This is a genomic window from Cellulomonas sp. WB94 (assembly GCF_003115775.1).
In the GTDB taxonomy this organism is placed as follows: domain Bacteria; phylum Actinomycetota; class Actinomycetes; order Actinomycetales; family Cellulomonadaceae; genus Cellulomonas_A.
The window spans coordinates 1,189,037-1,246,707 of record NZ_QEES01000002.1 but is presented as its reverse complement, the minus strand read 5'-3'; the positions used below and the strand labels follow the sequence as shown (position 1 = coordinate 1,246,707).

General features: G+C 72.7%; 50 protein-coding genes (2 of these 50 running past the window's edge). 30 read left to right on the top strand and 20 right to left on the bottom strand.

Features of this window, described 5'->3' with window-relative positions; genetic code table 11:
* The 7 genes from DDP54_RS06915 to DDP54_RS06885 form a co-directional block, all read left to right on the top strand.
* Positions 1 to 408 carry the 3' portion of a phage baseplate assembly protein V gene (locus tag DDP54_RS06915; RefSeq protein ID WP_109131127.1) on the top strand. Its footprint begins 399 nt before the window's first position, so the window shows 408 of its 807 coding nt (coding positions 400-807); the start codon falls outside the window, past its left edge; it ends in the stop codon at positions 406 to 408.
* Between the two features lie 78 nt (positions 409 to 486).
* Complete coding sequence (locus DDP54_RS06910; protein ID WP_242448267.1) at positions 487 to 807, top strand: hypothetical protein; 321 nt, start codon at positions 487 to 489, stop codon at positions 805 to 807.
* A 94-nt stretch (positions 808 to 901) separates the two neighbouring features.
* Positions 902 to 1,408 (top strand): hypothetical protein, encoded by a 507-nt coding sequence (locus tag DDP54_RS06905; RefSeq protein ID WP_109131126.1) that lies wholly within the window; start codon positions 902 to 904, stop codon positions 1,406 to 1,408.
* Positions 1,405 to 3,012 (top strand): baseplate J/gp47 family protein, encoded by a 1,608-nt coding sequence (locus DDP54_RS06900; RefSeq protein WP_109131125.1) that lies wholly within the window; start codon positions 1,405 to 1,407, stop codon positions 3,010 to 3,012. Before DDP54_RS06905 ends, DDP54_RS06900 begins: the two co-directional genes overlap by 4 nt.
* Positions 3,005 to 7,375, top strand: a complete 4,371-nt coding sequence (locus DDP54_RS06895; protein WP_109131124.1) for a hypothetical protein — start codon at positions 3,005 to 3,007, stop codon at positions 7,373 to 7,375. Before DDP54_RS06900 ends, DDP54_RS06895 begins: the two co-directional genes overlap by 8 nt.
* Entirely contained in the window at positions 7,372 to 8,373 is a 1,002-nt protein-coding gene (locus tag DDP54_RS06890) for a hypothetical protein (protein ID WP_109131123.1), read from the top strand. The genes DDP54_RS06895 and DDP54_RS06890 overlap by 4 nt, the downstream gene beginning before the upstream one ends.
* Before the next feature lie 51 nt (positions 8,374 to 8,424).
* Positions 8,425 to 12,609, top strand: a complete 4,185-nt coding sequence (locus DDP54_RS06885) for a helix-hairpin-helix domain-containing protein (RefSeq protein WP_109131122.1) — start codon at positions 8,425 to 8,427, stop codon at positions 12,607 to 12,609.
* A gap of 15 nt (positions 12,610 to 12,624) precedes the next feature.
* Here the strand turns inward: DDP54_RS06885 and DDP54_RS06880 are convergent, their stop codons facing one another.
* Entirely contained in the window at positions 12,625 to 13,611 is a 987-nt protein-coding gene (locus tag DDP54_RS06880) for an alpha/beta hydrolase (RefSeq protein WP_109131121.1), read from the bottom strand.
* Between the two features lie 108 nt (positions 13,612 to 13,719).
* On the opposite strand from DDP54_RS06880, the gene DDP54_RS06875 reads away from it, so the two are divergent.
* From DDP54_RS06875 to DDP54_RS06850, 6 genes are all read left to right on the top strand, one after another.
* The gene (locus DDP54_RS06875; protein ID WP_109131120.1) at positions 13,720 to 13,923 is read left to right on the top strand and encodes a dodecin family protein; all 204 of its coding nucleotides are present in this window, start codon (positions 13,720 to 13,722) and stop codon (positions 13,921 to 13,923) included.
* A 104-nt stretch (positions 13,924 to 14,027) separates the two neighbouring features.
* Positions 14,028 to 16,661: an ATP-dependent chaperone ClpB gene (gene clpB, locus DDP54_RS06870; RefSeq protein ID WP_109131119.1), complete on the top strand. Its 2,634-nt coding sequence runs from the start codon at positions 14,028 to 14,030 to the stop codon at positions 16,659 to 16,661.
* Entirely contained in the window at positions 16,658 to 17,167 is a 510-nt protein-coding gene (locus DDP54_RS06865; RefSeq protein WP_109131118.1) for a heme-degrading domain-containing protein, read from the top strand. The genes clpB and DDP54_RS06865 overlap by 4 nt, the downstream gene beginning before the upstream one ends.
* 10 nt (positions 17,168 to 17,177) lie before the next feature.
* Positions 17,178 to 18,239 (top strand): Gfo/Idh/MocA family oxidoreductase, encoded by a 1,062-nt coding sequence (locus tag DDP54_RS06860; protein WP_109131117.1) that lies wholly within the window; start codon positions 17,178 to 17,180, stop codon positions 18,237 to 18,239.
* Between the two features lie 166 nt (positions 18,240 to 18,405).
* Positions 18,406 to 19,005: a TetR/AcrR family transcriptional regulator gene (locus DDP54_RS06855; RefSeq protein ID WP_109131116.1), complete on the top strand. Its 600-nt coding sequence runs from the start codon at positions 18,406 to 18,408 to the stop codon at positions 19,003 to 19,005.
* Between the two features lie 99 nt (positions 19,006 to 19,104).
* Positions 19,105 to 21,639 (top strand): glycoside hydrolase family 3 C-terminal domain-containing protein, encoded by a 2,535-nt coding sequence (locus DDP54_RS06850; protein ID WP_242448266.1) that lies wholly within the window; start codon positions 19,105 to 19,107, stop codon positions 21,637 to 21,639.
* Positions 21,640 to 21,683: 44 nt separating this feature from the next.
* On the opposite strand, the gene DDP54_RS06845 is transcribed toward DDP54_RS06850, so the two are convergent.
* The 3 genes from DDP54_RS06845 to DDP54_RS06835 form a co-directional block, all read right to left on the bottom strand.
* Positions 21,684 to 22,286: a DUF4190 domain-containing protein gene (locus tag DDP54_RS06845; protein ID WP_109131114.1), complete on the bottom strand. Its 603-nt coding sequence runs from the start codon at positions 22,284 to 22,286 to the stop codon at positions 21,684 to 21,686.
* 71 nt (positions 22,287 to 22,357) lie between these two features.
* The gene (locus tag DDP54_RS06840) at positions 22,358 to 23,509 is read right to left on the bottom strand and encodes a DUF4190 domain-containing protein (protein ID WP_109131113.1); all 1,152 of its coding nucleotides are present in this window, start codon (positions 23,507 to 23,509) and stop codon (positions 22,358 to 22,360) included.
* 110 nt (positions 23,510 to 23,619) lie between these two features.
* Positions 23,620 to 24,420, bottom strand: coding sequence for an exodeoxyribonuclease III (locus tag DDP54_RS06835; RefSeq protein ID WP_109132410.1), 801 nt, complete (start codon positions 24,418 to 24,420; stop codon positions 23,620 to 23,622).
* 107 nt (positions 24,421 to 24,527) lie between these two features.
* On the opposite strand from DDP54_RS06835, the gene DDP54_RS06830 reads away from it, so the two are divergent.
* Genes DDP54_RS06830 through DDP54_RS06815 form a run of 4 tightly spaced genes read left to right on the top strand, consistent with a single transcriptional unit; the run spans position 24,528 to position 27,242 of the window.
* A complete protein-coding gene (locus tag DDP54_RS06830; RefSeq protein WP_109131112.1) occupies positions 24,528 to 25,319 on the top strand; it encodes an SDR family NAD(P)-dependent oxidoreductase in 792 nt (263 codons plus the stop codon).
* Positions 25,316 to 25,909 (top strand): orotate phosphoribosyltransferase, encoded by a 594-nt coding sequence (gene pyrE / locus DDP54_RS06825; RefSeq protein WP_197711329.1) that lies wholly within the window; start codon positions 25,316 to 25,318, stop codon positions 25,907 to 25,909. The genes DDP54_RS06830 and pyrE overlap by 4 nt, the downstream gene beginning before the upstream one ends.
* Positions 25,910 to 25,920: 11 nt before the next feature.
* Complete coding sequence (locus DDP54_RS06820) at positions 25,921 to 26,637, top strand: hypothetical protein (protein WP_109131111.1); 717 nt, start codon at positions 25,921 to 25,923, stop codon at positions 26,635 to 26,637.
* Entirely contained in the window at positions 26,634 to 27,242 is a 609-nt protein-coding gene (locus DDP54_RS06815; protein ID WP_109131110.1) for a LemA family protein, read from the top strand. Before DDP54_RS06820 ends, DDP54_RS06815 begins: the two co-directional genes overlap by 4 nt.
* A 91-nt stretch (positions 27,243 to 27,333) precedes the next feature.
* Here DDP54_RS06815 and DDP54_RS06810 read toward each other — a convergent pair whose 3' ends face one another.
* From DDP54_RS06810 to DDP54_RS06800, 3 genes are read right to left on the bottom strand one after another with little or no spacing between them, the layout of a single operon-like run.
* Complete coding sequence (locus DDP54_RS06810) at positions 27,334 to 28,131, bottom strand: YwiC-like family protein (protein WP_242448265.1); 798 nt, start codon at positions 28,129 to 28,131, stop codon at positions 27,334 to 27,336.
* Entirely contained in the window at positions 28,128 to 28,901 is a 774-nt protein-coding gene (locus tag DDP54_RS06805) for an HAD-IIA family hydrolase (RefSeq protein WP_109131109.1), read from the bottom strand. Before DDP54_RS06805 ends, DDP54_RS06810 begins: the two co-directional genes overlap by 4 nt.
* A gap of 59 nt (positions 28,902 to 28,960) precedes the next feature.
* Positions 28,961 to 29,680 (bottom strand): VTT domain-containing protein, encoded by a 720-nt coding sequence (locus DDP54_RS06800; RefSeq protein ID WP_109131108.1) that lies wholly within the window; start codon positions 29,678 to 29,680, stop codon positions 28,961 to 28,963.
* A 92-nt stretch (positions 29,681 to 29,772) separates the two neighbouring features.
* Here DDP54_RS06800 and purT point away from each other — a divergent pair, with 92 nt between their 5' ends.
* The 3 genes from purT (at position 29,773) to fbaA (ending at position 32,962) form a co-directional block, all read left to right on the top strand.
* Positions 29,773 to 31,035, top strand: a complete 1,263-nt coding sequence (purT, locus tag DDP54_RS06795; protein WP_109131107.1) for a formate-dependent phosphoribosylglycinamide formyltransferase — start codon at positions 29,773 to 29,775, stop codon at positions 31,033 to 31,035.
* A complete protein-coding gene (locus tag DDP54_RS06790) occupies positions 31,032 to 31,856 on the top strand; it encodes a TrmH family RNA methyltransferase (protein WP_242448264.1) in 825 nt (274 codons plus the stop codon). The genes purT and DDP54_RS06790 overlap by 4 nt, the downstream gene beginning before the upstream one ends.
* 83 nt (positions 31,857 to 31,939) lie before the next feature.
* On the top strand, positions 31,940 to 32,962 hold the full coding sequence (gene fbaA, locus DDP54_RS06785; RefSeq protein ID WP_109131106.1) for a class II fructose-bisphosphate aldolase: 1,023 nt from the start codon (positions 31,940 to 31,942) through the stop codon (positions 32,960 to 32,962).
* Positions 32,963 to 33,131: 169 nt separating this feature from the next.
* On the opposite strand, the gene DDP54_RS06780 is transcribed toward fbaA, so the two are convergent.
* On the bottom strand, positions 33,132 to 33,515 hold the full coding sequence (locus DDP54_RS06780) for an STAS domain-containing protein (RefSeq protein WP_242448440.1): 384 nt from the start codon (positions 33,513 to 33,515) through the stop codon (positions 33,132 to 33,134).
* Between the two features lie 155 nt (positions 33,516 to 33,670).
* Here DDP54_RS06780 and DDP54_RS06775 point away from each other — a divergent pair, with 155 nt between their 5' ends.
* Positions 33,671 to 35,809 (top strand): ATP-binding SpoIIE family protein phosphatase, encoded by a 2,139-nt coding sequence (locus tag DDP54_RS06775; protein WP_242448263.1) that lies wholly within the window; start codon positions 33,671 to 33,673, stop codon positions 35,807 to 35,809.
* Between the two features lie 35 nt (positions 35,810 to 35,844).
* Here DDP54_RS06775 and DDP54_RS06770 read toward each other — a convergent pair whose 3' ends face one another.
* Positions 35,845 to 36,180, bottom strand: a complete 336-nt coding sequence (locus tag DDP54_RS06770; protein WP_109131104.1) for an STAS domain-containing protein — start codon at positions 36,178 to 36,180, stop codon at positions 35,845 to 35,847.
* A 128-nt stretch (positions 36,181 to 36,308) separates the two neighbouring features.
* Between DDP54_RS06770 and DDP54_RS06765 the strand changes: the two genes are divergently transcribed.
* A complete protein-coding gene (locus tag DDP54_RS06765) occupies positions 36,309 to 36,734 on the top strand; it encodes a DUF3151 domain-containing protein (RefSeq protein WP_109131103.1) in 426 nt (141 codons plus the stop codon).
* Positions 36,735 to 36,904: 170 nt separating this feature from the next.
* Positions 36,905 to 38,191, top strand: coding sequence for an adenylosuccinate synthase (locus DDP54_RS06760; protein ID WP_109131102.1), 1,287 nt, complete (start codon positions 36,905 to 36,907; stop codon positions 38,189 to 38,191).
* A 114-nt stretch (positions 38,192 to 38,305) separates the two neighbouring features.
* Here DDP54_RS06760 and DDP54_RS06755 read toward each other — a convergent pair whose 3' ends face one another.
* On the bottom strand, positions 38,306 to 39,823 hold the full coding sequence (locus DDP54_RS06755) for an XRE family transcriptional regulator (RefSeq protein WP_109132405.1): 1,518 nt from the start codon (positions 39,821 to 39,823) through the stop codon (positions 38,306 to 38,308).
* Between the two features lie 209 nt (positions 39,824 to 40,032).
* Here DDP54_RS06755 and DDP54_RS06750 point away from each other — a divergent pair, with 209 nt between their 5' ends.
* The 5 genes from DDP54_RS06750 (at position 40,033) to arr (ending at position 44,954) form a co-directional block, all read left to right on the top strand.
* The gene (locus DDP54_RS06750; RefSeq protein WP_109132404.1) at positions 40,033 to 41,901 is read left to right on the top strand and encodes a phosphoenolpyruvate carboxykinase (GTP); all 1,869 of its coding nucleotides are present in this window, start codon (positions 40,033 to 40,035) and stop codon (positions 41,899 to 41,901) included.
* Positions 41,902 to 41,921: 20 nt separating this feature from the next.
* Positions 41,922 to 42,605, top strand: a complete 684-nt coding sequence (locus DDP54_RS06745; RefSeq protein WP_109131101.1) for a GNAT family protein — start codon at positions 41,922 to 41,924, stop codon at positions 42,603 to 42,605.
* 50 nt (positions 42,606 to 42,655) lie between these two features.
* Positions 42,656 to 43,921 (top strand): phosphoribosylamine--glycine ligase, encoded by a 1,266-nt coding sequence (gene purD / locus DDP54_RS06740; protein WP_109131100.1) that lies wholly within the window; start codon positions 42,656 to 42,658, stop codon positions 43,919 to 43,921.
* 177 nt (positions 43,922 to 44,098) lie between these two features.
* Positions 44,099 to 44,446, top strand: coding sequence for a hypothetical protein (locus DDP54_RS06735; protein ID WP_109131099.1), 348 nt, complete (start codon positions 44,099 to 44,101; stop codon positions 44,444 to 44,446).
* 112 nt (positions 44,447 to 44,558) lie between these two features.
* Positions 44,559 to 44,954, top strand: a complete 396-nt coding sequence (arr, locus tag DDP54_RS06730; RefSeq protein ID WP_109131098.1) for an NAD(+)--rifampin ADP-ribosyltransferase — start codon at positions 44,559 to 44,561, stop codon at positions 44,952 to 44,954.
* Between the two features lie 106 nt (positions 44,955 to 45,060).
* Here arr and DDP54_RS06725 read toward each other — a convergent pair whose 3' ends face one another.
* The 8 genes from DDP54_RS06725 to DDP54_RS06680 all read right to left on the bottom strand — a co-directional run bounded on the left by DDP54_RS06725 (position 45,061) and on the right by DDP54_RS06680 (position 54,216).
* Positions 45,061 to 46,659 carry an IS1634 family transposase gene (locus DDP54_RS06725; RefSeq protein WP_242448206.1) on the bottom strand — a complete coding sequence of 533 codons (1,599 nt, stop codon included), beginning with the start codon at positions 46,657 to 46,659 and terminating at the stop codon, positions 45,061 to 45,063.
* Positions 46,660 to 46,770: 111 nt separating this feature from the next.
* Positions 46,771 to 47,967, bottom strand: coding sequence for an IS256 family transposase (locus DDP54_RS06720; RefSeq protein WP_109131097.1), 1,197 nt, complete (start codon positions 47,965 to 47,967; stop codon positions 46,771 to 46,773).
* 274 nt (positions 47,968 to 48,241) lie between these two features.
* Positions 48,242 to 48,892 carry a hypothetical protein gene (locus DDP54_RS06715; RefSeq protein WP_109131096.1) on the bottom strand — a complete coding sequence of 217 codons (651 nt, stop codon included), beginning with the start codon at positions 48,890 to 48,892 and terminating at the stop codon, positions 48,242 to 48,244.
* A 265-nt stretch (positions 48,893 to 49,157) separates the two neighbouring features.
* Positions 49,158 to 50,318, bottom strand: a complete 1,161-nt coding sequence (locus tag DDP54_RS18130) for an FAD-binding protein (RefSeq protein ID WP_277949601.1) — start codon at positions 50,316 to 50,318, stop codon at positions 49,158 to 49,160.
* A gap of 391 nt (positions 50,319 to 50,709) precedes the next feature.
* Positions 50,710 to 51,420, bottom strand: coding sequence for a DUF4386 domain-containing protein (locus tag DDP54_RS06695; RefSeq protein WP_109131093.1), 711 nt, complete (start codon positions 51,418 to 51,420; stop codon positions 50,710 to 50,712).
* Positions 51,417 to 51,932: a hypothetical protein gene (locus DDP54_RS06690; RefSeq protein WP_109131092.1), complete on the bottom strand. Its 516-nt coding sequence runs from the start codon at positions 51,930 to 51,932 to the stop codon at positions 51,417 to 51,419. Before DDP54_RS06690 ends, DDP54_RS06695 begins: the two co-directional genes overlap by 4 nt.
* A gap of 329 nt (positions 51,933 to 52,261) precedes the next feature.
* The gene (locus DDP54_RS06685; protein ID WP_242448262.1) at positions 52,262 to 52,879 is read right to left on the bottom strand and encodes an excalibur calcium-binding domain-containing protein; all 618 of its coding nucleotides are present in this window, start codon (positions 52,877 to 52,879) and stop codon (positions 52,262 to 52,264) included.
* A 230-nt stretch (positions 52,880 to 53,109) separates the two neighbouring features.
* Positions 53,110 to 54,216 (bottom strand): DUF1524 domain-containing protein, encoded by a 1,107-nt coding sequence (locus tag DDP54_RS06680; RefSeq protein WP_109131091.1) that lies wholly within the window; start codon positions 54,214 to 54,216, stop codon positions 53,110 to 53,112.
* A 359-nt stretch (positions 54,217 to 54,575) separates the two neighbouring features.
* On the opposite strand from DDP54_RS06680, the gene DDP54_RS06675 reads away from it, so the two are divergent.
* Positions 54,576 to 55,801, top strand: a protein-coding gene (locus DDP54_RS06675; protein ID WP_109130919.1) for an IS3 family transposase whose coding sequence is annotated in 2 segments (ribosomal slippage) — positions 54,576 to 54,885 and positions 54,885 to 55,801 — 1,227 coding nt in all. Because the reading frame shifts where the segments join, the coding sequence is not laid out codon by codon here.
* 190 nt (positions 55,802 to 55,991) lie between these two features.
* Positions 55,992 to 56,915 carry a pseudouridine synthase gene (locus DDP54_RS06670; protein ID WP_109131090.1) on the top strand — a complete coding sequence of 308 codons (924 nt, stop codon included), beginning with the start codon at positions 55,992 to 55,994 and terminating at the stop codon, positions 56,913 to 56,915.
* Between the two features lie 47 nt (positions 56,916 to 56,962).
* Here the strand turns inward: DDP54_RS06670 and DDP54_RS06665 are convergent, their stop codons facing one another.
* Complete coding sequence (locus DDP54_RS06665) at positions 56,963 to 57,256, bottom strand: hypothetical protein (protein ID WP_109131089.1); 294 nt, start codon at positions 57,254 to 57,256, stop codon at positions 56,963 to 56,965.
* Between the two features lie 46 nt (positions 57,257 to 57,302).
* Positions 57,303 to 57,671, bottom strand: the 3' portion of a protein-coding gene (locus DDP54_RS06660) for a DUF1801 domain-containing protein (protein ID WP_109131088.1). 6 nt of this gene lie beyond the right edge of the window; the window shows 369 of its 375 coding nt (coding positions 7-375); its start codon lies off the right edge, out of view; its stop codon occupies positions 57,303 to 57,305.

Sequence of the window (57,671 nt, the reverse complement as noted above, 5' to 3'; positions counted from 1 at the left end):
GCGAGCCCTGCCCGCGAGCTCGTCATCGAGATGCCCCCGAAGATCACCGTCCGGATCATCGACGGGACCGTGACGGCCACGGCCGGCGAGACCGAGCTGAAGCTCGACCAGTCGGGGTCGAGCGGCGGGACCGTGCACGTCAAGGCCGGCCGGACCACCGTGACGATGGACCAGGACGGGGACGTGACCCTCGAGTCCGCGGGCTCGGTGACCCTCAAGGCCGCGTCCGACCTCACGATCCAGGCCGGCGGCGCCGTCGCGATCAAGGCCGGCACGACCCTGACCGCCGAGGCCGGCACGCGCGCGACGCTCAAGGGATCGCTCACCGCGGCGCTCGAGGGGAGCGCCGGAGCCACCGTCCAGGGGGCGTCGGTGACCATCCAGGGCCAGACGAGCTTCTCGCCATGACCCGCCGGACCACAGCCGCCCGGACCGCAGCCACCCGGACCCCAGCCGAGGAAGGGAGTGATCGTGCCAGGACAGCCCGTGACCATCGGGGCCAGCGTCGTCGTGACGCCCGGCGTGACCGGCGCGCCGGACACGGGCACGATCCTCGTCGTCCTGCCGCCGTGGGTGACCGCCGGCGGGATGCCGCTCGCCACGAGCGGGTCGATCTGCCTGATGGCCAACTCGGTCACCGGGGCGCCGTACCCGCTGGTCATCGGGTCGGTGGGGACGAGCACGGGGCTCCAGGTCGGGGGGCAGGGGCTGGTCCGGGTCGGCGACCGCATCCCGTCGGGCAGCGGCGTCCTGCTGGTGATCGGGCCGCCCGCGGCGACCTTCGTGACCGACACGTGGCCGCCGTGACCCCACGCCGCCCGGCCGAACCAGCACCGGCAGCACCCGCACGGACAGCAGCACCCGCACGAACCGCAGCACCCGCACGGACGAGGAGGTCGCGATGAGCACCCCGACGGTCGGCCCACCCCGTGAGGCGCTGCCCGGCACGGACCTGCGTCTGCTCGGCGACCTCCTGACGGCCGAGCAGCGCGAGCGCGGCAGCGACCTGCTCACGGGCCCCCGCCCGCAGCTCGCGGTGCCCGGTGAACCGGAGCGCAACCACGACCTGCTGCCGGTCACGGGCTTCGAGAACCTCCAGCAGGCGCTGCTCCTGCGCTTCCTCACGCAGGTCGGCGAGCTCGCGCACCTCGGGCACGCCACGTACGGGAGCCGCCTGCACGAGCTCATCGGCGAGCTCAACACCGTCACGACCCGCAACCGGGCCAAGCTCTTCGCGCTGCAAGCGCTCGCGGACGAGCCCCGGGTCGCGTCTGTCACGTCGATCACCGTGACGACCGCCCCGAGCGGCCCGACCCGCCTCGAGATCCGCGCGTCGCTCCTCGCGATCGACCACGTGACCGCGCTCAACCTCGTGTTCCCGGTGCCGCTCGCCGGAGGTCCGCTGTGAACGTCGACACCGTCACCCTCGTCCACCGCCCCTTCGGGGAGCTCGTCGAGGACATCCTCACGTCGGTCGTCGGCGGCGTCGTCAACGAGCCGATCCGGTTCGACCTCAAGGTGCTCACGTACGCGCTCGCCGAGCCGTCGTCGGGCGTGCGCAGCATCACCGGCGTCGTGCCCGGAGGCAAGCCGCGCACCTTCCTCCCGGCGATCGACTACGCGTTCACGGGCACCGCGACGAACACGGTGGCCTGGCTCGAGGACGGCACGAAGCCCGACGACAACACGACGTTCTTCGTCGACTACTTCCGGGTCGACAGCCGTTCGCCGCTCTCGGACATCAACGTCGGCAGCGTGACCCGCACGCTCACCGAGGCGGTCGGGCGCGAGATCGCGACGGTCTACGACCAGATCAACCTCGCCTACGAGTCGGCGTTCGTGGACACCGCGACGGGCACCTCGCTCGACCACACCGTGGCGATCCTCGACGTGTTCCGCAAGACGGCCGAGTTCGCCGAGGGGCTGGTGACGTTCTTCCGTAGCGCCGGGGTGGACGGCAACATCACGATCCCCGCGGGGACCCGGCTGGCCTCGACGGGCGGCAAGGTCGTGTTCGCCTCGACGCAGCCGCGCACGCTCCAGCGCGGCCAGGTGCGCATCGACGTGCCTGTGCGCGCCGACGTGGGCTTCGCCGGCGAGGCCGGTCTGGTCCCGGCCGGTGCGATCACGGAGATGTCCCAGCCGGTCGCGGGGATCGACCACGTGACGAACCTCGACCCGACGCAGCGCGCGGCGGCCGACGAGACCGACGACGAGCTGCGCCTGCGCGCGAAGGCCGCGCTGCGCTCGCTCGGCAAGGCCACGATCGCGGCCCTCGACCGCGCCATCCGGGAGAGCCGGGGAACCCCGATCGAGTTCTACGACCCGGGCTCCCCGCTGGCGAAGCGCTCCGAGCCGGGCACGGTGACCGTCGTCGTCGAGGCGGAGCCCGAGCGGCTCGGGAGCATCGTCGACGCGGTGCACGCGACACGCGCCGCCGGGGTCGTGGCGACGGTCGTGGCCCGGTACGTGTTCATCACCCCGCGTGTCACCGCGACGATCACGCCCGGGCTGTCGGCGCCGGGCCAGGCGCAGGTGCAGTCCGACGTCGTCGCGGCGCTGCAGCACTACGTCGACGGCCTCACGCGCGGCGAACCGGCCGACGGTGCCGCGATGCTGACCGCGATCCGCAACGTCGACGACGTCACGGCCGCGACGGTGGTCGACGTCGTCGTCGCGCGCGCGGACCTCGCCGGTCCGGACGGGGACGCGGGCCTCGTCGACGCGCTCGTGCAGGCCGCGACCCTGGCCGCCGCGGGGGACGCCGCGGCGCTGCGGGACGCGCTCGCCGGTGCGGTCGCCGCCGCGGGGACGCACGCGCCGACGAGCGCGCACGTGCCCGACCGCTCGCTGCTGCAGTCGACGGTCCCGGCGCGCGCGGGGCAGCCCGCGACCGACGACGAGATCGAGGCCGGCACGTTCCAGGTCTCCGCGACGGTCGCCGGCGAGCCGTGGTGGATCGCGCTCGAGATGGTGCCGGGCGACGTGCACGTGGAGGCGCCCGGTGCCTAAGGCCGACCGCATCCTCGCGAACCTGCCGCCCACGTTCCGGCTGCGGGGCGACCCCTCGGCGCTCCGGGCCCTCGTGGACGCGTACGGCGGGGAGCTGCAGACCGCGGAGAACTCCCTGGTCGCGGTCATGCGCGCGCACTGGATCCAGTTCGCGGACGCCGGCGAGAAGACGATCGAGGACCTGGGGAAGTTCGCCGCGCTGTACGGTCTCGCGCCGCGTCCGGACGAGAGCGTCGAGGAGTTCCGTGACCACCTGCGCCGGTACGTGCGCACCTACCTCGACGGGACCGTCACGGTGCAGGGGATCCTGCGGATCACCGCCGAGGCGCTCGGCCTGCACATCGAGGACGATGCGCTCGACACGTGGTGGGACCGGCCCGACCCGGTACTGGTGACGACCGTGCCGCGCGGGGCCGACGCCGCGAGCCTGGTGCTCGGGGTGCCATCGGCGACCGTCGTGGGCGCGGACGCGCAGCCCGCGACCCTCGTCGGGCGCGTGGAGGTGGGCTTCGGCGTCGACCTGACCGCCGCGCGCGTCCTGCGGGTCGCGCTCGACGGTCACGGCGCGCTGCCCGTCGACCTCACCGCCGGGGCCGCGAACCCGGCCGCGGTGAGCCCGACCGAGCTCGTCGCGGCGATCGAGGCCGGTCTCGGACGGCCGGGGGTCGCGCGGGTCGAGGGGGGACACCTCGTGCTGGTGTCGGGTACGACCGGGACCGGGTCCGAGGTCCTCGTCGAGGACGGTCCGGACGACGCCGCCGACCTCGTGCTCGGCCTGCGTCCCCGCACCTACGCGGGCTCGGACCCGGTGCACGCCCGGATCGTCGGGACGGCCGACCTGAGCTCGGCGCTCGACCTCGCCGCGGCCCGCTACCTGCGGGTCGTCGTCGACGGCCACCACGTCGCCGAGGTCGACTGCGCGGCGCTCGCCGCGAGTCCGGCGGCCGTGGACGTCGCCCAGGTCACCGACGCGATCAACGCCGCGCTCGGCCTGACGGTCGCGTCCGACGACGGCCGGTTCCTCACGCTCACGTCCCCCACGTCCGGGGAGGCCGGGTCGATCGTGCTGGCCGACCCCGCGGCGCAGCCCGCGACCGCCACGCTGTTCGGCACGGCAGCCCCCGTTGCCGTCGGTGCCGGCGCGCGCCCCGCGCGGGTCGTCTCGGACCGCCGGATCGGGCTCGGGGTCGACCTCAGCCGGGACTCACGGCTGCGGGTCGCGCTCGACACCGCACCCCCGGTCACGATCGACGTGGCCGGCCTCGACCCTGCCGCGACGACACCCGCGGAGGTCGTGGCCGCGCTGAACGAGGGCCTCGGCGCGCAGGCGGCGTCGCACGACGGTGACCGCGTCACGCTCGTGTCGCCCACCGCCGGGGCCGCGGGCGCGCTGCGGGTCGACGAGGTCGACGGCGACGCGGCGGAGGTGGTGCTCGGTCTGCATCCCCGGTCCGCGCGCGGCACCGCCCCGGTGACGGCCGCCGTGGTCGGGACGGCCGACCTCTCGGGAGGCGTCGACCTGTCGTCGCGGTACCTGCTGCGGCTCGGCCTCGACGGCGGCGCCCCGCGTGAGGTCGACCTGCGCGGCGGCATCCCCGATGTGACCCACGCGAGCGTCGAGGAGATCAAGGACGCGCTGAACGCCGCGCTCGGTGCCGACCCCGGCGACCCGGTCGCGTCGCACGACGGCGCGCACCTCCAGCTCGTGTCGGCGAGCGCCGGCACCGCCGGCTCGATCGACCTGCAGCCGCTGAGCGACACCCTGCGCCGGCGATTCGTCACCCGTGCCCGCGTCACGGACGACGCCGCGACGACGGTGCTCGCCTTCACGGCCCGCACCGCGACGGGCAAGGCCGCGACCGTCGCGCGCCTCACCGGCCCCCACGACCTCTCGGGCGGTGTCGACCTCAGTGTCGACAGGCACCTGCTCCTCACGGTCGGCGACCGCACGCCCGTCCCGATCGACTGCGCCGGCCCCCGCCCGCGGGCCACCACGGCGGCCGAGATCGTCCACGCGATCACCACCGCGTATGCCGCGCAGCACCCGACCGCGCCCGGCCCGATCGCCCTGACCGACGGTCGCACCCTCGTGCTGACCGACCCCGAGCCCGGGGCGGCGTCGCGGATCCTGGTCGAGCCGCCGCGCACGCTCGACGCGCTCGACAGCGTCCTCGGGGTTCCCCCGGTGCTCGCGCGGGGGCAGGGAGCGGTCTCCGTGCACCTCGCCGGGACCGTCGACCTGTCCGCCGGGGTCGAGCTGCCCGCCGACGCCGCGCTGCGGATCGGGGTCGGTGACGCCCCGCCGGTCGACGTCCCGGTCGGTGACGGCTCCACGACCGCGACGCGCCAGCTCAGCCAGATCGTCGCGCAGGTCAACCTCGCGCTCGCGGCCCAGGTCGCCGCGCACGACGGCACGCACCTGCTGCTCGTCCCGCCCGCGACCGCGACCGCGAGCCGGCTCGTCCTCGAGGTCCCGACCGCGGGCACCGACGTGACGCCTGCCGTGCTCGGGTTCCCGGCTCCGCGCACCTACGTCGGGCAGGCCGCAGCGGCCGCGCGCGTCGCGGGAACCGTCGACCTGACCGCGGGCGCCGACCTGCGCACCGCGCACGTGCTGCGCCTCGCGATCGACGGCGGTGCCCCCGTCGCGGTCGACCTCACGGCGGCGGTCCCCGCGGAGGACCGCCGCACGGTGAGCGCCGTCCAGGTCGCCGCGGCGATCCGGGCCGCCACGACCGCCGAGTCCGGCACCCTCGTGCTGCCGGGCGGCCTGGGCCTCCACGTGACCTCGCCGACGACCGGCCCGTCGAGCCGCGTCGAGGTCCTGCGCACCGGCGCGGGCGACGCGGCGCCGTTCCTGCTGGGCGCCGTGGGTGCGTCCGCGGCGGGCACCGACCCCGAGCCCGCGATGCTCGACGGCACCGTCGACCTGCTCGCACCCGTCGACCTGTCAGAACGGTCGGTGCTGCGCCTCGCGGTCGACGGCGGTGAGCCGGTCGACGCGGACCTCGCGGGCATCCGGCCGTCGGCGACCCTGCTCGCCGAGATCGTCGCCGCGATCGACGCGGTGCTGCCCGGCGTGGCCCAGGCCGGCCCGTCGGAACGGCTCCGGCTGGTGTCTTCGACCGCCGGACCGGCCAGTCGCGTCGAGGTCGTGCCGGTGCGCCACCTCGAGGTCGTCGAGTACCCGCCGGTCCGGGCCGACGTCGAGGCCGACGTGGCCCACGGCAGCGTGCTGACGTTCACCAGCACCGGGTCCGCGGATGTCCCGGCCACGATCGAGGTCGACACCGCGCGCGGGATCGCGTGGCCGCGGCTCGGCGACCCGGCGGGCGGTTGGTCGGTCCGCGTCGCAGCCGCGATCGGGGCCGGGGGGCGGCTCGTCCTCGAACCGACCGACGCCGGTGGCGTCACCGCGACCGTGGCAGAGCGCGGAGAGACGCGCGTGCTTGCCCCCGAGCTCGTCCACGTCGTGCCCGAGCATCCAGCGCCGGGCGCGCGCGCCGCGCTCACCGTGCGCCGGGGCCGCAACCGCTGGAGCTGGACCGAGTGCCGTGCCGCGCGGTTCGACGCCGCGGTCGTCGACACGGACCGGTTCGCGGGGGAGCCGTGCACCGAGGAGGCGGTCTTCGACGTGAGCCGGTTCTCGCCGACCGAGGTGCCGGCGGTGCTCGGGTCGTCGGCGACCCGGTCGGCGACCGCGCACGTGCGGGTCGCGTGGGACTCGCACGCTGCGGGGACCTTCGAGGTCAACCTGCCGCGCGACCTGGACCCCCGGTTCGGGCGCGTCTTCGACGAGGCCCGGTTCGGTGCGGCCGAGCCCGAGCTCGTCGCGGGCGTCGTCACTGAGCCCGAGCTCGACGCCGACCGCCTCGTCCGGCGGATCAACCTCGAGTCGCGGCTCGTCGAGGCGAAGGACGTGCCCGTCGTCCCGCTCGGGTGGACCGCGGTGACGCTGCCCTTCCGCGACCCGACCCCGCTGACGCTCGGCCGGACGCACGACGTCGCCCGCCTCTACGTCACGGGTCCGGGTCTCGCGCCACGGTTCGTCGAGATCGCGGCCGCCGAGCCCGGCACGTACGGCAACGACATCCGGGTGTCCGCGCGGCTCGTCGGACCGGAGATCTACGACGTCGAGGTCTCCATGCCGGGCGCGCGGTTCGAGAACGCCCGCGCCGCCGTCCTCGGGCCGGACCTGCCGACCCTCGCGGAGCACCTGCTGAAGCCCGGCCCGGTCGGGGTCGCCGCGGCCAAGGCGGCCGGCGTCCGCGCCATCGTCACGAGGGACCGGGCCACCCCGGCCGCCACCGAGCACCGCACCCACCAGGACGGGCCACGCCCGGACGAGGAAGGAACACCATGACCGACACCACCGTGCCGTACGTCGAGCAGGCGCCCGGCGACATCCTCACCGCCGACGCGTGGAACGAGATGCAGCGCAAGATCCACGCCGACATCGAGGCGAGCTCCCAGGCTGCCGCCGCGTCCGTGACCCACGTCGCGAACGCCGACGACGCGGCCCACCTCGAGGGCAAGGACCTCGCCGCGCTCACCGACGAGGTCACCAAGCGCGTCCTCGACGACGTGCGCGGGCGCACCGGCTACCAGCAGCTCTTCAAGGTGCTCAAGGCCGACGAGCCCACGATCATCGAGCACGGCCTGGGCACCATGCCGCTCGTCGACCTCTACAAGCTCGAGTACTTCGAGGTCGCGTGCCACGAGGACGAGGAGATGCGCGCGTCCTTCGCGACGTTCTACCTCGTCAACCGCGAGGAGCGCCGCGTGCGGGTGCCGACCGCGAGCGGTGGCCGCCGCTCGATCGACATCCAGCCGCCCGACGGCCCCGAGATCGGGATCCCGTTCGCGGACATGCTCACGCGCTACAAGGTGCCGTACACCGACAAGACGAACCTCGACGACCTCGAGACCGAGTTCTGGAAGGCGTTCTTCAAGGCGCCGAACGACCGGTTCAACGACGACCAGTACTGCCACTCGCCGTGGTTCGAGCGGTGCTGCTCCGAGCAGCACAGCGTCAAGCGGCTCAAGGACCAGGGCGACTGGAACGACATGCTCTTCATCGTCCAGCCGCGCAAGACGGTGAACTTCACGGACACCACGACGCCTGCTGCCCGGTTCCCGCAGCCGGCGAACGTGTTCGTCCAGCACCTCGACAACAACCGCACGGCCGTGTGGTTCAGGCCGCCGACGCCGCACGACCCCGGCGACGACGCCCGGGCCCGGGCCTACATCAACGACCCGAGCAGCCCGGTCATCGACCCGGACAACCTGTCCACCGACGGAGACGACATCCAGGGGCGGTTCGAGCGCGAGCTCAAGCTCATGGTGCTGCTCAAGGTCTGACCCGCCAGCAACCAGGAGCGGGCCCAGGACGCGACGAGGAGGAGGCGCACGATGCAGGTCCGCGCGAGGCATGCGGGCGGGCGGCTCCCGTTCGAGCGCGACCAGCGGCTCGTGCTGCGTCGGCTGCCGGTCGGCGCGGTCGTGACGCGTGCCGTCCTGACCCTGACGCCTGTGAGCACCGACCCGACGGGGCGGTTCCTGGAGACACTGACCTTCCCGGCGGGCTCGGGTGCGGGGGACCGCGGAGCGACGAAGGTCGTGACGACGGGGGCGGTCGAGATCGACCTGCATGCCCGGCGCCGGCTCGCCGCGCTGACCGGGTCGGGTCTCGTCGGCGTACCGCTGCTCGTCGACATCGGCGGGGGGTTCCTCGGCGTCGACACCCTCGGCGGCTTCAGCGGGGGTGCGCCCCTGACCCTGACGAACGCGGCAGACCTCCCGGGGCTCACCGTCACGGGGCTGCGGATGCCCAAGGCAGGTGCCGACGTGTCGGTCCTGCGGGTCTCGTCGCCGCCGAGCGGCGTCACCGTCGCGGTCGAGGGCGGCCCGGTGTTCTTCACCCACCGCGGCGACCTCGTCGAACCGGTGACGACGCCCGACTTCTCGGACGTGCTGCAGGGCATGCTCCCCGAGCTCGACGTCGAGAACGGCTGCTGGGTCGTGCCGTTCGTGCTTCACTCCGACTCGATCGCGCGGATCGACCTGGACCTCGCGATCGACCTCACCCTGGCGGCGTCCGCGACACCCGACGGGGTGCGGACCGTGCAGGCGGCCTACCGGTTCGGCGGTGCGCCCGTCGCTGGCGGAGGGATGTTGGCGGTCAGCGTGCCGCCCGGCATGGTCGCGGTCGAGGGTGCGACGACCGGACGCGTGCAGGGTGCGTTCGCCGCGACCCGCGTCGTGCACGGCGCCCTCACCGCGGCGACGGCGACCGAGCTGGTCGTCGTCGCTGCCGGCCAGTCGCTCGCGCAGGCGCTCGTCCCCGCGGGCACCGTGGTCGCCACGAGCGTGGACCTCCTGCTCACCGCGGTGACGGCCGCCGTGACGCTCGCGGTCGACCTCGTCGTCGACCTGGACGGCAAGCCCGGGAGCGCGTCGCTGCTGCCCCACCCGGCGGACCTCACGATCACGCGGGACGACGCCGGCTCGCCCACGTGGGTCAGCGTGGCGCTGCCGCGCGAGGTCGAGGTGGCTGCGGGCCGGCGGGTGTGGCTCGTCGTCCAGACGCGCACCGGGTCGGCGGCGTGGAGCGCTGCGGCCGGGTCCGCGCGCGAGACGGGCGACCGTCCGGGGCCTGCCCTGCAGGGGACGCGCGACGGTGGGCTGTCGTGGCGCGCGGCGTCGTCGGGTGCGGCGCCGTCGGGTGCCGCGCCCGCGACCCCGGCGACCCCGACGGGCGCAGGGCTCGCGGCGGCGCTCCGGCTGCGGCACGCCACCACGGGCTTCCACCTCCCGCTCGAGCTCCGCGTCGGCGCAGGCGGCACCGAGGTCGGGGTGTCGGTGCAGAGGTTCGCGGCCTCGGGGGCCGTCGACTTCGGCCTCGACTTCCCCGAGGTCGCCGGCGCCGTCAACACGGCGCTCGCGGCTGCGGGTGCCGGGGCGGCAGCCGGTGGCGGGGAGCATGTGGCCAACGGCGACTTCGCGAGCTGGTACCGCGTGGGGACCACCGTCCGGCGGTCGCGCGACCTCACGCCCGACCCGTCGGACGGGTACGACGCCCGCGCGTGCGTGTTCGGGGCGGACGGCGCCCGCGCGCTCACGGTCGGCAGCCGGACGACCGTCGGCCCCGACGGCGGGAACAGTCGGACCAGCACCCGGCTCGTCGTCTTCGACGTGCTCTCGGGCCAGAGCGACCTCGACGTGGACATCGCCGCCCCCGCCGGAATGTCCGAGCCGACCGCGCTGGCGCTCGACCCCACGGGCCGCAGGCTCCTGGTCGCGACCCTCGTCTGGGGGACGACGCCGGAGGTCGCGGCCGGGGACAGCGCCGACGGGTCGTGGCTGCAGCTCGTCGACGTCGCGACGGGCCGGGCCACCGGTGCGTCCGTCCCCGTGCCCGAGCCGACCATGGCGATCGTGCCTGCGCCGGACGGTCGGGGGGTCTACCTCGCGGGCGGGGTGTCCGACGAGTCCACCGGCACCACCACGGTCCTGCGCCACGTCGAGTGGGAGGCGGTGACCGCGGCTGCGGGGGGATCCCCGCTCGACTGGGACACCCAGCCGCACGACGAGGTGCCTGGCCTCCCGCTCGCGCTCGCGGGCGGCGACGACGGCCGCGTCGTGCTGCTCACGGGGACACCGGCGGTCGTGGGGACCGCGACCGGGACCGGGCAGGCGGCGGAACGGGTCTGGACCTACGCCGACCGGGCGGCGCTCGCCGCCGGTGACCGGATCGGGGTCGACGCCGTGGCCGACGCGGTCGACGCCGCATGCCCTTCCGCGGACCTCGTGCTGGTGCTCGCCGAGGACCGCGTCCGCTACCTGCGCGCGACCGACCTGTCGACGCTCACCGAGGTCCGGCTCGCCGCCGGTGACCCGGCCCGAGCCTGGGCGCTCGACCCGCAGGGCGCGCTCGCCGTCATCGCGCGTGAGGGCACGGTGGCCGTCCTGGACGTGAGCGCCCGGCGGATGCTCCCCGACCCCGACATCCCGGTGCCGTTCGGCGAGGGGTCGCTCGCCGTCGCGGTCAGCCCGACGGGGACCCATGCGACGGTCGCGCGCTTCGACGACCCCTCGGTCGAGCTGCTGACGCTCGGCGACGCGTTGCCGGCCGAGTGGGAGCTCACGGCAGGCTCGGTGCGACCCGTCAGCCTGCCGGCGACGGGCGAGGTGCTCGCGCTCCTCGGGAGCTCGACGCTCAAGCAGAGCGTCAGGCTGCACGACGCTGCGCCCGGCAAGGAGGTCGTGACCCTGCGGCAGGGCCAGGTCGCGGCGACCACCCGGTCGTCGATCTCGCAGGTCGTCCCCGTCGTGGGCGGCGCGAGGTACCGGTTCGGCTTCGACGGGGTGGCATTCGTGGACGGCGCCCGGGCGCAGGTGACCTGGCGCGGCGACGCGTGCTCGACCGAGCGCACCGACCGGGTCCCCGTCCCGGTGCTGGACCTCGAGAAGCGCACCTCGCTCGACCGCGTCCCGCGCCAGGAGGTCGTCCTCGTGGCGCCCGCCGGGGCGACTCAGGCCGAGGTGCAGCTCTTCACGCCGGAGGGCCGGATGGTCGTCGACCACGTGACGCTCAGCGGCTCGGCCGACGCGGCGACCTCGACGTGGCAGCCGGCCGCCCCGTCGACGACCGTGGCGCGCGCCGACGACGGGGTCACGCTGTCGAACGGCGGAGCCGTGGACTCCGACGTCAGCCAGATCGTGGGGGTCGTCGCGGGGGACCGGTTCGACCTGGTCGTGACGGCCGCCGCGAGCGGTGAGCCCGGCGCCGGCGTCGAGCTCACGTTCGGGGACGAGACCGGGCTGTCGGTCCGCGACCCGATGCGGCTCCCGCTCGACGTCCTCGACCTCGACGCGCGCGCGGCGTCGGGCGTGGTCCCGGCCGGGGCCGTCGAGGCGCAGCTGCGGGTCGTCCTGCCGCCCGGCGCCGTCGTGCACCTCACGGAGCTGACCCTGGAGATCGGGGAGCCGACCGACGTGGGGCTCTACTTCACGTCCGAGGCGCCCGGAGACCTGAGCCTGACGGACGTGTCGGTGACGTTCGACCGCGGGGTCCCGGCGCCGGTCCCGGTCCCGCCCGGCGGCCTGTGCCCGGTGACCCCGACGAGCGAGGACGGCGACGACTGCTACTGCCAGGGGTGCGGGCAGCACGGACCGGCGACGCACGGCACGACCGCGGTGACCGCGGCCGGTCGGGCGGCCACCGTCACGCCGTGCCCCACGTGCGGCGCCGCGCGCGTGCGCCTCGGCGGTGTCCCGCTGCGCCGGGCGCAGACCGTGTCGCTGCCGCAGTTCCGCGCTGTCGACCGGGTGCTCGCCGTCCCGGTGCGCGGGGCGCCGGCCCTGGCCAGCCGGATGACGGTCGACGCCCCGGTCACCGACATCGCGTTCGTCGGTCAGGTGCGGGCCGCCCAGCTGCGCGCCGCGGGGGTCGGTGACATCACCGCGCTGGCCCGGGCGGACGCAGCCCTCGTGGCAGCGCTGCCCGGGGTCTCGACGAAGCTCGCGGCGAAGATCATCGCGTCGGCGGCGGAGCTGGTCAGGACGCGCGGCGAGCGGGTCGTGGTCGGGCTGTAGCCCGCCTGGCGAACGTCAGCCGAGCCGCGCCTCGAGCCAGCCGAGCACCTCGTCGAGGTAGCGGTCCCGGGCGGGCGCGGGGGACAGCGCGAGGTCGTGCGCTCCGCCGGTGACCTGGACGTACGTCACGTCGGGGCCGAGCAGCGGGGCGCGCGCGGCGATGTGCTCGACGTCGAGGACGCTGTCGGTCGTGACGAGCTCGTCGTGCCACCGGTCGTCGGGACCCGAGGCCTCCGACGACAGCACGAGGACAGGGCAGTCGATCGCCAGCCCGCGGGCGACCCGCGCGTGCCCGCGGCGGATCGTGCGCAGCCACCCGGCGCGGACCGGGAAGCCCAGCAGCGGCTTCCAGGCGAGGTCGTAGTCCCACTCCCCACCGGTCCCCGAGTGCAGCGCGGCGCCGTAGTGCTGCCCGAGCGCACCGACCTTCAGCCGGGGGACGAGCGGGCCGAGCATGTCGACGAGCCACGTCACGGGCACCCGCTCGACCCACGACCCGCGCAGGTCCAGCCACGGGCTGTTGAGCACGAGCGCGTCGACGACCCCGGCTCCGCGGCGCGCGTCGGCCCACAGCGACGTGACCAGCCCGCCCATCGAGTGCCCGAGGACCACGAGCTGGTCGTGGTCGGCCCGCAGCAGCCGGACGGCGGCGTCGATCTCCTCGCGGTATGCGGCGAGGTCGGTCACGAAGTTGGGCTCGCGTCCTGGACGGATCGAGCGCCCGTAGTCCCGCAGGTCGAGCGCGAAGAAGTCGTACCCGCGTGCGGCGAAGGCGTCGCCGACGTGCTCCTGGAAGAAGTAGTCGACGAACCCGTGCACGTACAGGACGGCGCGCCGCGGCGCCGGTCCGGTGGGTTCGAGGTGGACGAGGGTCGCGACAGGTTCTCCCTGCGCGTCGGGCCGCAGCGGCAGGGTGCGGGCGGTCCACCCGTCGCGGAGCACGTCGGGGACTGCTTCGGAGACTGGTGAGGTGACAGCTGCGGTGACGTCGTCGTCGGCCATACGTGATCGTCGCACGCGCAGCCTGCCGGGGGGAGCCGCAGCGATTGCGGCCCGAGGCGGAGCAGCGGAGGCTGGGAGGTCCGGGAACGACTCGACGAGGAGGACGCCATGGGATCGGTGGCACGCATCACCCAGATCAGCTCACGTTCGGAGACGAGCTTCGAGGACGCGGTCCGCGGCGGCATCGAGAAGGCGGCCACGACGCTGCGCAACATCTCGGGCGCGTGGGTCAAGGACCAGAAGGTGGAGGTGACCGACGGCCGGATCACGGCGTTCCAGGTCGTCCTGGAGGTCACGTTCGTCCTCGAGTGAGGACGTGCAAGACTTGAGCGGAATACACTCAACTTCGGTCGGGTTCGTGCTAGCGGGACCAGCGCTGACAGAACCAGATCATCGATCACCGGACCGGAGGACGAGTGGACGCCAAGCTCACCACCAAGTCGCAGGAGGCCCTGGGTGATGCCATCCAGCAGGCGTCCGCCGCGGGCAACCCCCAGCTCGAGCCCGCGCACCTGCTGAACGCGCTGCTCGCGCAGGAGGGTGGGGTCGCCAACGGGCTGCTCGACGCGGTCGGCGCCGACCGGGGTGCCCTGGGCCGAGCGGTCCGGGCCGCCCTGGTGGCGCTGCCCGCAGCGAGCGGGTCCGCCGTCGCGCAGCCGACCGCCTCGCGCGCGACCTCGACCGCGATCGAGGCCGCGTCCTCCGAGGCGCGCGCGCTGGGCGACGACTACGTCTCGACCGAGCACCTGCTGCTCGGCGTCGCCGCGGGCCGCTCGGGCGTGGCCGACGCGCTGCGCACCCATGGCGCGTCCCGTGACGCCCTCCTGGCCGTGCTGCCGACCGTGCGCGGGTCGGGCAAGGTCACGAGCCCCAACCCCGAGGGCACGTACAAGGCTCTCGAGCAGTACGGCGTCGACCTCACGGCCGCGGCCCGGGACGGCAAGCTCGACCCCGTCATCGGCCGCGACGCCGAGATCCGCCGCGTCGTGCAGGTCCTGTCGCGGCGCACCAAGAACAACCCCGTCCTCATCGGCGAGCCCGGCGTCGGCAAGACCGCCGTCGTCGAGGGGCTCGCGCAGCGCATCGTCGCGGGTGACGTGCCCGAGTCGCTGCGCGGCAAGCGGCTCGTCTCGCTCGACCTCGCAGCCATGGTCGCGGGCGCCAAGTACCGCGGCGAGTTCGAGGAGCGGCTCAAGGCCGTCCTCGAGGAGATCAAGTCGTCCGACGGCGAGATCGTCACGTTCATCGACGAGCTGCACACGGTCGTCGGGGCCGGCGCGGCCGAGGGCTCGATGGACGCCGGCAACATGCTCAAGCCGATGCTCGCGCGCGGCGAGCTGCGCCTCGTGGGCGCGACGACGCTCGACGAGTTCCGTCAGCACATCGAGAAGGACCCCGCGCTCGAGCGCCGGTTCCAGCAGGTCTTCGTGGGCGAGCCGAGCGTCGAGGACACCATCGCGATCTTGCGCGGCCTCAAGGAGCGCTACGAGGCGCACCACAAGGTCGCGATCTCCGACGCCGCGCTCGTCGCCGCCGCGAGCCTGTCGGACCGCTACATCTCCGGCCGTCAGCTGCCCGACAAGGCCATCGACCTCATCGACGAGGCCGCGAGCCGGCTGCGCATGGAGCTCGACTCGTCGCCGGTCGAGATCGACCAGCTCCGCCGCGCGGTCGACCGCCTGAAGATGGAAGAGCTCGCGCTCGAGAATGCCGACGACGACGCGTCCCGGGAACGGCTCGGGAAGCTGCGCGCGGACCTCGCGGACCGTTCGGAGGAGCTCGCCTCGCTGACCGCACGGTGGGAGAACGAGCGTGCGGGCCACAACCGCGTCGGTGACCTGCGCGCCAAGCTCGACGAGCTGCGCATCGAGTCGGACAAGGCGCAGCGCGACGGCGACCTCGCGACCGCCTCCCGACTGCTCTACGGGGAGATCCCCGCGGTCGAGCGCGAGATCGCCGAGGCCGAGGCGCGCGAGCAGCGGGCGGGCGTCGAGGACGCCATCGGCCCGGTCCCCGAGCCGATGATCGCCGAGAAGGTCGGGCCCGATGAGATCGCCGAGGTCGTGTCCGCCTGGACCGGCATCCCCGCGGGGCGCCTGCTCGAGGGCGAGAGCGCCAAGCTGCTGCGCATGGAGGACGTGCTCGGCCAGCGGCTCATCGGTCAGCGCGCGGCCGTCGCGTCGGTGTCCGACGCGGTCCGTCGCGCCCGGGCCGGCATCTCCGACCCCGACCGGCCGACGGGCTCGTTCCTGTTCCTCGGCCCGACCGGCGTCGGCAAGACCGAGCTCGCGAAGGCGCTCGCGGACTTCCTGTTCGACGACGAGCGCGCGATCGTCCGGATCGACATGTCCGAGTACTCCGAGAAGCACTCGGTCGCGCGCCTCGTCGGTGCGCCCCCCGGGTACGTGGGGTACGAGGAGGGCGGTCAGCTGACCGAGGCCGTGCGGCGTCGGCCGTACTCGGTCGTCCTGTTCGACGAGGTCGAGAAGGCGCACCCCGAGGTGTTCGACATCCTGCTGCAGGTGCTCGACGACGGCCGCCTCACCGACGGCCAGGGCCGCACGGTCGACTTCCGCAACGTGATCCTCGTGCTCACGTCGAACCTCGGCTCGCAGTTCCTCGTGGACCCGATGCTCGACGACGCCGCCAAGCGCGAGGCCGTCATGGCCGCCGTCCACGCCGCGTTCAAGCCCGAGTTCCTCAACCGCCTCGACGACGTCGTCCTCTTCGACCCGCTGTCCCTCGACGAGCTCAGCCGGATCGTCGAGATCCAGGTCAAGGCCCTGGCCGACCGCCTGACGGACCGCAGGCTCACGCTCGATGTGACCCCGGCGGCGCGCGAGTGGCTCGCGATCGAGGGCTTCGACCCGGCGTACGGTGCCCGGCCGCTGCGCCGGCTCGTGCAGCGGGAGATCGGCGACCGGCTGGCCCGGATGCTGCTCGGCGGAGAGGCCCGTGACGGTGACACGGTCCGGGTCGACCGGGCGGCCGACGGCTCGGGGAGCCTCACGCTCGCGGTGGTGGCACGTCCGGTAGCGTCGGTCGCGTGACCGACGCCGCTCCCGCCATCCCGTTCTCCGACCCCGCGCTCCTCGCCGAGCTGCTCGACCAGGAGGACCGGCTCGTCCTGCCGCACCTCGACTACGACGACGCGGCACGCCTCGGTGCGACCCTCGCCGGGCTCGCCGAGCAGGGCGGCCTGCCGGTCGTCGTCCGCGTCGAGATCGACACGCCCACGGGTCCGCACACCGTCTTCCAGCAGGCGATGCCGGGCACCTCGCCGAACAACGACTGGTGGCTCAGCCGGAAGGCCGCGGTGGTCCGCCACTACGGGCACTCCTCGTTCGCGGTCGGCACGCGGTACCGCGTCGAGGGCGGCACGTTCGAGACCCGGGCGGAGCTGGACCCCGAGCAGTACGCGGCGCACGGCGGGTGCTTCCCGCTGCGGGTCAACGGCCAGCTCGTGGGGGTCGTGGGCATCTCGGGGCTGCCCCAGCAGGACGACCACGCGCTCGTCGTCGAGGGCCTCACCGCATACCTCGGGAGCGCCCGGTAGCGTCTGGGGTATGACCTCAGCACCCGTACCGACCGCCCTCCCGACCCCCCGCTTCCCGGACCCGCGGGACGCGCCCGTGCTGCGGTGGGGCATCCTCGCGCCGGGCAAGATCGCGGGGACCTTCGCCTCGACGGTGCTCGCGAACACCGGCCAGCGCGTCGTCGCGGTCGCCTCCCGGTCGGCCGAGCGGTCCGCGGCGTTCGCCGCGACGCACGGCATCGAGCGCTCGTACGACTCGTACACCCAGCTCGTCGAGGACCCGGAGATCGACGTCGTCTACGTCGCGAACCCGCACAGCGAGCACCGCGAGCAGGCGCTCCTCGCGATCGCGGCCGGCAAGCACGTGCTCGTCGAGAAGGCGTTCACCCGCAACGCGGGCGAGGCGCGCGAGGTCGTCGCGGCGGCGCGCGCGGCCGGGGTCTTCGCGATGGAGGCCATGTGGACGCGGTACCTGCCCCACACCGACGTCATCCGTCAGCTGCTCGAGGACGGCGCGCTGGGCGACGTGCACCGCATCACCTCGGACTTCGGCGTGTGGTCGCAGCCCGCGCCGACCCACCGCCTGCTCAACCCCGAGCTGGGCGGGGGCGTGCTCCTCGACCTCGGCATCTACCCGCTGGCGTTCGCGGCGTTCGTGGCGCGTCACGCGGGTCTCGGTGAGCGCCCGACGGCGATCCAGGCGGCCGGCGTGCTGGCCGCGACCGGGGTCGACGCGCAGACGGCGATCCAGCTCAGCTACACGGGCGACGCCCACGCCGAGCTGTTCACGACGATGCTCGCCGAGACCGCGCAGACCGGGACGATCGCCGGCTCGCGGGCCCGGGTCGAGCTCGGCCCCAAGTCGTTCACGCCCACCAGCGTCACCTACGTCGCCGGCGAGCAGCGCGTGACGTGGGACGACAACCGGATCCTCGGCCACGCGGGCCTGTGCTTCCAGGCCGCCGCCCTCGCCCGGTTCGTCACCGAGGGGCTCACGGAGTCGCCGCTGCTGCCGCTCGACGAGACGATCGCGACGCTCGAGACCGCCGACGAGGTCCGCCGCCAGGTCGGGGTCATCTTCCCGGGGGAGTAGCCCCTGGTCACCGGGTCGCAACCGACCGCCGATCGTGGTGAGAACACGGCCGGCCGAGGGGTGTGGGAGCGCTACCCTCGTGCTCGCCGGCGGGTGGAGTCGCCACCGGGTCGCATCGCTGCCGGTCGCATCGCTGCCGGGTCGAACCTGAGGAGGTCGAGGGAACGTGACCGAGCTCGTGGTCCGCGGCTACGCCAACGGTCGAGCGCGGCGTCAGCTGATCCTCGACGAGGCGACCGCCCTGTTCGGCGAGGTCGGTTACCGGGCGGCGTCGCTGCGGGAGATCGCGACCCGCGTCGGCATCTCGCACCCCGGCCTCCTGCACCACTTCCCGGCCAAGCAGGCGCTGCTGCTCGCGGTCCTGGAGCACCGGGACGAGGTCGACACCGAACGGTTCGGGTTCGACCACCTCCAGGGCCTCGAGCTGCTCCGGCACATGGTCGACCTCGTGGAGTTCAACGCGACGCGGCCAGGGATCGTCGAGCTGTACTGCGTGCTGTCCGCCGAGTCGACGGCCCCAGACCATCCCGCGCACGCGTTCTTCGTGGAGCGGTACACCCGCTCCGTCACGCGGTGCGCAGCCGGGTTCGAGGGCGCGCGGGCCGCCGGTCTGCTGCGGCCCGGCATCGATCCCGACGCCGCGGGGCGCGCGTTCGTCGCGCTGATGGACGGCCTGCAGGTGCAGTGGCTGTTCGACCGTGACAGCGTCGACATGGCGGCGGTGCTCCGGCAGACGCTCGCCCAGCTCGTCGTCGCGGGCGTCTGACCGATTCGTCCGGGAGTCCTGGAATGGACTCGCTCCGGACCACCTGGTAAGCACAAGCCCCGAGATGACGACGACGGTGACGACAGGACGAGGTCGATGATGGCTGGCAGCACCCCGGACCCCCGGATCGACGAGCTCGTCGCCCGGCTGACGCTGGCTCACAAGGTCCGCCTGCTGACTGGCGCCGACTTCTGGTCGCTGCACGCCGAGCCCGCCGTCGGGCTGCGGACGGTCGTCGTCTCCGACGGGCCGTCGGGGGTCCGCGGCGCCGTCTGGGACGAGCGGGACCCGTCGCTCAACCTGCCGAGCGCGACCGCGCTCGCGGCCACCTGGGACCCCGAGATCGCCTACCGCTACGGCGTGGCCGCGGCGCACGAGGCCCACCGCAAGGGTGTCGGCGTGGTGCTCGGCCCGACCATCAACCTGCACCGCAGCCCGCTCGGCGGCCGGCACTTCGAGGCGTACTCGGAGGACCCGCTGCTGACCGCCGAGATCGCCGAGGCGTTCGTCCGCGGCCTGCAGGACCACGGCGTCGCGGCGTGCCCGAAGCACTACGTCGCGAACGACTTCGAGACCGACCGGTTCACGGCCTCGGTCGAGGTCTCCGAGCAGGCGCTCCACGAGCTGTACCTCGCGCCGTTCGAGCGTGCCGTGGTCGACGCCGGTGCCTGGAGCGTCATGAGCGCCTACAACGCGGTCGGCGGCACGACCATGACCGAGCACCCGCTGCTCACCGAGCCGCTCAAGGGCACGTGGGGGTTCGACGGCGTCGTCATCTCCGACTGGACGGCCGTGCGCTCGCTCGCGTCCGCGGCGGCCGGCCAGGACGTCGTCATGCCCGGCCCCGACGGGCCGTGGGGCGACGCGCTGGTCGCGGCGGTCGAGGCCGGCGAGATCCCGGTCGACGTCGTCGACGACAAGGTGCGCCGGATCCTCGTGCTCGCGGCCCGCCTCGGCGCGCTCGACGGGTTCGACCCTGCCGTGCCCGCTGCCGCTGCCGCGCAGGCGGCGGAGTCGTCGGACGACGAGGCGACCGTCGGCACCGACCCGGCCGACATCGCGCTCGCCCGCGAGGCCGAGACGCGCGGCATCGTGCTCGTGCGCAACGACGGCGTGCTGCCGCTCGGCACCCCGACCTCCCCGGCGCCGGCGACGATCGCGGTCCTCGGCCAGAGCGCGCTGCGCCCGCGCACCCAGGGCGGCGGCTCCGCGACGGTCGTCCCGGTCTCGACGGTCTCGCCCCTCGACGGCCTGCGCGCCGCGCTCCCCGACGCGACCGTCACCTACGCCACTGGCGCCCTCGTGCACGACGGCGTCCTGCCGTTCGCGCTCGACGACGTGCGCGACCCCGAGACCGGCGCACCCGGTGTCCGCACGCGGTTCCTCGCAGCCGACGGCGGCGTCGTGCTCGATGAGGTCCGCCGCGCGACCGACCTCATGTGGCTCGGCAACGCGCCGGCCGCGCACACCTTCGAGCTCCTGACCGACTACACCGCGACCGAGTCGGGCCCGATCGAGCTCGGCTGGGCCGTGATCGGCAGCACCACGCTCGAGGTCGACGGCGAGGTCGTGCTCACGGCGGAGCTCCCGGTCGACCCCGAGGACCTCGGTGCGGCGCTCATGGCCCCGCCGAGCGCGACCGTCCGCGTCGACGTCGAGGCCGGCCGCACCTACCGGCTGCGCTGGACCCACCCCCTCACCGGGATCCCGTCGATGCCCGACGGCGCCGAGCTGGCTGCGGTCCTGGGCTTCACGGCCGGCTGGCGGCCCGTCGTCGAGTCGACCGACGCGCTCATCGCCGAGGCCGTCGAGGTCGCCCGCACGGCCGACGTGGCGATCGTCGTCGTCGGCACGAACGAGAAGGTCGAGTCCGAGGGCTTCGACCGGTCCGACCTGCGCCTGCCCGGCCGTCAGGACGACCTGGTCGCCGCGGTGGCCGCGGTCAACCCGCGCACGGTCGTCGTCGTGAACTCGGGCTCGCCGGTCGTGATGCCGTGGCGCGACGACGTCGCCGCGGTGCTGCTCACGTGGTTCGGCGGCCAGGAGTACGGGCACGCGCTCGCCGACGTCCTCACCGGAGCTGCCGAGCCGGGCGGGCGCCTGCCGACGACGTGGCCGAAGACCGAGGCGGACGTGCCCGTCCTCGACGTGACCCCGCACGACGGTCTCGTGCGGTACGACGAGGGCATCCACGTCGGCTACCGCGCGTGGCTGCGCGCCGGGACCGAGCCCGCCTACCCGTTCGGGTTCGGGCTCGGGTACACGACGTGGTCCTACGACGCCGTGCGCGTCATGGACGCCGGCGTGCACTCGGGTGCGGTCGCCGCGTCGGGCAGCGTCCGGGTGAGCGTCGACGTGACGAACACGGGCGAGCGCACGGGCCGTCAGGTCGTCCAGGTGTACCTGTCGCGCGAGTCGCTGACGGTCGACCGGCCGCTGCGGTGGCTCGCGGGCTCCGCGGTCGTCACGGCCGAGCCGGGCCAGACGAAGACCGCCGAGGTCCTCGTGCGGGCGCGCGCGTTCCAGCACTGGGACTCCGAGGCGCACGCCTGGACGGCCGAGCCGGGCCGGTTCACGCTGATCGTCGGTCGGGACGCCACGGACACGGCCCTGGACGCCGTCGTCATCCGCTGAACCGGTCGGCGGGCTGAGCCCGGCGTCCGCCGGCCCAGCACCCGTCAGGGCAGGTGGACCGTGCCGTCGAGGAACGAGCCGGTGAGCTCGCCGGCGTCGGTCGTGGCCAGGCAAAGGCCGAGTCGGTCCCCACGGCGCCATGACTCCTCGGTCGGCGCCCACGCGACCGCACGGACGCCGGCCTCGCGCTCGGCCGGGGTCAGGTCGCACGACGCCGCGACCCGGGCATCTGCCGCGGCCTGACCGGGCCAGACGGCGGCGTCGTCGAACGCGTACACGGTGACGACCTGGGCCGCGTGCTGGTCGCTGCACGGCACGACGTGCACGGCGTCGACCTCCGTGCCGGTCGGGAGCGGGTCGAGGCAGCTGCCCGTGACGAGCTGGCGCGCGTGGGCATCGCGGGGCGCCGTGACGTCGGGCGGGAGCGGCCGGGCGTTGCGGGCCGTGAGCGCGGCGCCGACGAGGACGCCGACGAGCACGAGCGTGCCGACGACGCCGAGCGTGAGCCCGGTGCGGGCCAGCCCGCGGCCTCGGGTGCCGCGCGCACGGATCCGACGCAGCGCGATGACCGCCAGCACGCCCGCGACCGGCCCGAGCGCGAGCGCTCCGGTGACGACCGAGGCGACCGCGAGCGGCTCGAGCGGCACTGGCGGCGCGTGCCAGCCCGGCGCGTAGTACGGCTCGTTCGACGACGGGCCGCCCGGGTCGTCCCAGGCGGTCAGGACTGCACCTGCGGTGACTCGCCGGCCAGCGTCCCGTCGAGAGCCGAGCCGGTCAGGCCGCCCGGGCTGCTCACGAGCAGGCAGTAGCCCGACCGCACGCCGTTCGTCCAGTCGACGTCCGACGGTGCCCACACGACGGAGCCTGCAACCTCGGACATCAGGGCTCCACCCGCGACCGAGACGGCGATGTCGCCGCAGTCCGCCTGGACCGCCGTCGCCTGCTCCACCGAGGACGGCGCCAGGGTGAAGTCCTCATAGGCGAGGACCTCCGCGGCGTGCGGCGCCGCGCAGTCGATGAATGCCGCGTCGAGGAGGTCCGCGGACGGGACCACCTCGAGGCAGTCGCCGGGCCACAGCCGCTCGTCGAACGCGAGGAACTCGACGGGCTCCTGCGACTGCTCAGTGAGGGGCGTCGACGTCCTGGACGAGTTCGTCTCGCTCTCCCAGCCGCTGCGGGCCCCCACGACGACGAGCGCGACGAACCCGGCGATGAACAGGGTCATCAAGATCCCGACGGCGATGCCGGCCCAGGCGAGGCCGCGGCCGCGGGCACCGGTGCGCCGGATCTTGCGGAGCGACGCGATCCCGAGCCCGATCCCGACCGGACCGGTGATGCCCATGGTGACGATCCCGGCACCGCTCACCGACATCGAGGCGATCGCCAGACCGTCCCACGGAGGCTGGGGGTTGCCCCACTGGGGCTGCGGGTAGCCGTAGGGGCCCTGCTGCTGCGCGTACCCGTACGACGGGACCTGCGACTGGGCCTGGGGGTAGCCGTACGCGCCCTGTCCCTGCGGCGCCCCGTAGCCGGGGGCGGCCGGCGGGTAGCCAGGGGTCTGCGGGTATCCCGCCTGCGGTGAGCCGTAGGCGGGGGGTGCGGGCGGGTAGCCCGGCGCGGCCGGGGGGTAGCCGGGCGTCTGCGGGTACCCGGTGCCCGACGGGCCCGGCGCGGGTGCGTCGGCCGGAACAGGTTCCGGCGTCCACGACGGCGGCGGCGTCGGTGCGGCGTCGTACCCGGTCGGCGGCGCGTACCCGGCCCCGTAAGGCGACGGCGCCCCGGCGGTCGACCCGTCCGGCTGCGCTGCGGGCGGCGCGAACGGGTTCGGGCGCTCGGGCTGGGGGAGAGGCCAGGTCGGCGGCGTGCTCATGGCGACGAACCTAGCGGAGCGGACAGGTCGGCCGAGGGCGATCCGGACCGGTCCACCCGATCGCCTCGCGCAGCACGAGCGCCACGCGCAGCCCGGTCGACCCGAGCGGCTCAGTCGGCGAGGTCGACGATGACCGGGACGTGGTCGGACGCGCCCTTGCCCTTGCGCTCGTTGCGGTCGATGGTCACGCCCGTCACGCGCGCGGCGAGGGTCGGCGACGCGTACGTGAAGTCGATGCGCATGCCCTCGTTCCGCGGGAACCGGAGCTGCTGGTAGTCCCAGTACGTGAACGTGCGGGCGGGGATGTGCTCGCGGGTGACCTCGGTGTACCCGGCGGTCGCGAACGCCGCGAACGCGGCCCGCTCGGCGGGCGTGACGTGGGTGCGCCCGGCGAACACCTCGATGTCCCAGACGTCCTCGTCGAGCGGGGCGATGTTCCAGTCCCCGACGAGCGCGATCTGCGCGGACGGGTCGCCGTCGGGCCCGGGCGTGAGCCAGGACGCCGCCTGCTCCTTGAGGCGTTCGAGCCACTCGAGCTTGTAGGCGTAGTGCGGGTTGTCGATCTCCCGCCCGTTCGGGATGTACAGGCTCCACACGCGCACGCCGCCGCAGGTCGCGCCGAGCGCCCGCGCCTCGATGGCGGGCTCCTCACCCCAGGCGGGCTGGCCGACGAAGCCCCGCTCGACGTCCTCGATCCCGACCCGCGAGATGATCGCGACCCCGTTCCACTGGCTGTGGCCGTTCGTCGCGACCTCGTACCCGGCGGCCTCGAAGACCTCCCGCGGGAACTGCTCGTCCTTGCACTTGGTCTCCTGCAGCGCGAGCACGTCGGTGCCCGAGCGCTCGAGGAAGGCCAGCGCCCGGTCGGCGCGGGAGCGGATCGAGTTGATGTTCCAGGTCGCGAGGCGCATGACGGTCAGGCTAGCCGGACGGACCGTCACGGGCGGGTCGGCGCGGATCGTGACCGGACACGGGCCCGGGGTCTGACAAGCGGCGGGCTGATCCGTAGGGTGGCCGCATGGGAACCGCACTGATCACCGGCGCGAGCGCGGGCCTCGGCCTGGAGTTCGCCTGGCAGCTCGCGACCGCGAAGCACGACGTCGTCCTGGTGGCCCGCGGCGCCGACCGCCTCGAGCACCTCGCGAGCCAGCTCCGTGCCGCGGCAGGGGTCCACGTCGAGGTCCTCCCGGCGGACCTCACTGTCCGCGCCGACGTCGAACGGGTCGCGGAGCGGCTGCGCGCGACCGTGCACCCGGTCGGTCTGCTCGTCAACAACGCGGGGCTCGGGCTGAACCAGCGGTTCGTCGGCGGCGACCTGGACGTCGAGGAGAGGGCGCTCGCGGTCATGGTCCACTCCGTCCTCGTGCTCTCGCACGCGGCCGCGGGCGCGATGGTCGAGCGGGGTCGCGGCGCCATCCTCAACGTGTCGTCGATCGCCGCTCTGCTCGCGTCGGGCACGTACTCGGCGCACAAGGCGTGGGTGCGGACGTTCACCGAGGGACTCGCGGTGGAGCTCAAGGGGACAGGGGTCACGGCCACCGCAGTGACCCCCGGGTTCGTCCACACCGAGTTCCACGAGCGCGCGGGCATCAACATGACGGCGCTGCCGGACATCGCGTGGCTGGACGCGGACGCGGTCGTCGCGACCGCGCTGGCCGACGTGCGCCGAGGTGCTGTCCTGTCGAACCCGAGCCTGCGCTACCAGGGGGTCGCCGGGGTCGTGCGCGTGCTGCCACGGTTCGCCATCCGGGCCCTCGGGAACTACCGCCACCGTCTGACCACCGCCGCGAGCGAGAGCGAGTCGTTGTGACCCCCGAGACGTCCCACGGCGCCGAGCTGTCTCCGACGCCGCGCGAGCAGCTGCGCGACCTCATCACCGAGCTGGCCGTGGTGCGCGGCAAGGTCACGCTGTCCTCGGGGCGCGAGGCCGACTACTACGTGGACCTGCGCCGCATCACGCTGCACCACCGCGCGGCCCCGCTCGTCGGGCACGTGCTGCTCGACCTGCTCGAGGAGGTCGGCCTCGGCACCGCCGAGATCGACGCCGTCGGCGGCCTGACGCTCGGCGCCGACCCCGTCGCGACAGCCCTCCTGCACGCTGCGGCGTCGCGCGGCCAGGACCTGGACGCGTTCGTCGTCCGCAAGGAGGCCAAGGCGCACGGCATGCAGCGCCGCATCGAGGGCCCGGACATCGCGGGCCGGCGGGTCGTGGTGCTCGAGGACACCTCGACGACCGGTGCGTCACCCATCGCCGCGGTCGAGGCTGCGCGCGCGGCGGGCGCCGAGGTCATGGGCGTCGCGGTGATCGTCGACCGGTCGACCGGCGCGCGCGAGAAGATCGAGGCGCTCGGCGTGCCGTACCACTTCCTGTTCGACCTGGCCGACCTCGGCCTGGCCTGAGCGCCGGCGCGGTGGGCGGCTTCGACCTGTTCCAGTCGCTCTGGCTGGTCCTCCTCGTCATCGGCATACCGCTCGGGCTCGTCGGCTCGTGGTGGCTCCAGACCAAGCGGACCGAGCGGCTCACGGCCTGGGCGGCCACGACCGGCTGGCGGTTCGACGGCAGCGACGCCTCGCTCACCCGACGGTGGACGGGTCAGCCGTTCGGGCAGGGTGACGCGCGGCGGGCGACCGAGGTGCTGCGCGGGCACTTCCAGGGGATCCCCGCGACGTCGTTCACCTACCGCTGGACCACCGGATCGGGCAAGAACAGGACGACCAACGTCCGCCACGTCGTCGCGCTCGACCTGCCCGCCTACCTGCCGACGGTCGAGCTGACGCCCGACGGGCTCGGCGCGAAGCTCGCGAAGGTCGTCGGCGGCCAGGACATCCAGTTCGAGTCCGACGACTTCAACCGCGCGTGGCGCGTCGAGAGCCGGGACCTCGCGGTCGCGCACGCGATCGTCAACCCGCGCCTGATGGAGCGTCTCCTGCGCGGCGACGCGACCGGTGAGTGCGTGCGCATCGAGGGGACCTCGATCCTGTCGTGGGCGTACGGCGCGACCGACACAGACACCCTGGCCCGGCGGCTCGGGGTGCTGGTGGCCATCGCCCACGCGATTCCTCGACACGTGTGGATGGACCACGGCTACGATCCGATGACCGACCAGACCACCCGGGGGAACTCGTGACCGGCATCACCATCGCACTGCTCGTCGTCGTGGCGATCATCGTCATCGTCCTGATCTGGGCCGTCGCCACGTACAACGGCTTCGTCCGCCTGCGCAACCTCGTGCAGGAGGCCTGGCGGCAGATCGACGTCGAGCTCAACCGACGTCACGACCTCATCCCGAACCTCGTCGAGACCGTCAAGGGCTACGCGGCGCACGAGCGCGGCGTGTTCGACGACGTCAGCCGGGCGCGCGCCGCCGCCTCGGGTGCCGGGCAGTCCCCGGCGCAGCAGGCCGCCTCCGAGAACGTGCTCACGCAGGCCCTCGGGCGGCTGTTCGCCGTCGCCGAGGCGTACCCGGTGCTGCGCGCGAGCGAGAACTTCCAGCAGCTGCAGGCCGAGCTCACCAACACCGAGGACCGCATCGCCGCGGGTCGTCGGTTCTACAACGCCAACGTGCGCACGCTCAACACAAAGGTCGAGTCGTTCCCGTCGAACCTCATCGCGGGGGCGTTCGGCTTCGTGCGCGCCGAGTACTTCGAGACCGAGGACCCCGCGGTGCGTGCGGCGCCCCAGGTCAGCTTCGGCGCGGGCGACGCCCCGGCACCGGGCGCACCGACCGTCTGAGCCCGCTGCCCGGCTGAGCGTGCTGCCTGTCTGAGCCCGTTGCCCGTCTGAGCGCGCTGCCCGTCTGAGCCCGGCCAGAGTACGGCTGGGTTCAGCCGGCCGCGACGAGGACCACCGCGAGGGCCACGGACGCGGCGACCTCGCCGAGCCCGACCGTGCGCGGCGAGGTGTGCGGCCAGAGCCGGGGGACGACGGCGGCCCGCACAGCGAGCGCGAGGAACAGCACGCCCGCCCAGGGGCTCCACCCGAACGCCGGTACGCAGACGAGCGCGTGGTAAGCGACGGACTGGACGTACCGGCGCCGGTCGCCGCGGTCACGGATCATCGTCTTGACGTACAGCGCGGTGCCGAAGAAGTACGCGAGCACCAGCCCCGTGACGGCCCAGGTCGCACCGTCCGTCGCGCCGGGCAGCCACGTCCACCCGCCGGGCGCCGCCGGTCCCAGGCCGGCCGCGACGGCGACCATCACGCTCGCCGCGACGATCGTCACCGCGTCGTTGACGAGCGACCGGTCCGTGCGCCGGACGGAGTGCCACAGGCTGACCGCGAGGAGCGGCGCGTACACGACGCCCCAGGTGACGAGCGCCGGGCGGCTCGCCAGCAGAGCGAGCCCGAGCGCGGCCGTGACCAGCGCGTACGCGCGTACGGGGGGCCAGTAGCGGGCTTTGCGACCGGACCGCAGCCACAGCCCGGTCGCGAAGAACGCGAGGTACGCCGCGAGCCAGGCGGCTGCCAGCAGCAGGTGACGCCACGTGGGGCCGGCCCGCAGGGCGCCCACGACGACGGGCAGGACGAGCATCGCCCACGCCCCGTGCTGGTTCGGGACCCAGCCCGGTCCGCGCCGCCGACGGGTCGGGGTGCGCCCGGTGCCCGTTGCGGGGTCGGTCACACGCAGGAGACGAGGTCCGCGATCGAGTCGACGACGTGGCTCGGCCGGAACGGGAAGCGCTCGATGTCGGCGGCCCGCGTGGAGCCGGTGAGCACGAGGAAGGTCTGCAGGCCGGCCTCGATCCCGGCCACGATGTCCGTGTCCATCCGGTCGCCGACCATGGCCGTCGTCTCGGAGTGCGCGTCGATCCGGTTGAGGGCCGAGCGGAACATCATGGGGTTCGGCTTGCCGACGAAGTAGGGCTTGCGACCCGTCGCGGCGGTGATCATCGCGGCGACCGCACCCGTTGCGGGGAGGTCACCCTCGGCGCTCGGGCCGGTCACGTCGGGGTTCGTCGCGATGAAGCGCGCGCCGCCCTTGATGAGCCGGATCGCCTTCGTGATGGCCTCGAACGAGTACGTGCGGGTCTCGCCGAGCACGACGTAGTCCGGGTCCGTGTCGGTCAGCGTGTAGCCGACCTCCCACAGCGCGGTCGTCAGGCCGGCCTCGCCGATCGTGTAGGCGCTGCCGCCCGGGACCTGGTCGTCGAGGAACTGCGCGGTGGCGAGCGCCGAGGTCCAGATCGCGTCCTCGGGCACGTCGAGACCCGACGACGCGAGGCGCGCGTGCAGGTCACGCGGCGTGAAGATCGAGTTGTTCGTCAGGACGAGGAACGGTCGACCGGCGTCGCGCAGCGCGCGCACGAAGTCGGCGGCACCGGGCAGCGCCGTGCCCTCGTGGACGAGGACGCCGTCCATGTCTGTCAGCCAGCTGCGGATCTCGCGGGTCATGACTTCCTCGCGGCTCGGTGGTGCGGGTCGGTGGGACGGCTCGGTCGAGACCGGAGCGGTCAGACTGCCTCGTCGGCCGTCTCGTCGGCGAGCACGGCCGCGGGGGCGCGACGTGCGGCGAGCCACGAGCGGGCGAGCTTGAGCCCGATGGGGGCGACCGAGACCAGGACCACGGCGATGAGGAGGAACTCGATGTTCGCCTTGATGAAGGGGACGTTGCCGAGCGCGTAGCCGAGCAGCGTCACGCCGACACCCCAGAGCAGCGCGCCGACCAGGTCGAACGAGACGTAGTGCCGGTACGACATGCGCCCGACGCCCGCGGCCACCGGCGCGTACGTCCGCACGAACGGGATGAACCTCGCGACGATGATCGTCCGGCCGCCGTACCGCTCGAAGTAGGCGTTCGTCTCGTCGATGTGGCTGCGCTTGAAGATCTTCGAGTCGGGCCGGTCGAACACCTTCGGGCCGAGCTTGCGGCCGATCCAGTACGCGCACTGGTCCCCGCCGAACGCCGCGAGGAACAGCAGCAGGCAGAGCAGCCACAACGGGAACTGCAGCACGTCCTGCGCGACCAGGGCGCCCGCGGTGAACAGGAGGGAGTCGCCCGGGAGCAGCGGGAACAGCAGTCCCGTCTCGATGAAGACCACGATGACGACGCCGATGAGCGCGTAGGCGCCGAACGACTGGATCAGGTGGTCGGGGTTGAGGAAGCTGGGTCCGAGGGTCGCCAGGTGACCGGAGCCGGAGACGGCAGCGGTGAGGGCGGTCAGTGCGAGCACCCGACCAGCCTACGGGTGCGGTTGTGTCGCGATACGACGGGGCACGTGAAGACCTCGCACGCCTGCGCCCGGCGGCTGGGAGAATCGCCCGCATGACCTCCTCCCTGCCGCCCGTCACGCCGGGCACCCTCGGCACCCCGCTGACCCCGGGTGCGACCCGCGTCCTGCTGCTCGGGGCAGGTGAGCTCGGCAAGGAGGTCGCGATCGAGCTGCAGCGCCTCGGGGTCGAGGTCGTCGCGGCCGACCGGTACCCCGACGCCCCGGCGATGCAGGTCGCGCACCGCTCGCACGTGCTCGACATGCTCGACCCCGACGCGCTGCGGGCACTGCTCGCCGCCGAGCGCCCCCACGTCGTCGTCCCCGAGATCGAGGCGATCGCGACCCACGTGCTCGCCGAGGCGGAGGCCGACGGCGTCCGCGTGGTGCCGACCGCCCGCGCGACGGTGCTGACGATGGACCGCGAGGGCATCCGCCGGCTCGCCGCCGAGGAGCTCGGGCTGCCCACGTCGCCGTACCGGTTCGTCGGCTCGCTCGAGGACCTACGGACCGCGGTCGGTGAGCTCGGGCTGCCCGTCGTGGTCAAGCCGGTCATGTCGTCGTCGGGCAAGGGGCAGTCGGTCGTGCGGACGGCCGACGACGTCGAGACCGCGTGGGAGCACGCGCAGCACGGTGGCCGCGCCACAGGCTCGGCGGACGGCCCCCCGGCGCGCGTCATCGTCGAGGGGTTCGTCGCGTTCGACTCCGAGATCACCCTGCTGACCGTCCGGCACGTCGGCGGGACGACGTTCTGCGACCCGATCGGGCACGTGCAGGTCGACGGCGACTACCGCGAGTCCTGGCAGCCCGCCGCGCTCGCACCGGCAACCCTCGTCGAGGCCCAGCGCGTCGCCGCGACCGTGACCGGCGCGCTCGGCGGGTGGGGCGTGTTCGGCGTCGAGCTGTTCGTCGTCGGCGACCGCGTGCTGTTCTCCGAGGTGTCGCCCCGGCCGCACGACACCGGGCTGGTCACGCTCGTGTCGCAGGATCTGTCGGAGTTCGCGCTGCACGCACGCGCGGTGCTCGGGCTGCCCGCGGGCGACGTCCTGCGGCTCGGTGCGGGGGACGGGCAGGGTGCTGTCGACGGGCAAGGTGCGGCGGCATCGTGCGCGGTGCTCGCCGAGGGCACGGGCGTGCCGGTGTTCTCCGGTGTCGACGTCGCGCTCGCGGTGCCGACCGCGCAGGTGCGCCTGTTCGGCAAGCCGTCCGTCGCGGGCCGACGCCGGGTCGCCGTGACGCTCGCTCGCGGCGCGGACGTCGAGGAGGCGCGGGAGCGTGCGCGGTCGAGCGCGGCGGCTCTGCGGGTCGAGCTCACGTGACCGCGGTGGGCCGGCACGACGTGACCGGCGACGCCCCGACCGGGGATCTCGCGAGCGCGGTCGTCGGGAGCGTCGAGGACGGTGCCGTCGCCGGGGGAGCCGTCGTCGAGAGTGCCGTCGTCGAGGGCGAGGTCGGCGTCGGCCCGTGGCCCGGAGGCCCGAGCGCGTGGCCGGACCTCGCCGGGCCCGACGGCGCACCGCGCTACGACCCGGACCTGCTCGCGCACGGCGACCGCCGCAACGTCGTCGACCGCTACCGGTACTGGACGCTCGACGCGGTCGTCGCGGACCTCGACACCCGCCGCCACCCGTTCCACGTGGCGATCGAGAACTGGGCGCACGACATGAACATCGGGTCCGTCGTGCGGACCGCGAACGCGTTCGCTGCGGCCGAGGTCCACATCGTCGGGCGACGGCGCTGGAACCGTCGCGGCGCCATGGTCACCGACCGGTACCAGCACGTCCGCTACCACCCGACCGTCGAGGACCTGCTCACGTGGGCGCGCACCGCGGGTCCGGCCGGCGACCCGCTGCCCGTGCTCGGCATCGACAACCTGCCCGGGTCGGTCCCGCTCGAGGGGTACCCGCTGCCGCGCGGCTGCGTGCTGCTGTTCGGTCAGGAGAGCGTCGGCCTGTCGGACGAGGCGCGCGCGGGGGTGGTCGACGTGCTGCACATCGCCCAGTTCGGCTCGACCCGTTCGATCAACGCGGGCGCGGCCGCCGCGATCGCGATGCACGCGTGGATCGCCCGCCACGCGGACGCGTCGGGCCACGGGACGGCCGGGCACGGCTCGACCGCCGCGGGGCTGCCCGCTGGGTAGGACGTCCCGGCCCTGCCCACGGCCGGACGTGAAAGAATCGGCACGAAGTCACCACCCCCCTTCTACCTCCAGGAGATCCGTCGATGGGCATCGCAACCCCCGAGGTCTACACCGAGATGATCGACCGGGCGAAGGCCGGCAAGTTCGCCTTCCCCGCCGTCAACGTCACGTCCTCCTCGACCCTCACCGCCGCGCTCCAGGGCTTCGCCGAGGCCGAGAGCGACGGGATCATCCAGGTCTCCGTCGGCGGCGCCGAGTACGCGTCCGGCTCGACCATCAAGGACCGCGTCGCGGGCTCGCTCGCGCTGGCCGCCTACGCCCACGAGGTCGCGAAGAGCTACCCGATCACGGTCGCGCTGCACACCGACCACTGCGCCAAGGCCAACCTCGAGTCCTGGGTCCGCCCGCTGCTCGCGCTCGAGATCGAGCAGGTCAAGGCCGGCAAGCTCCCGACGTTCCAGTCGCACATGTTCGACGGCTCGACGGTCCCGCTCGGCGAGAACCTGATCATCGCCGAGGAGCTCCTCGAGCTCTCGCAGCTGGCCCGCACGATCCTCGAGATCGAGGTAGGCGTCGTCGGTGGCGAAGAGGACGGCCACATGGCCGAGATCAACGAGAAGCTCTACACGACCGTCGAGGACGGCCTGGCCACGGTCAAGGCGCTCGGTGCGGGCGAGAAGGGTCGCTACCTGACGGCCCTCACGTTCGGCAACGTGCACGGCGTCTACAAGCCCGGTGCGGTCAAGCTGCGCCCGTCGATCCTCGCGGAGATCCAGAAGGCCGTCGGGGACGCGATCGGCAAGGAGAACCCGTTCGACCTCGTCTTCCACGGTGGCTCGGGCTCGACCGAGGCCGAGATCTCCGAGGCCGTCGACAACGGCGTCATCAAGATGAACATCGACACCGACACGCAGTACGCGTACTCGCGTCCGGTCGCCGACCACTTCTTCAAGAACTACGACGGCGTCCTGAAGGTTGACGGCGAGGTCGGCAACAAGAAGGCGTACGACCCGCGTGCGTGGGGCAAGGCGGCCGAGGCCGGTCTGGCCAAGCGCATCGTCGAGGCCGCGCAGCAGCTGCGCTCGGCGGGCCAGAAGCTCGGCTGACCCAGCCCGCACGACCAGTACGACCTGAACGACCCAGACAGGCCCGAGGGCCCGGTCCGGCACCACCGTCCGATGGACGTCGGTGCCGTGCCGGGCCCTCGGCCGTGCCGGGCCCTCGGCCGTGCCGGGTCAGCGCGCCAGAGGATCAGCGCGTCAGAGGTTCAGCGCGTCAGGAGAGCAGGTTGCCGTCGCCGCGAGCCTCGAACTGCGTCTCTGCGTCGTCGTCGACCACGTCGAGCAGCTCGCCGATGCGGGTGACCTCGAGCAGGAACCGCACGGTCGGGGGGACGCGCAGCAGCCGGACGCGGTGCTGGCTCCGGGTCGCCAGGCGTGCGAGGAACGCGACCCCCGAGGAGTCCATGAACGTCACGTGGTGGGTGTCGACCTCGATGGGGAGGCCGGACTGCTCGGCATCGGCCGTCGCCTGGTGGAGGTCGGTGCCGAGATCCGCGTCGATCTCGCCCGACAGGACGATCCGGGTGCGGTCGGCGCCGAGGATCACGTGCACGGCTCCGGGTTCGCCGCGCGGCGGGGCGCTCCGGTCGGCGTGCAGTCCGGTGGCGTCCTCAGCGGGCCCGTGGCCCGTCCGGCTGTTAACGTCGCGCACGATGCTCCTCTCCGGATGAGGGCGACCGCCCTCGGTTCCCGGCACGTGCCCAGTCCACGGTCGGACTCACGACATGGGGGAACGCTAGACGATCGGAGGTGGTGGCGGTCAACTGTTCGACGATCGATCCGCCTCCGGACGCTCTCGCGGAGGTGCGCGAGCGGGCCTTCCGGGCCGCCGACGTCCCCATGTACATCGCGGCGGCGGGCTCACCCGCTCAGACCATCGTGTGGGTCAACGACGCGTTCGTCCGGCGCACGGGGTTCACCGCCGAGGAGATCGTCGGCCAGGCGCCGGGACGGCTCCTCGGGCCGGACACCCACCCCGAGCTGATCGACAGGTTCCGGGCCGCGATCGCCGACGGGCAGCCGTGGGCCGAGACGCTGCGCACGGTGGCCGCCGACGGGACGCCGTCATGGACGCGCGTGTCGATCGCCCCCGTCCAGGGGGACCAGGACGGGATCACGCACTGGTTCTACGTGCTCGTCGACGTCACCGACCTCGAGGAGCGCCACCGCGAGCAGCTCGCCGAGGTCGAGCGCGAGCGCCGCGAGCGGACGAGCATCGGGATCATCTCGCGGATCTCCGACATCCTCATGGACCTCGACGACCCGAGCTCGCTCGGTGAGGTCGCGGGCGTCCTGGGCCGTTCGGTGGTGCGGTGGGCCGGCTTCTACCTGGAGGACGACGACGGGCTGCGGCCGGCCGACGGCACCGACACGCCCCCGTACCGGGTCGGACGCCGTCACGCAGCGGTCGTCGAGGTCGGAGCGGCCGCGCAGGACGCGGCGGCATCGCCGTGCACGCAGGCGGTCGACCCCGTCCACGAGCTCCTGACCGGCGAGCGCACCCAGCCCGTCGACCTGGACCTGGCGGCACCGGCTGCCTCGACCGCGTCCGGGTGGCTCGCCGACCAGGTGCGCAGGGCCGTGACGCGCCTGCCCGAAGCGCCGTCCGGCGTGGTCGTGCTGCCCGTGCCGGGCCGTCGCCGGGTCCTCGGGGTGCTCGTCGTGGTCCCCTCGGACGGGACCGACGCCGCGGCGATCGACAGCGCGGTCGGGACCGTGCTCCAGCTCACGACGCGCCGCGTCGGGCTCGCCGTCGACAACGCCCGGCTGTACGAGCGTGAGCACCGGGTCGCCGAGACGCTCCAGCGGTCGATGCTGCCCGAACAGGCCGACGTCGACGGCCTCGACGTCTGGTCGTACTACGCGCCGAGCTCCGCGCACGCGCAGGTCGGCGGCGACTGGTTCGACGTGCTCGAGATCGATGCGGACGTCGTGGGTGTCGTCATCGGGGACGTCGTCGGGCATGACATCGAGGCCGCCGCGTCGATGGGCCAGCTGCGCTCGGTCGTGCGGACGTACGCGTTCGAGGTCCGGACGCCGGGGCTCGTCCTCGAGCGCGTCGACCAGCTGGTCGCCGGCATGCGGATCCCACGCCCCGCGGCTCTCGTCCTGATGACGCTCACGCGGACGGACGACACCTGGCGGCTCGCGTACTCCCGCGCCGGCCACCTCCCCGGGCTGCTCGTGCGCGACGGCCGCGTGACGGAGCTCGACGAGGCCGGCGGGCGGCTGATCGGCATCTCCGTCGGCCCCCGCACGACGTCGGAGGTCCCGCTGGCTCCGGGCGACGTCCTTGTCCTCTACACGGACGGCCTCATCGAACGGCGGGACCGCGCGTTGCGCGAGGGCCTCGCGGCGCTGCGTGAGGCCGCCGAGGGCGTGACCGCGACCGACGCCGCGGGCATCGGCGAGGACCTGCTCGCGCGGCTCGCCGACGACCCGGAGGACGACGTCGCGGTCGTCGTCGTGCGCATCCCCGACCCGGCGGTCGACGGGTCCGTCGCGCGCAGCCCACGCTCACGGCGGTGGCGGCTGCCGAGCGAGCCCGCGGCGGCCGGTCGTGCCCGGCACGCGGTCGTGCGCACGTGCCAGGCCTGGGGCCTGACGTGCGGCCCGAGCGCCGAGCTGGTCGTCTCCGAGCTCGTCGCGAACGCGGTGCTCCACGGGTGGGGGCACGTGCTGCTGCGTCTCGACGACACCGAGGACGGGCTGCGGATCGAGGTCGAGGACGCGAACCCCGCGCCGCCTGTGACGACCGACGGCCACCGCGGACGGGTCGGCGGGTTCGGCATGCAGATCGTCGAGCGCCTGGCGGACTGGGGCTGGCGGCCGGCCGGCACGGGCAAGGTCGTGTGGGCGAAGATCCGCGCCGGCGAGGGCACCGACGTCTGAGAGGTCGGCCCCTGACGGGCTCGGCGGCCTGCGGCCTACGGGGTCGGCGCGTGCGCCTCGACGTCGCAGTCGGCCTGGATCACGAACAGGTCGAGGACCCCGCACACCGACAGCACGAACAGGTCACGCTCGTCGGTCCCGCGCAGCACCGTCTGGCTGCCCCGGGCGTTGCCGGCGTCGGCGAGCGAGATGAGGAACGCGGCGCCCGTCGAGTCCATGAAGGTCACGCCGCACATGTCGACGACGAGGCGGCCGTGCCGCATGCCCGCGATCCGGGCGCGAGCCTCGGGGAACGCGTCGCGCTCGGCGACGTCGAGGTCACCCGCGAGGACGAGCGTCGTCTCCGACGGTGTCGCGACGACCTCGATCATCGGCATCCTCAGGTTCGGGGAGGGTTCGGGGGGACAGTGGCGGGTTCAACCGCGTCGGCTGGCGGGTTCGACTGTAATGACGGTCGCCGCGGGCCGCACGTCGGGCCGCACCGCGCGAGGATGGGGGCATGAGCCACGACAACCTCTTGGGCCCCGAACCCGTCCGCCTGCCCGCCGACGGTCCCGACGCCGACGTGCGTGCCGCGCTGACCGCCGGCGCCGACCTGCAGGACGCCGCGCGCGAGAACCCGGCGTCGCCGTACGCCTGGGCGCTGCTCGCGGAGCGCGCGCTGGCCGACGACGGCGACCCCGTCGCGGCCTACGCCTACGCCCGGACCGGGTACCACCGCGGGCTCGACGCGCTGCGCAAGGCCGGCTGGCGCGGCCAGGGACCGATCCCCGCCGACCACGAGCCGAACCTCGGGTTCCTGCGGGCCCTGCTCGCGCTCGAGGAGGCGGCCGAGGCGATCGGCGAGGAGGAGGAGGTCGACCGGATCGCGCGGTTCCTCGCGGACTCGGGGACGTCCGAGGACGAGATCTCCGGCCTGCGCTGACCGGTTCGCCGGCGGGGGCGGACCGCCGATGACCGATCCTTGACGTTCGGGTAACCTTTCGGGGGTGCTGGTGCGCTGCCGCCGGTGCCCGGGTCTGCGGCCCGCGAGCTGTGCTCGCACCGGACGTGGCGCGGACCGGACCACCCAGCAGCGCGGAAAGTGGAGAGTCGATGCCTGCCGTCGTGGTGCTCGGGGCCCAGTGGGGGGACGAGGGGAAGGGCAAGGCGACCGACCAGCTCGCCTCCCGGACCGACTTCGTCGTCAAGTTCAACGGCGGCAACAACGCGGGGCACACGGTCGTCATCGACGGTGAGAAGTACGCGCTCCACCTGCTCCCGTCGGGCATCCTCTCCCCGGGTGTCGTCCCGGTGATCGGCAACGGGGTCGTCATCGACCTCGAGGTGCTGTTCGTCGAGATCGACGCGCTGATCGCGCGCGGCGTCGACCCGAGCCGCCTGCTGGTCTCGTCGGCCGCGCACGTCATCGCGCCGTACAACCGCACGATCGACAAGGTCACCGAGCGGTTCCTCGGCAAGCGGAAGATCGGCACCACCGGCCGCGGCATCGGCCCGACGTACGCCGACAAGATCAACCGCATCGGCATCCGCATCCAGGACCTGTTCGACGAGAAGATCCTGCGCCAGAAGATCGAGGGCGCCCTCGAGCAGAAGAACCACCTGCTCGTGAAGGTCTACAACCGGCGCGCGATCACCGTCGACGAGACGATCGACGAGCTGCTCACGAACGCCGAGCGGCTCAAGCCGATGGTCGCGGACACCCCGCTCGTGCTCAACCGCGGGCTCGACGAGGGCAAGACCGTCGTCTTCGAGGCCGGTCAGGCCACGATGCTCGATGTGGACCACGGCACGTACCCGTTCGTCACGTCGTCGTCCGCGACGGCCGGCGGCGCGTGCACGGGCTCGGGTGTCGGCCCGACCCGCATCGACCGCGTCGTCGGCGTCGCCAAGGCGTACACGACCCGGGTCGGCGAGGGTCCGTTCCCCACCGAGCTGCTCGACGCGACCGGCGAGTGGCTGCGCAAGACGGGCGGCGAGTACGGCACGACGACCGGCCGCCCGCGCCGGACCGGCTGGTTCGACGCCGTCGTCACGCGCTACGCCGGACGCGTCAACGGGCTCACGGACCTCGTCGTCACGAAGCTCGACACGTTGACGGGCCTGGAGAAGATCCCGGTCGCCGTCGCGTACGACGTGAACGGCGTCCGCCACGACGAGATGCCCCTCGACCAGAGCGACTTCCACCACGCGAAGCCGATCTACGAGGAGTTCGACGGCTGGACCGAGGACATCTCGCTCTGCCGGTCGTTCGACGACCTGCCGGTCAACGCGCAGCGGTACGTGCTGGCGCTCGAGGACATCTCGGGAACCCGCGTCTCGTCGATCGGCGTCGGCCCCGGCCGCGAGGCGACGATCATCCGGCACGATCTGCTCGCCTGACCGTTCGGCTCGTCCGGCTCGTCCGGCTCGTCCGGCCGGTTCGGCCGGTTCGGCCGGTTCGGCGCCTGCCGGCGTCGAAGGCCGCGCCGGGCCCGTCCTCGGCGGATCCGCCCGTCAGCGGGGCTGGTCCCGTGGGGCCTGCGTCGCGTGGCGGTCGAGGAACGCGTAGACCTCGGCGTCGTCGACCCCGGGGAACGTGCCCTGCGGCAGCGGGCTGAGGACCTGCGCGTGCAGCCGTGCACTCGGCCAGGAGTGGTCGCTCCAGCGCGCGGCCAGAGCGGTGTCGGGCCGGCGGCAGCACGACGGGTCGGGGCACCGTGACTGCGTCCGCAGCTTCGTGTCGCGACCGCGGAACCAGGACGCGTGCGCGAACGGCACGCCGATGGTGATGGAGAACTGACCCGCGTCGGACACGCCGGTCTGCGCGGTGCACCAGAACGTGCCCTCGGGGGTGTCGGTGTACTGGTGGAACTCGGTCGTCCGGTCGTGGCGGCTCAGGGCGACCCGTGCGGCCCAGTGGCGGCAGACGTGCTGGCCCTCGATGGAGCCCGTCGGGTCGGTCGCGAAGCCGACGCCGTCGTTCTCGTAGCCGCGTGCGAGAGCGCCGTCGTCGTCCACGCGCAGGAAGTGCACGGGCAGGCCCAGCTCGCTCGTCGCGAGGTTCGTGAAACGGTGCGCGGCGGCCTCGTGCGTGACGCCGAACGCGTCCCGGAAGTCCTCGATCGCGAGGTCCTTGGCGCGCTTGGCCGCCCCGAGGAACTCGAGCGCGGCGCTCCGGGGCATGAGGCACGACGCCGCGAAGTAGTTGATCTCGAGGCGCTGGCGCAGGAAGTCGGCGTACGAGACGGGCCGGTCGTGACCGAGCACGCGATGGCCGATGGCCTGCAGTGCGAGCGACCGCAGCCCGTGGCCGCCGGGGATGGACGCGGGCGGCAGGTAGATCCGCCCGCCCTCGAGGTCCGTGACGGTGCGGGTGGAGTGCGGCAGGTCGTCGACGTGGAGGATCTGGAACCCGAGCTGGGCGGCGATGCGCGCGACGGCCCGGTGCGTCAGGGCTCCGACGGTGTACCCCGCGGCGCGCGCGAGGTCCTCGCCGACCTGCTCGATCGCGGGCAGGTAGTTGTCGCGCTCGCGCATCCACAGGCGCAGCTCGGTGTTGGCCCGGCGGGCCTCCTCGGGCGTCGCGATCGACTGGCGCTCGCGGCGGTCGAGCTCGGCGTGCAGGCCGACGAGCGCCTCGAGCGCCTCGAGCGGCATGCCGCGGCTCGGACGGACCGCGGGCAGGCCCAGGCCCGTGTACGCCTGGGAGCGCTGCGCGCGGTCGAGGGCGATCTCGAGGGCGGCCCGGCGGCTGGGTGGCTCGGGGGCGATGAGGTCGGCGACCTCGACGTGCAGGGCCGTCGCGATCTCACCGAGCAGCGACAGCCGGGGCTCGCGGTGGCCGTTCTCGATGAGCGAGAGCTGGCTGGGGGCGGTGCCGGTCTCGCGGGCGAGCTGGTCGAGCGTCATCGAACGCACGGTGCGGAAGTGCCGGATGCGCCGGCCGAGCGTGAGGCGGTCGCCGGTGTTCGCCGGGCGCCGGGCGCGCGAGCCGTCACCCGCGGGCACGGGGGCACCGGGCGGGAGGTCCATCGTCTCGTCGGTCACCTCCTGACAGTAGCGAAAGAACGGCCGTTCTTGACAGATGCGAGTCGTTGAAACCCTGCCGGACATGGCGAACTCTGGAAGAGATCACTTCAGCGCGCACAGGCCGCAGCTACCGCCGCGGCCGTCCGCCCGAACCGGAGGCATTTCTCATGACCCTCGTCGCCACGTCCGTCGCGAACACGGCACGCACCCGGATGGCCGTCGCCCCGGCGCCCGCCAGCGAAGACCACGCCGCCGGCGCCCCGACGTCGCACACCGAGCTGCTCGCCTGGGTGAGCCACATCGCCGCCCTCACCCGGCCCGACGCGGTCGTCTGGGTCGACGGCTCGGACGCCCAGCGCCGCGAGCTCACCGAGCTCATGGTCGCGTCCGGCACGCTCATCCGGCTCAACCCCGTGCGCCGCCCGAACAGCTACCTGGCCCGCTCGGACCCCCGCGACGTCGCGCGCGTCGAGGACCGCACCTTCATCTGCTCCGAGCGGCCCGAGGACGCCGGTCCGACGAACAACTGGCGTGAGCCGGCCGTGATGCGCGCCGAGCTCCGCGGGGTCTTCGAAGGGTCGATGCGGGGCCGGGCGATGTACGTCGTCCCGTTCTCGATGGGACCGCTCGGCGGCCCGATCTCCCAGCTCGGCGTCCAGCTCACCGACTCGCCGTACGTCGTCGTGAGCATGCTGACGATGACGCGCGCGGGCACCCCGGTCCTCGACCTGCTCGGCGACGACGGCGCGTTCGTGCCCGCGGTGCACTCGGTCGGGGCACCGCTCGTCGCCCTCGACGGCGAGCGGATCGACGACGTGCCCTGGCCGTGCAGCGAGCGCAAGTACATCGTCCAGTTCCCCGAGACCCGAGAGATCTGGTCGTTCGGCTCGGGATACGGCGGGAACGCCCTGCTCGGCAAGAAGTGCTTCGCGCTGCGCATCGCGTCCGTCATGGCCCGCGACGAGGGCTGGCTCGCCGAGCACATGCTCATCCTGCGGATCACCGACCCGAAGGACCGCGTGTTCCACCTCGCGGCCGCGTTCCCGTCGGCGTGCGGCAAGACGAACCTCGCGATGCTGCGCCCGACGATCCCCGGCTGGAAGGTCGAGACGATCGGCGACGACATCGCGTGGATGCGCCCGGGCGGACCCGGCACGGACGGCCGGCTGCGCGCGATCAACCCCGAGGCCGGGTTCTTCGGTGTCGCACCGGGCACGGGCATCACGACGAACCCGACAGCGATCGAGACCCTGCACTCGAACGTCATCTTCACGAACGTCGCGCTGACCGACGACGGGGACGTGTGGTGGGAGGGCCTGACCGACGAGGCGCCCGAGCACCTCACCGACTGGCAGGGCCAGGACTGGACGCCGTCGTCGGGCCGTCCGGCCGCGCACCCCAACTCGCGGTTCACGGTCGCCGCCGACCAGTGCCCGAGCATCGCCGACGACTGGGACTCCCCGGCGGGCGTCCCGATCGACGCGATCCTCTTCGGCGGTCGTCGGGCCACCAACGTCCCGCTCGTGACCCAGGCGCGCGACTGGGCGCACGGGGTGTTCATGGGCGCGACGATCTCCTCGGAGCAGACGGCCGCCGCCGAGGGGACCGTCGGGGCGCTGCGCCGCGACCCGTTCGCGATGCTCCCGTTCTGCGGCTACAACATGGCCGACCACTGGGGCCACTGGCTGCGGCTCGGCGACGAGCTCACGGCCCGGGGCGTCCCGCTGCCGGCGGTCTTCCAGGTCAACTGGTTCCGCAAGGGGGCCGACGGTCGCTGGCTGTGGCCCGGGTTCGGCGAGAACTCGCGCGTGCTCGCGTGGGCGCTCGGTCGGGTCGCGGGCGACGAGGCCGTCGGTGCCGTCGAGTCGCAGGTCGGTCTCCTGCCCGCTCCCGGCGCGCTCGACCTGACAGGTCTCGACCTGCCGGCCGAGGACGTGTCGGCTCTCTTCGCCATCGATCCTCAGCCGTGGTCGGCCGAGTGCGACCTCACGCAGGAGTTCTTCGAGCGGTTCGGAGACCGCCTCCCGGAGGCCATGACGCAGGAGCTCACGACGCTGCGCGCGCGTCTCGCCGCGAGCTGAGGGGCCGCTACGGTCGTCGCATGGAGCAGTCGGACGTCGTGACCCAGCCCGCGGTCGTCGAGCAGGCGGTGGTGGTCGGGCACGGCGAGGCCACCGCGCCGTCCGGAGCCGTGCTGGCGAACCAGGAGGTCCGACTCACGCCGCTCGGCGAGGCCGACGCGGACGAGCTGTTCGTCGCGCTCAACGACGAGCGCGTCTGGGCCGCGGGGTTCGGCGGGGGACCACGAGGTCGCCCGCCGACCCCGCGTGCCATGACCGCGTGGATCGCCGCGCTGACCGGCCGTCCCGCTCAGGCGGCCTACGCGATCCGGCTGGCCCGCACGTCCGACGTCGGGCCCGCCGGACGGCTCGTCGGCACGAGCAGCCTGGGTGACGTCGACGTGGCCAACGAACGCGTCCATCTCGGCTGGACGGCGTACGCCCCCGACGTGTGGGCGGGCGTCGTCAACCCTGCGACGAAGCTCGCGCTGCTCACCCACGCGTTCGACGACTGCCACATGCACCGCGTGAAGATCCAGACGGACGCGATCAACGTGCGCTCGCAGGCCGCCATCGCCAGGCTCGGTGCCGTGCGCGAGGGGGTCCTGCGCGAGCACGTCGTCCGGGCCGACGGCACGCGGCGCGACACCGTCGTGTTCTCGATCCTCGCGTCGGAGTGGCCGACGGTCCGGTCGGGCCTCGAGCAGCGCCTCGAGGGCATCTGACCGCGGACCGGGCCGCCGTCGGGCGCGGAGCGCCGATACACTCCGGCAGCGTGGAGATCCTCGTAGTCGGGACCGGTGCTCGCGAGCACGCCCTCGTCCGGGCGCTGTCCCGTGACCCGCAGGTGACGGCGCTGCACGCGGCGCCCGGGAACCCCGGGATCGGGCAGCTGGCAACGCTGCACCCGGTCGACCCGCTCGACGGCGCGGCGGTGGCAGCGCTCGCGGTGAACCTCGGTGTCGACCTCGTCATCGTCGGCCCGGAGGCCCCCCTCGTGGCCGGGGTCGCGGATGCGGTGCACGACGCCGGGATCGCCGTCTTCGGCCCGAGCGGCGCGGCGGCGCAGCTCGAGGGCTCCAAGGCGTTCGCGAAGGACGTCATGGCCGCGGCCGGTGTCCCCACCGCCGAGCCCCGCGTCGCCACGACCTCCGATGAGGCGGCCGCTGCCCTCGACACGTTCGGCCCGCCGTACGTCGTCAAGGACGACGGTCTCGCCGCGGGCAAGGGCGTCGTCGTCACGACCGACCGCGCCGAGGCGCTCGCGCACGCGCAGGCCTGCCTCGCCAAGCCCGGCAGCCGCGTCGTGATCGAGGAGTACCTCGACGGACCCGAGGTGTCGCTGTTCGTCCTGTCCGACGGCGCGCACGTCGTCCCGCTCGTGCCGGCGCAGGACTACAAGCGCGCGCTCGACGGCGACGCGGGCCCGAACACGGGCGGCATGGGCGCGTACTCGCCGCTCCCGTGGGCACCCGCCGACCTCGTCGACGACGTCGTGGCCCGCGTCGCGCAGCCGACGATCGACGAGATGGCCCGCCGCGGCACGCCGTTCGCCGGCGTGCTCTACGTCGGTCTCGCGCTGACCAGCAAGGGCACGCGCGTCGTCGAGTTCAACGCGCGGTTCGGCGACCCCGAGACGCAGGTCGTCCTCGCGCGGCTCGCGACCCCGCTGGCCGGCGTGCTGCACGCCGCCGCGACCGGCGGGCTCGGCCAGATCGCGCCCCTGGAGTGGCTCGACGACGCGGCTGTCACCGTCGTGATCGCCGCGCACGGCTACCCGGCCGACCCGCGCGGCGGCGACCCGATCACCGGCATCGAGGACGCCGACGCGCTGCCCGGCGTGCACGTTCTGCACGCGGGGACGGCCCTGGCGCAGGGGCCCGCCGGCGACCAGCTCGTCGCGGCCGGTGGGCGTGTGCTGTCGGTCGTCGGCGTCGGAGCCGACCAGACGGCCGCCCGCGCTGCCGCGTACTCCGGGGTCGAGCGGATCACGCTGCCCGGGTCGCACCACCGGACGGACGTCGCGCTGCTCGCCGACTGACAGCGTGACGGCCGTGTGTCCGCCGTGCGGGGGCACGACTGCGCTGCCAGGACGACGTGCGGAGCGAACCACCGGTCATGCCGCCCTGCCGGGAGGCACGACGGCAGACTGGGGAGCGTGAACAGCCACCTGACCGCGCCGCCGAGGAGGTCGGCGGGCCCGACAAGGCGTCGCACCATGATGTGGGCGCTGGGATTCACTGCGGTCACAGTGGTCGGCCTCGCCGCGCTGAGCGTGGGACTCCTCGTGATGCAGGCGCTCGTAGGTGGCTCGGTACAGGTGCTCGCCCCCGAGTCCGGGATCGCGTCTACCGACGCGGGCACGTTCGGGTGGGCCTTCGCTCTGGCTGCCGGAGTCGCGCTGGTCACGACTGCCGGAGCAGCTCGGCTGACTGAGTCCACCCCGGCACGCCGTTGGCCGCCGGTTCTGCAGGGGCTCGCTGCCGCAGCCGTGGCTGCGTTGCTGTCGCTCGTCGTGCTGCTGCTCCGGCTGGGAATCGATCCGGTCGCGTTCCTCGTCGACTGACCGCGTCGCTACGGTCGGCCGACGGGGCGTGACGGAAGATCGGGCCGGAGACGTGCGACGTGCACCGCGATCGATCCTGTCGTCCGATGTGCGCGACTCGTAGGCTGTCGTCGTGAACGAGGTGCTGGGCGAGGGTCTGTTCTTCCATGGCACTAGAGCCGACCTGAGGCTGGGCGAATTTCTCACGGCTGGCTTCCGGTCGAACTACCGGCCCGATGTGGTGATGAACCACATCTACTCCACCGCGCTGCTCGACGGTGCAGGACTGGCCGCGGAACTCGCAGAAGGTGACGGCGCTCCCCGCGTCTACGTTGTTGAGCCGACCGGGGCGTTCGAGGACGACCCCAACGTGACTGACAAGAAGTTCCCCGGCAATCCCACCAGGTCCTACCGCAGTCGAGAGCCGCTCAGGATCGTCGACGAGGTAACCGACTGGAAGCGGCAAAGCCCTGCGGAGTTGCGGGCATGGCGCGAGCGCCTGGAGGCTATCCGGGTGACGTCCCGCTGAGTGGTGGAGTTTCTCGACACCGTGCGGGTCAGTGCTCAGATCATGCCGTGAGGAGTTCGGTGTGGTCCACCTCCTGGGTCGTCAGGCCCGACTCGTGCCACTTGCCTTAGTGACCGGTTTCGAGTCGGTTGAGGATGGCGCGGGCGGTCTCGGTGAGGTCGGGGTCGAGGGTGAGGCGTTGGCCGTTGATCTCGATGGTTGCTGAGCGTGCGGTGCGCAGGGCCTGGACGATCTTCTTGATGCTCATGCCGGTGAGGTCTTGCAGATGGCGGGCGACGGCCAGGGCGGCGAACACCACCGTCAGGTGGGCTTCGATGGCGTCGCGTTGGTGGTGGAACACGGGCCGGGCTCGTAGGTCGGACTTGGTCATGCGGAACGACTGCTCGACGTGCCATAGGTCGTGGTAGGCCGCGATGACCGCCGCGCCGTCCATCGTGGCGGTCGGCAGGTTGGTGACGTAGCCCTTGAGGCCCGCCAACTGGCGGGCCCGGTCGATGGTGGCCTGGTCGAGTTCCTTGGTGGCTCCGGTGATCTTGAGGAACCGGGCCTTCTTCAACGGGGCGCGGCCGTCGGCGATCTTCTCGGCCCGGTCGATCATCGCGTTGATGGCCTTGTTGTCGTGCTGCTCGCGGGCGAACTTCCACTGGTAGACCACCCGCCGGGCCCGGGCCGCCTTGCCGGTGCCCATGTCCCGGGTCGATTCCAGGACCTGCCCGTCGGTGAAGTAGTTGCCGTGCCGTTCGAAGTGATCGGCCAGGTCGTAGGGGGCCCGGGTGATCCGCGAGCCGACGATGAAGCAGAACCCGGCGTCCTCCAGGGCGTTCAGGTTGCCCGCCGAGAGCATCCCGGCGTCGGCGACGACGACCAGGTCCGTGACGTCGTGCCGCTTGCCGAACGCGGTCAGTACGGGGATCAGAGTGGTCGTCTCGGCCTTGCTGCCCTCGAACAGGTGCACCTCGAGCGGGAACCCGCCCGGGTCGACCAGCAGCCCGACCTGAACCTGGGGGTCCACGCGGTGCTCCTTGCTCATCCCGACCCTGCGCAGCTCGTCCTCGTCCGGCCGCTCGAAGTGCAGCGTCGTCACGTCGTACAAGATCAGGACCGATGTCCCGGTGGTGCGGACCGAGTGCGCCCACGCGGCCCTGGCCAACGTGTCGCGGTAGTCCTGGGCCTGGCACCGGGCCAGCGACCGGAACAACGTGCGCAGGCTGACCGCCGGTGCGTCGAGTTCGTCCAGGACGCGGACGACCTCGGCCTTGGAGGTCGGCTCCACGATCCGTGCCAGGACCATCGCCCGGAACCCGTCATCGCCCAGGACGTCGAACCCCAGCCGGGTGTATTCGCTGGTCAGGACCTTCCACAACAGGTCCGCGGAGGTCCCCACGACCCGCCCACCTGCGGCGACGGCCGCAGGACGCCCACCGGCCGCCGGCGTCGCCGGCTGCAGGAGCAGTTCCGGTTCGGCGGTCCAGTCCGCGACGTCGTCCATCCGCGCCGGGACCACCAACAGGTCCCCGAGGTCCAGGGCGTCTTGGCCTGGGGACAGCCGCTCACGCGCTACGGCCAGCAGCAACGCGAGCTCGGCATCGCTATGCGCTGACCCGACGTGCTCGACCTGTTCGACCTGCCGGCCCCGGCGCGTGACGATCTGGACCGCGACCGCTCCCGAAGCGGTGCGGACCTTGCGCACGAACCGCGAGACCACCCCCGAAGGCTTGCACGACGAGGTTCTTAGTGACCACATCGCACCCGAGCGCACAACGAAACAGCAGGTCAGCGACCCGCGCCCACCCTCGAGGACCGAACGTGGCACGAGTCAGGTCAGGGTCATGGTGGCGAGTTGGGCCATGGAGTTCTCGGATAGGTAGCGGCGGTCGGTGGCGGCCCATTCGTCGTGGGCCTCGACCAGGACGGCGCCGGCCAGGCGCAGCAGGGCGGCGGGGTTGGGGAAGACCCCCACGACGTCGGTGCGGCGTTTGACCTCCTTGTTCAGTCGTTCCAGGGGGTTGGTCGACCAGATCTTCTTCCAGTGGCTGGCGGGGAACGCGGTGAAGGCGAGCAGGTCCTCGCGGGCGTCGGTGAGCATGTGCCCGACCTTCGGGTGGGAGCGGGTCAGCATGGTCGCGATGACTTCGAACTGCTCGGCGACGTGGGCGGCGTCGGGTTGGGCGAAGATCGTGCGGATCGCGGCGGCGACCATCTCGGCGTTCGTCTTGGACACCGCGTCGAGGACGTTGCGGGTGAAGTGGACCCGGCAGCGTTGCCAGGACGAGCCGAGCAGGACCGAGGCGATCGCGGTCTTCAGGCCCTCGTGGGCGTCGGAGATGACCAGCGCCACACCGCCCAGCCCGCGGGCCTTGAGCGAGCGCAGGAAGCTGGTCCAGAAGGCGCCGTTCTCGGAGTCTCCGACGTCGAAGCCGAGGACCTCACGGTGCCCGTCGGCGCGGACCCCGGTGGCGATGACCACGGCCTGGGACACCACCCGGCGCCCGACCCTGGCCTTGCAGTACGTCGCGTCCAGGAACACGTAGGGGAACCCCGCGTCGGCCAGGGACCGGTCACGGAACGCCGAGACCTCCTCGTCCAGGCCCGCGCAGATCCGGGAGACCTCACTCTTGGAGATCCCGGTGTCGGCCCCCAGGGCCCTGACCAGGTCGTCGACCTTCCTGGTGCTGACCCCGTGCAGGTAGGCCTCCATCACGACCGCGAACAGTGCCTGGTCGACCCGGCGGCGCCGCTCGAGCAAGGACGGGAAGAACGACCCGGTGCGCAGCTTGGGGATCCGCAGGTCCAGGTCCCCGGCCGTGGTCGTCAACACCCGGTCCCGCGACCCGTTGCGCAACGCCGTGCGGGCCTGCGTGCGCTGCCAGGGGCCGGCGCCGATCACCGCGGTCGCCTCGGCGTCGATCAGCTCTTGATACAGGTGCTCGGTCGCGGTCCGGATCCGGTCGCTGACGTCGGTGTCCTTCAATGCGGCGAGCAGGTCGAGCAGGGCAGACTGGTCCATAGCCATCGTGCGATGTCCTTCCGTGAGTTCCCTAGTCCGGTCTCACCGACCATCGCACGATGGCCTTCTCCGTCGTGGTCACCACGACGAAGAAGATCGAGAACTACACCACCTCACGGGACGCCACCGCTATCCGCGCCGATGAACGCGGGGACATCATCAACTGATCGGCTCATCCGCTCATGCCGCGTTGAGGGCGGCGACGCTCGCCCGGATCTGCCACCGGTGGTGCGTTCGTGTGCCAAGGATGTGGCGTCGCAGCCCTCACGTCGCCCGTGGCTCACCTCCGGACGGACTCCGCCAGCTCCTCCGCGAAGCGTTCGATCTGGTCGGACCAGGGGTCGCCCGGGAGAAGCTGCGAGAACGCGGAGAGTGCAAGGAGGACCGTCGAGCCGAGCATTGCGTCGTGGGGCACATCTTCGTCGTGGCGGGCCGCCGTGCTGAGGCTTGGGTGGGACGATTCCGAGTCACTCCAGTACGCCGCGTACCAGCCCTGATTCGTCGTCGGTTCCCCGGGCCTCTCGGCGCGCTCGGCATCGACCAGATCCGCAATCAGCTCCTTTACCGACGGCACGTGACGTTCCTCGATCTTCATCACTTCGTCGACGGCCGCGGGCGACCAGTCGGCCCACTCGCGTAGCGCCGCTTCGTTCAGGGCGACGGCGCGCCGTCGCTTCGCGCGCACGGTGTCCAGCGCGATGTCCTGATTGCGGCTCAGCCAGTGCATCCATAGCGCGTGCTCCAGGACGGAGCGCCGCAGTGGCGCGGCAACCTCCTGGAGGCCGCGACCGTTGAGCAGGAGCGCGGCCCGCGTCGTCTCGGTGACGTGCACCAGCCAGGCCGCGGCGAGGTCACCAGCTGGCCCGCCCGCCGCGACGTGCTCCACCTCGACGAACGCCAGAATTCGCTCGACGACCTCTCGCCCGGTCATGGTAGCGATGCTCCCATGGCTGTCGGCGGCGGTCTCCCAGGTCCGCTTGAGGCAGCGCCCGCCGCGGAACGCCGTTCGCCGGCGTGCTTTACGTCGGTCTCGCGCTGACCAGCAAGAGCAGGGGAATTACCTCCAGGGTGCGCACGTGGACCTGCCGAAGGTCAGCCTGCTTGGGCTCGGGTTGACTGGTGACGTAGACCTCGACTTGCTCCTGGAGGTCCATGGCGCCAGACACTAGCCAGCAACGTGAGACGGTGGAAGAGGGTCAACGACGTTGTGGTTCCGGGCGAAGAGGTTGTCTGGGTCCCACTCGCGCTTGAGTGCGCGCAGCCGGGTCAGGGTTGCCGGCGGGTACATCCGTTCCGTGAGCCCGGGTGCCACCGAGTTCGAGAAGTTGCCGTAGGCGCCCGCGGACAAGTTCGCGACCGGCTGGAGTGCGGATTGCAGCACCTCGACAGCGCCCCCCGATTCCCCCGGCATGACGAACCCGGCAATTACCACGAACGCCTCGGCGTCGCGGAACGCGATAGCGGTGGCGTCCGGGTCCACGTCGCTGAACGCCCCGCCGAGCCAGCGCACCATGAACAGTCCGCCCGCGGCCGCGTCTGAAGCGCTGACCAGCGCCGCCACCACGTGAGGCGAACCAACCGTTCTGGTCGATGATCATCGGCATCGGGATGTCGGGTGGTGGCATCGGCGGCTCCTGGAGCAGGTCGAGGTATCGGGTCGCGGAGACCTCGGAGTGCGTCACCTGCGGCAGCGCAAGGAACGGGGCGAGCGCCTGCCGCGCTGCGGCCTCGTCGGAGCTGGCCCAGGCGAGCTCGATCATCGTGCGGCTGGGCATCTGCGGACCGATCTGCGGGGTTCGCACCAGGGAGCCGTTCATCTCGCGCGGGGCCTGCCGCATGAGATCGCGGAATGCCCGCACCAGGACGCCGAGGTCCGACGGGTCGAGCTGGACGTTCGCGTGGACGACCTCGGCCAGCGGGTGAGCGATGAAGTCGAACCGGGTGACGACCCCCAGGTTCCCGCCGCCGCCGCGCACGCCCCAGAACAGCTCCGGGAGCGAAGACGCAGAGATCTCGAGCACCTCCCCGGCCGCGGTGACCAGCTGGGCGCTGACCAGCTGGTCGAGCGCGAGGCCCCAGCCCCGCACCACCCAACCGATGCCCCCTCCCAGGGTCAGTCCGCCCACGCCCACCGACCGCGTGTCGCCCGAGCTGATCGCCAGGCCGTGTCGGGAGAGCTGCTCGGCGACCTCGCCCCAGGTTGCGCCCCCACCGACGTGCACCAGCCTGGTGCCGTCCTGGAGAGCCCGCGCGGAGTCGTCGAGCTCCACCTCGTGCAACGCGCGCAGGTCCACGACCACAGCGCCCGGCAGCGACTCCCAGGTGCTGTGGCCTCCACCGCGCACCGCGACCGGCAGCCCCGCCCCCGGGCGAGCGCGATGGCCACGGCCACGTCGGAAGCATCGGCTACCTGCACCACGGCCGCGGGGTCGCCAGGCCTGCCGTGGTAGAGGCGGGCCCGGTCGAACTCGGGCGAGTGGGGCAGGACGACCGATCCGGTCAGCGCACCGGCCAATGAGGTCGCGAGCTCGTCCACTGTCACGCGCACCACGTTACGAGCGGCCACCGACAGCGTGAAAGACCTGTCCCGCGGGTTGATCCAGGAGGTTCGCACCGTGACGCCGAAGCGCTGCCCGGCATGCAGGTGCTGCACGCGGGGACTACCTGGGTCGCACCACCGCACGGACGTCGCGCTGCTCGCCGGCGGACCGCGACCAGCTGTGCGACCGGCCTGCTCGCTCGGAGCGCTCAGACCGCGGCGTCCGGCGACGGGGCCGTTGGTGTCTCATAGGGTCCGGCGCCCTTGATGACGAGCCAGAGAGCGAGCCCGAGCTCGGCGACGAGGCCGATCGCCCACGCCGGGTAGCTGATCGCGGGGTAGTCCGGGGCAAGGAACACCTGGAGGAACCACACGAGGACTCCGACGCCGTCGAGGATGAGGAGCCAGCCCAGGAAGCGTGGGAGGAATCCTGAGCGCAGGACCAGCCAGCCGAGAGGGAAGAGCCACGCCGAGAAGAACAGCTGGGCCATGACGAACGCGGGCTGATACGTGGTGACTGACAGCGCAGCCAATCCGTCGAGGCCCGCCGTTCCGGTGGAGCTGTCTCGGAGGGACAGGGCAGTGAGAAGCGGGAGGTAGCTGGCGCACTGCACAGCCACCCCGACAGCGTTGAGGACGAGGAACAGCAGGGCAACCGTCCCGTCGACCGGGCGGAGGAGCGCGTAGAGAGCCCACGCCGTGAGCACGAACAGCAGACCGGATCCGAGTGCCGCAACGAGTCCGAGGCGGAACATCGCCTCGTCGTCGGCGATCGTCGCCTCCAGCGTCGCCGCATCGCTCAAGCCGATGCGGCCCACCAGGCTGGCGACGATGTTCAGGACGATGTAGGTCAGGTACAGGACGCCCGCCCGTCTAGCCATGGCGCTGCGTGCCAACGGGATTGCGGTGACGGTGGTCATTTCCTGGTCTCCCTCGTTGTTCGCCCGTGGTGACGGCTGCGTCGTTGGCCTCCGGCGCCTGTGACCCAACCGATGGTGGCCGCGAGGGCGAGGATGCGGATCACGTTGAACACCGTGGCCACCAACAGCCAGTGGGCCGGGTCGTCGACGTCCGAGCTCAACTTCGACGGAAGCTCGAGGCCAACCGTCAGGAGGACGATCGCCACCACTCCCAGCAGCAGGGCCTTGCTCAGCAGGTCGGACCCGGGGATCTTCGCCGGGAAGCGAACAAGGAGGAACGCCACCACGCTGCCCAGAACCAACCCACCGGCCGCCGACTCCACCAGCATCGGCACATAGGAGATGGTGAGAGCGGACCGATAATCGGCGGCCACCGGAGTCGCAGAGATGGCGAGGTTTGCGATCCAGAACGCGGCCGCGCCCGCCAGGGCGGGTGCTGGCCACCCGTCCTTCATCCGCCTTGCCGGCTTCAGACGCTGCTCACCGGGCGACGGAACGCCGATGACGTCCATGTTCGCGCTCCGACAGGACGGGGCTGCTGCCCATCCCTACCCAAAGCGTCCCACAGGGAGGGCCCGTACGTGGTCCGCTTCGCGTCGGCAAGACCCCAAGGAACATGGTCAGGCAGACGCGTTCCCGGGCGAGGGCCGACTGGAGCCCTAGGTCGGTGCTGACCACGCGGAAGCGAGGCGTGCACGTGCTGCACGCCGGGCGGCCGCCTGCGCCGGAGTCGAGCGCATCACACTGGTCGGCATGCCGCCTCACGGCTCACGGTGCCGGGCCGTTCGAGCGGGCTAGGGCTCCAGATCCCCAGGTGGTGAGCCGCGTCTGTGCCTGGCCGCTACTCGCAGGCAATGCCGTCGCCGTCGCGGTCCATCGCGCTTCGATAGCCGGGGTCGCCGACGTGCAGGGGCGCGGCTCCAGCGGCACGCGCTTCGGTGCAGTTCTTGTAGTAGTCGTCGGCAGGTGGCGCAACGGGCGCCGCAACGGGCGCCGGGGCTGCTGGGGCGGGTTCTGCGGCGGGCGCCGGGGCTGCTGGGGTGGGTTCTGCGACGGGCGCCGGGACCACTGGGACGGGCTCTGCGGTGATCGTTGGGGTCGGGGTGGAAAGCTCGACGGGCTTCTCCACTCCGAGGACTACCCCGGTCGCGTCGCCGGACTGTTCGACGACGGTCCAGTTCTTGGCGTTCAGGACCATCTTGCCGTCCCGGATGTCCGTCTCGGAGATGATGGGAATGCCCACTGCGCCGAGCGCGACACGGGCCTCATCGAGAGCGCGGCCGACGAGGTCGGGGACCTCGGCCGTGCTGGGTGAGGTGGCGACCAGTTTCGCGGGCTGCGTCTCGTCGGCGGATGCGCCGCAAGCTGCGAGGCCGAACGTGAGGGACATTGCTGCGGCGATCGCGGCGAGGCGCCGTGCGCGCGGGTTCCGCGCGCAGGCGTGCGTCGTGCGGATCAACTCGGTGGGCTCCCCGTCGGCCGCGCCAAGCCGTAATTCGGGTCCGTCTGTCGCTGCGACTTCGTGATTTGCGCGCACCACTGCATCTCCCTGCTGATTGCTGTGGGCGACGGCCCACCACCCACCCCATCAGAGCACGCAGCAACGGCCCGCGTGGTCATTTCCCGGGTGATTACCGACTTCCTCGACCACACGCATGCTTCACTCGAACAGGGCCGTCCGTTTTGCGACTATTCGCAGGCAATGCCGTCGTCGTCGCCGTCCATCGCGCTGCGATAGCCCGATTCACCGAGAAGCAGGGGCGCGACGCCTGCCGCACGAGCAGCGGTGCAGTTGGCGAAGTAGGCGGATGCGGGCGGTGTCGGCACGACAGCCGGTGCGGGTTCAGCTGCTTGCGCAGGTGCCGGTGCCGCCGAGGTGCCCACCGTCGGTTGTGGCGCGGTGCCGGTCGGCAGGACTTCGTCTGGGCAGGCCGTCAGGATGCGGGCGATGGCGTCGTGTTCGGCGCTCGTCACCCAGAGCCCGTAGGTGATCTTCACCGCGACCTGCCGGGCGACGTACTGGCAACGGAACGCCTTGTTCGGCGGCAGCCACGTCGCGGCGTCACCGCTGCCCTTCTGACCGTTGAGCGGACCGTCGACGGCGAGCAGGTTGAGCGGGTCGTTGGCGAGTGCGGTGCGCTGCTCCAGTGTCTGGTCCTGCGCGCCCTTCTGCCAGGCGTCGGACAGGGCGACGACGTGATCGATCTGCACGGCAATCGAGGTCGCCTCGCCGCGGAGGAACGTGATCGAGCCGCCGGAGTAGGGGTCCGCGAGCATGCCGGACAGGACTAGGCAGCCGTGCGTACCGGGCTTGATGGTCGCGGCGGTCAGGTCGCGGCGGAGGATGTCGTTGCGGGTATCGCACCCATTGCGGTCGACGTCGGCCCACGCCTGCCCGAACTGGTCTCGGCTGTAGCCGGTCTTGGCTGCGCGGCCCTTGATGGCGAGCTCAGCCAGTGCCGCTGTGGCCGTCCGCTGTGCCGCACCCGGTGCCGCTTGCGACGGGCTCTCAGTCCCGACGGACGCGGTTGCCGACGGTGTCGACCTTGGTTGTGGGATCACAACCGGACTCGGCGTCGAGGTTGCGGTCACGGTCGGCGTCCGGGTCTGCGATGTGGGGGCGGTCGGGGATGCCGTTGCCCGCGGCGGTGCGTCGGCAGGGCCGGCGACGGCACTCCCGACGATGCTGATGAAGAGGCCGCCGGCGAGGACTCCCGCCCCAAGACGACGTCGCGTCGGGCCAAGCCATGAGCGTCTGGGCACGATTCGCGGCTGGGTCTCGTCCTCGGCGCTCATCACCGTATCCCCCTGACAGCGCAGCCATCCGAGCCGCACGCGTGTTCATCAAAACATGGCCGGACGGCGGTCGTGATCGATTCCGTTGCAGAGCACCCGATTGCGCCGCATCTTCGAATGCGACCCCGGGAACCGCACGGCGCTGATTGAGTACCGACGTCAATGACAAATGCGAGTTCTGGATGACGAAGGCGGAGAAGGACGCAACGGTCGGTATCCACTCAACCCACCCGGACGTGATATTCCCGTCAGGTCCCCCGTGCCGTCGGCCATCCCCGCCACGGGCTGGGGGGCCTTGACCCCTGGGGGTGGACACGCTGATTCCAGGTCTGGCCTGGAGGAAGCGAGAAGATCTGATCATGGCGAGGAAGACGTACTCGGCGGAGTTCCGCCGCGATGCGGTCGAGCTGTACCGCTCGACGCCGACAGCGACGGTCGCGGGGATCGCGGCTGATCTGGGGATCATGGACACGACCCTGTCGGGTTGGATCAAGGCCGCTGGGGTGGCGATCCGCGGGCAGTCCCGGCCGGCATCGACGGCCCCGCCGCCGGGTGAGACACCCGAGCAGGAGCTCGTGCGACTTCGCTCGCGGGTGCGTGAGCTGGAGGACTCCGAGCGCAAGCTGAGCACCGAGCGGGAGATCTTGCGCGCGGCGGCGAAGTATTTCGCCGGGGAGACGAACTGGTGAGCCGCTTCCAGTTCGTCGCCGACCACCAGTCCACCTTCGAGGTGAAGCGGTTGTGCCAGGTCGTTCAGGTCGCACGGTCCTCGTTCTACAAATGGCTGTCCGCAGCCCCGGCCCGCGCGGCACGCCAGACGGCCGATGCGGCCCTGGCCGCGCGGATCGCCGCGGTGCACGCCACCGACAGTGCGTGCGGGGCGCCGCGGATCACCGCCGAGCTCAACGACGGCGCCGGCGAGCAGGAGCGTGTCAACCACAAGCGCGTCGCCCGGGTGATGCGCGCCCATCACATCGCCGGGATCCGGCTGCGCCGACGGGTGCGCACCACCGTGCCCGACCCGGACGGCCAGCTGGTCCCGGACCTGCTCGAGCGTGACTTCACGGCCCACGCACCGAACACGAAGTACGTCGGGGACATCACCTACCTGCCCTGCGGGGCCGGGCAGTTCCTCTACCTGGCCACCGTGATCGACTGCTACTCCCGGCGCCTGGTCGGCTGGTCGATCGCCGACCACATGCGCACCGACCTGGTCGCCGACGCCCTGCGCGCAGCCGCCCGAGAACGCGGGTCGCTGGCCGGGGCGATCTTTCACAGCGACCACGGCGGTCAGTACGTCGCCAAGGACTACACCGCGCTCTGCGAGCGGCTGGGCGTGACCCGCTCCATGGGCGCCGTGGGGACCTCGGCGGACAACGCAATGGCCGAGTCCTTCAACGCCTCCCTCAAGCGCGAGACCCTCGCCGGCTCCCACGGGTGGCCCGACGCGACCACCGCACGTCGGGTCGTGTTCGCGTGGATCACCCGCTACAACACCCGCCGCCGCCACTCCTACTGCGACTACCTCAGCCCCATCACCTACGAGAACACCCACTACGCGGCTACGCTGGCCACCGCCGCGTGAAACCCACCGCGTGTCCACCACCGGGGGTCAAGCCCCGGGTGGGCAAGGCCACAAGGACGGCCTCATGCTCCCCATTCCGGGCGAGGACCCACCGGAGCTCCGGGTTGGTGCCAACGCGGCGACAACCGCGCATGCCTGGACCCGGCACAAGAGTTCAGGACACCTCGGGCTCGCCTCGTACCATCGACCGGTGCCTCCCCGCTCACCGCTCCCGGCACGCCACGGCCTCGCCGCCGCCTGGCTCCGCACCCCCGACCGTGATCGCGGGAACCCGACCTCGTGGCCGACGATGGGTGCGTGGCTGCGGCACCGCCTGCCGGAGCACGTCGATGTGCCGGGGATGCTGGCGCAGGAGCGCTTCGTCGACGAGGCCGGCCGGGCCGTGCGCGAGGCGGACCCCTACGGGCCGCACCGGTTCGTGTGGTTCCATCGCGACCTGCGCGACGAGCCGGAGGTGCCGGGTCGGATCCACGTCGTGCACCGGGACGAGCGCCTCGTCGTCGTCGACAAGCCGGCGTTCCTCTCGACGATCCCGCGCGGCGGGCATGTCATGCAGAGCGTCGTCGTCCGGCTGCGCGCGGAGCTCGACCTGCCGGAGCTGTCGCCGCTGCACCGCCTCGACCGGGTCACGTCCGGCCTGCTGATGCTGGCCACCGAGAGCCGGTGGAGGGGCCCCTACCAGACGGCGTTCGAGCGGCGCTCGGTCGAGAAGACCTACCGGGCGCTCGCGCCGGTGCGCGCCGACCTGGAGCTGCCCGCCGTCGTCCGCAACCACATCCGCAAGGTGCCCGGCACCTGGTGCGCCGAGGTCGTGCCCGGGGCGCTCGTCAACGCCGAGACGCTCGTCGAGCTGGAGCGTCAGGTCGACGGCGGCGGGGTCTACCGACTGACACCCCGCACGGGCCGGACGCACCAGCTGCGCCTGCACCTGCTGGGGCTCGGCATCCCCATCGTCGACGACCCGCTGTACCCCGTCGTGCGGGACGTCCCGGTCGACGACTTCCGCCGACCCCTCCAGCTCCTCGCGGCCGAGATCGCGTTCACCGACCCCGTCGACGGGCAGCCCCGGCGGTTCCGCAGCGTCCGCTCGCTGCCGCTCACCGCGGAGAAATGAGCCGAGAGCTGCCGTCAGTCCCGGTCGGTCCGATCATCTGCGGCACGTCACGCGCCAGGTGCCACCTGATCCCGGTCGCTGGGCTCGTGGGCGAGAGGCTCGTCGTGGGGAGCCAGCGTCTGGACGACGATCGCAGTCCCGATCAGGACGGCGCCCAGCGGGAAGGCCGTGGATCGCACGAGGTTCAGCAGGATGGTGACCGCGCCGAGCCCGGTCTCGGCGTTCGCGCCGGCAACACGGGCGAGAGCCATGTACAGATCGGTCCCGTAGACCGACAGGATCACACCCGAGACGAACAGAGCGACGGCCCACTGAACGCACTTCTTCGCGGTCGAATGCACAGGACACGGCCTTCCTCGGCGCTGCACGATCCTCTCCCCGAGGACGCTACTGGGCGGTAGGCCGTCGCACCCGTGCTTTCGCGTCGATCTCAGCTCGTCGCGCTTCGACGATGCGCCGCACGATGGCGTCGGGCAGCGGGTGGTCTGCCGAGTAGTGGATGCTCCCGCTGGTGGTGTCGAAGTCGCTCAGCGAGTCGAGGACGGAAGCGATGACCGCACCGCTGTAGGGGTAGAGCGACAGGAACTTCTTCGTGCGGACCGTCGCAAGAAGGCCCTTGTCGCGGTAGAGGAGCGCCGGCATGGCGTAGCTGGTGCCCTCCTGGGCTTCGGGCACGACGTCGCGGGCGATGGCGATGACGCGCTGGAGCGCGTCGCGATCCGCCCCATCGATCGTGCTGAGATACGCGCCGACCTC

Excerpts from the sequence above, each read along its gene's own strand:
- DDP54_RS06905 (WP_109131126.1), top strand. The coding sequence starts at position 902 with ATGAGCACCCCGACGGTCGGCCCACCCCGTGAGGCGCTGCCCGGCACG.
- DDP54_RS06890 (WP_109131123.1), top strand. The coding sequence starts at position 7,372 with ATGACCGACACCACCGTGCCGTACGTCGAGCAGGCGCCCGGCGACATC.
- DDP54_RS06885 (WP_109131122.1), top strand. The coding sequence starts at position 8,425 with ATGCAGGTCCGCGCGAGGCATGCGGGCGGGCGGCTCCCGTTCGAGCGC.
- DDP54_RS06880 (WP_109131121.1), bottom strand. The coding sequence starts at position 13,611 with ATGGCCGACGACGACGTCACCGCAGCTGTCACCTCACCAGTCTCCGAA.
- DDP54_RS06875 (WP_109131120.1), top strand. The coding sequence starts at position 13,720 with ATGGGATCGGTGGCACGCATCACCCAGATCAGCTCACGTTCGGAGACG.
- DDP54_RS06860 (WP_109131117.1), top strand. The coding sequence starts at position 17,178 with ATGACCTCAGCACCCGTACCGACCGCCCTCCCGACCCCCCGCTTCCCG.
- DDP54_RS06850 (WP_242448266.1), top strand. The coding sequence starts at position 19,105 with ATGGCTGGCAGCACCCCGGACCCCCGGATCGACGAGCTCGTCGCCCGG.
- DDP54_RS06840 (WP_109131113.1), bottom strand. The coding sequence starts at position 23,509 with ATGAGCACGCCGCCGACCTGGCCTCTCCCCCAGCCCGAGCGCCCGAAC.
- DDP54_RS06835 (WP_109132410.1), bottom strand. The coding sequence starts at position 24,420 with ATGCGCCTCGCGACCTGGAACATCAACTCGATCCGCTCCCGCGCCGAC.
- DDP54_RS06830 (WP_109131112.1), top strand. The coding sequence starts at position 24,528 with ATGGGAACCGCACTGATCACCGGCGCGAGCGCGGGCCTCGGCCTGGAG.
- DDP54_RS06805 (WP_109131109.1), bottom strand. The coding sequence starts at position 28,901 with ATGACCCGCGAGATCCGCAGCTGGCTGACAGACATGGACGGCGTCCTC.
- purT (WP_109131107.1), top strand. The coding sequence starts at position 29,773 with ATGACCTCCTCCCTGCCGCCCGTCACGCCGGGCACCCTCGGCACCCCG.
- fbaA (WP_109131106.1), top strand. The coding sequence starts at position 31,940 with ATGGGCATCGCAACCCCCGAGGTCTACACCGAGATGATCGACCGGGCG.
- DDP54_RS06770 (WP_109131104.1), bottom strand. The coding sequence starts at position 36,180 with ATGATCGAGGTCGTCGCGACACCGTCGGAGACGACGCTCGTCCTCGCG.
- DDP54_RS06765 (WP_109131103.1), top strand. The coding sequence starts at position 36,309 with ATGAGCCACGACAACCTCTTGGGCCCCGAACCCGTCCGCCTGCCCGCC.
- DDP54_RS06760 (WP_109131102.1), top strand. The coding sequence starts at position 36,905 with ATGCCTGCCGTCGTGGTGCTCGGGGCCCAGTGGGGGGACGAGGGGAAG.
- DDP54_RS06755 (WP_109132405.1), bottom strand. The coding sequence starts at position 39,823 with ATGGACCTCCCGCCCGGTGCCCCCGTGCCCGCGGGTGACGGCTCGCGC.
- DDP54_RS06750 (WP_109132404.1), top strand. The coding sequence starts at position 40,033 with ATGGCCGTCGCCCCGGCGCCCGCCAGCGAAGACCACGCCGCCGGCGCC.
- DDP54_RS06745 (WP_109131101.1), top strand. The coding sequence starts at position 41,922 with ATGGAGCAGTCGGACGTCGTGACCCAGCCCGCGGTCGTCGAGCAGGCG.
- DDP54_RS06735 (WP_109131099.1), top strand. The coding sequence starts at position 44,099 with ATGATGTGGGCGCTGGGATTCACTGCGGTCACAGTGGTCGGCCTCGCC.
- DDP54_RS06720 (WP_109131097.1), bottom strand. The coding sequence starts at position 47,967 with ATGGCTATGGACCAGTCTGCCCTGCTCGACCTGCTCGCCGCATTGAAG.
- DDP54_RS06715 (WP_109131096.1), bottom strand. The coding sequence starts at position 48,892 with ATGACCGGGCGAGAGGTCGTCGAGCGAATTCTGGCGTTCGTCGAGGTG.
- DDP54_RS06695 (WP_109131093.1), bottom strand. The coding sequence starts at position 51,420 with ATGACCACCGTCACCGCAATCCCGTTGGCACGCAGCGCCATGGCTAGA.
- DDP54_RS06690 (WP_109131092.1), bottom strand. The coding sequence starts at position 51,932 with ATGGACGTCATCGGCGTTCCGTCGCCCGGTGAGCAGCGTCTGAAGCCG.
- DDP54_RS06680 (WP_109131091.1), bottom strand. The coding sequence starts at position 54,216 with ATGAGCGCCGAGGACGAGACCCAGCCGCGAATCGTGCCCAGACGCTCA.